The 57671-nt window shown below is 44.3% G+C and carries 47 protein-coding genes, 1 tRNA gene and 1 pseudogene (1 of these 49 running past the window's edge); 9 read left to right on the forward strand and 40 right to left on the reverse strand.

What is annotated here, in order from left to right:
• Positions 1–461 precede the first annotated feature (461 nt).
• The 37 genes and pseudogenes from KIV41_RS17070 to KIV41_RS17250 all read right to left on the reverse strand — a co-directional run bounded on the left by KIV41_RS17070 (position 462) and on the right by KIV41_RS17250 (position 49906).
• Positions 462–1451 carry a hypothetical protein gene (locus tag KIV41_RS17070; protein ID WP_240115530.1) on the reverse strand — a complete coding sequence of 330 codons (990 nt, stop codon included), beginning with the start codon at positions 1449–1451 and terminating at the stop codon, positions 462–464.
• Positions 1424–6301, reverse strand: a complete 4878-nt coding sequence (locus KIV41_RS17075; protein WP_285337078.1) for an RHS repeat-associated core domain-containing protein — start codon at positions 6299–6301, stop codon at positions 1424–1426. Before KIV41_RS17075 ends, KIV41_RS17070 begins: the two co-directional genes overlap by 28 nt.
• Positions 6298–7209, reverse strand: coding sequence for a DUF4123 domain-containing protein (locus tag KIV41_RS17080; RefSeq protein WP_285337080.1), 912 nt, complete (start codon positions 7207–7209; stop codon positions 6298–6300). The genes KIV41_RS17075 and KIV41_RS17080 overlap by 4 nt, the downstream gene beginning before the upstream one ends.
• Positions 7206–8168, reverse strand: a complete 963-nt coding sequence (locus KIV41_RS17085; RefSeq protein ID WP_252042599.1) for a DUF4123 domain-containing protein — start codon at positions 8166–8168, stop codon at positions 7206–7208. The genes KIV41_RS17080 and KIV41_RS17085 overlap by 4 nt, the downstream gene beginning before the upstream one ends.
• A 24-nt stretch (positions 8169–8192) precedes the next feature.
• Positions 8193–9119, reverse strand: coding sequence for an ankyrin repeat domain-containing protein (locus KIV41_RS17090; RefSeq protein WP_285337082.1), 927 nt, complete (start codon positions 9117–9119; stop codon positions 8193–8195).
• A 19-nt stretch (positions 9120–9138) separates the two neighbouring features.
• The gene (locus tag KIV41_RS17095; protein ID WP_285337083.1) at positions 9139–9987 is read right to left on the reverse strand and encodes an ankyrin repeat domain-containing protein; all 849 of its coding nucleotides are present in this window, start codon (positions 9985–9987) and stop codon (positions 9139–9141) included.
• 1326 nt (positions 9988–11313) lie between these two features.
• Positions 11314–11610, reverse strand: a pseudogene (locus tag KIV41_RS24840) (PAAR domain-containing protein); the annotation flags it as partial.
• Positions 11611–11612: 2 nt separating this feature from the next.
• Positions 11613–13676, reverse strand: coding sequence for a type VI secretion system tip protein TssI/VgrG (gene tssI / locus KIV41_RS17105; protein ID WP_285337085.1), 2064 nt, complete (start codon positions 13674–13676; stop codon positions 11613–11615).
• Between the two features lie 101 nt (positions 13677–13777).
• On the reverse strand, positions 13778–14296 hold the full coding sequence (hcp-2, locus tag KIV41_RS17110) for a type VI secretion system effector Hcp-2 (protein ID WP_143694185.1): 519 nt from the start codon (positions 14294–14296) through the stop codon (positions 13778–13780).
• Positions 14297–14662: 366 nt separating this feature from the next.
• Positions 14663–15346, reverse strand: coding sequence for a GAD-like domain-containing protein (locus KIV41_RS17115; RefSeq protein ID WP_285337087.1), 684 nt, complete (start codon positions 15344–15346; stop codon positions 14663–14665).
• Positions 15347–15399: 53 nt separating this feature from the next.
• Positions 15400–16698: a hypothetical protein gene (locus tag KIV41_RS17120; protein ID WP_285337089.1), complete on the reverse strand. Its 1299-nt coding sequence runs from the start codon at positions 16696–16698 to the stop codon at positions 15400–15402.
• A 124-nt stretch (positions 16699–16822) separates the two neighbouring features.
• Positions 16823–17506 carry a GAD-like domain-containing protein gene (locus tag KIV41_RS17125; RefSeq protein WP_285337090.1) on the reverse strand — a complete coding sequence of 228 codons (684 nt, stop codon included), beginning with the start codon at positions 17504–17506 and terminating at the stop codon, positions 16823–16825.
• A 134-nt stretch (positions 17507–17640) separates the two neighbouring features.
• Entirely contained in the window at positions 17641–18906 is a 1266-nt protein-coding gene (locus tag KIV41_RS17130) for a type VI secretion system ImpA family N-terminal domain-containing protein (RefSeq protein WP_285337091.1), read from the reverse strand.
• Between the two features lie 54 nt (positions 18907–18960).
• A complete protein-coding gene (gene tssM / locus KIV41_RS17135; RefSeq protein WP_010452433.1) occupies positions 18961–22506 on the reverse strand; it encodes a type VI secretion system membrane subunit TssM in 3546 nt (1181 codons plus the stop codon).
• 15 nt (positions 22507–22521) lie between these two features.
• On the reverse strand, positions 22522–23943 hold the full coding sequence (gene tssA / locus KIV41_RS17140; protein WP_038887552.1) for a type VI secretion system protein TssA: 1422 nt from the start codon (positions 23941–23943) through the stop codon (positions 22522–22524).
• Positions 23944–23951: 8 nt separating this feature from the next.
• The gene (vasI, locus tag KIV41_RS17145) at positions 23952–24608 is read right to left on the reverse strand and encodes a type VI secretion system-associated protein VasI (RefSeq protein ID WP_252042586.1); all 657 of its coding nucleotides are present in this window, start codon (positions 24606–24608) and stop codon (positions 23952–23954) included.
• A complete protein-coding gene (locus tag KIV41_RS17150) occupies positions 24605–26185 on the reverse strand; it encodes a sigma-54-dependent Fis family transcriptional regulator (protein ID WP_285337094.1) in 1581 nt (526 codons plus the stop codon). The genes vasI and KIV41_RS17150 overlap by 4 nt, the downstream gene beginning before the upstream one ends.
• Positions 26186–26187: 2 nt before the next feature.
• Entirely contained in the window at positions 26188–28797 is a 2610-nt protein-coding gene (gene tssH, locus KIV41_RS17155) for a type VI secretion system ATPase TssH (RefSeq protein WP_171359278.1), read from the reverse strand.
• 25 nt (positions 28798–28822) lie between these two features.
• Positions 28823–29596 carry a type IVB secretion system protein IcmH/DotU gene (gene icmH / locus KIV41_RS17160; protein ID WP_010452444.1) on the reverse strand — a complete coding sequence of 258 codons (774 nt, stop codon included), beginning with the start codon at positions 29594–29596 and terminating at the stop codon, positions 28823–28825.
• Between the two features lie 2 nt (positions 29597–29598).
• Positions 29599–30933: a type VI secretion system baseplate subunit TssK gene (gene tssK, locus KIV41_RS17165; protein ID WP_038887561.1), complete on the reverse strand. Its 1335-nt coding sequence runs from the start codon at positions 30931–30933 to the stop codon at positions 29599–29601.
• Between the two features lie 6 nt (positions 30934–30939).
• Positions 30940–31419, reverse strand: coding sequence for a type VI secretion system lipoprotein TssJ (tssJ, locus tag KIV41_RS17170; RefSeq protein ID WP_029561125.1), 480 nt, complete (start codon positions 31417–31419; stop codon positions 30940–30942).
• A 2-nt stretch (positions 31420–31421) separates the two neighbouring features.
• Entirely contained in the window at positions 31422–32891 is a 1470-nt protein-coding gene (gene tagH, locus KIV41_RS17175) for a type VI secretion system-associated FHA domain protein TagH (RefSeq protein WP_071235876.1), read from the reverse strand.
• Between the two features lie 2 nt (positions 32892–32893).
• Entirely contained in the window at positions 32894–33910 is a 1017-nt protein-coding gene (gene tssG / locus KIV41_RS17180) for a type VI secretion system baseplate subunit TssG (protein WP_010452453.1), read from the reverse strand.
• Positions 33874–35643, reverse strand: coding sequence for a type VI secretion system baseplate subunit TssF (gene tssF, locus KIV41_RS17185; protein WP_010452454.1), 1770 nt, complete (start codon positions 35641–35643; stop codon positions 33874–33876). The genes tssG and tssF overlap by 37 nt, the downstream gene beginning before the upstream one ends.
• A gap of 5 nt (positions 35644–35648) precedes the next feature.
• The gene (tssE, locus tag KIV41_RS17190; RefSeq protein ID WP_010452457.1) at positions 35649–36086 is read right to left on the reverse strand and encodes a type VI secretion system baseplate subunit TssE; all 438 of its coding nucleotides are present in this window, start codon (positions 36084–36086) and stop codon (positions 35649–35651) included.
• 2 nt (positions 36087–36088) lie between these two features.
• Positions 36089–37564 carry a type VI secretion system contractile sheath large subunit gene (gene tssC, locus KIV41_RS17195; protein ID WP_010452458.1) on the reverse strand — a complete coding sequence of 492 codons (1476 nt, stop codon included), beginning with the start codon at positions 37562–37564 and terminating at the stop codon, positions 36089–36091.
• Positions 37565–37606: 42 nt separating this feature from the next.
• The gene (gene tssB / locus KIV41_RS17200; protein WP_252042580.1) at positions 37607–38122 is read right to left on the reverse strand and encodes a type VI secretion system contractile sheath small subunit; all 516 of its coding nucleotides are present in this window, start codon (positions 38120–38122) and stop codon (positions 37607–37609) included.
• Between the two features lie 386 nt (positions 38123–38508).
• The gene (locus tag KIV41_RS17205) at positions 38509–39513 is read right to left on the reverse strand and encodes a sel1 repeat family protein (RefSeq protein ID WP_285337097.1); all 1005 of its coding nucleotides are present in this window, start codon (positions 39511–39513) and stop codon (positions 38509–38511) included.
• Positions 39514–39994: 481 nt separating this feature from the next.
• Positions 39995–40069 (reverse strand) — tRNA-Gly (locus KIV41_RS17210).
• A 215-nt stretch (positions 40070–40284) separates the two neighbouring features.
• The gene (locus KIV41_RS17215) at positions 40285–40764 is read right to left on the reverse strand and encodes a Dps family protein (RefSeq protein ID WP_005388254.1); all 480 of its coding nucleotides are present in this window, start codon (positions 40762–40764) and stop codon (positions 40285–40287) included.
• A 284-nt stretch (positions 40765–41048) separates the two neighbouring features.
• The gene (locus tag KIV41_RS17220) at positions 41049–43049 is read right to left on the reverse strand and encodes a methyl-accepting chemotaxis protein (RefSeq protein WP_285337098.1); all 2001 of its coding nucleotides are present in this window, start codon (positions 43047–43049) and stop codon (positions 41049–41051) included.
• Positions 43050–43116: 67 nt separating this feature from the next.
• A complete protein-coding gene (locus KIV41_RS17225; protein ID WP_285337099.1) occupies positions 43117–44376 on the reverse strand; it encodes a hypothetical protein in 1260 nt (419 codons plus the stop codon).
• Entirely contained in the window at positions 44369–45082 is a 714-nt protein-coding gene (locus KIV41_RS17230) for an ABC transporter ATP-binding protein (protein WP_285337101.1), read from the reverse strand. Before KIV41_RS17230 ends, KIV41_RS17225 begins: the two co-directional genes overlap by 8 nt.
• The gene (locus tag KIV41_RS17235; protein WP_285337102.1) at positions 45082–46317 is read right to left on the reverse strand and encodes an FtsX-like permease family protein; all 1236 of its coding nucleotides are present in this window, start codon (positions 46315–46317) and stop codon (positions 45082–45084) included. The genes KIV41_RS17230 and KIV41_RS17235 overlap by 1 nt, the downstream gene beginning before the upstream one ends.
• Entirely contained in the window at positions 46307–47536 is a 1230-nt protein-coding gene (locus KIV41_RS17240) for an ABC transporter permease (RefSeq protein ID WP_285337104.1), read from the reverse strand. The genes KIV41_RS17235 and KIV41_RS17240 overlap by 11 nt, the downstream gene beginning before the upstream one ends.
• A 66-nt stretch (positions 47537–47602) precedes the next feature.
• Complete coding sequence (locus KIV41_RS17245) at positions 47603–48349, reverse strand: outer membrane lipoprotein-sorting protein (protein ID WP_054823773.1); 747 nt, start codon at positions 48347–48349, stop codon at positions 47603–47605.
• 117 nt (positions 48350–48466) lie between these two features.
• On the reverse strand, positions 48467–49906 hold the full coding sequence (locus tag KIV41_RS17250) for a sensor domain-containing diguanylate cyclase (protein ID WP_285337117.1): 1440 nt from the start codon (positions 49904–49906) through the stop codon (positions 48467–48469).
• A gap of 335 nt (positions 49907–50241) precedes the next feature.
• On the opposite strand from KIV41_RS17250, the gene KIV41_RS17255 reads away from it, so the two are divergent.
• A complete protein-coding gene (locus KIV41_RS17255) occupies positions 50242–51405 on the forward strand; it encodes a threonine/serine exporter family protein (protein WP_285337106.1) in 1164 nt (387 codons plus the stop codon).
• Here the strand turns inward: KIV41_RS17255 and KIV41_RS17260 are convergent.
• Positions 51402–51668, reverse strand: a complete 267-nt coding sequence (locus KIV41_RS17260; RefSeq protein WP_252042570.1) for an alternative ribosome-rescue factor A — start codon at positions 51666–51668, stop codon at positions 51402–51404. The genes KIV41_RS17255 and KIV41_RS17260 overlap by 4 nt on opposite strands.
• A 369-nt stretch (positions 51669–52037) precedes the next feature.
• Between KIV41_RS17260 and KIV41_RS17265 the strand changes: the two genes are divergently transcribed.
• The 4 genes from KIV41_RS17265 to KIV41_RS17280 all read left to right on the forward strand — a co-directional run bounded on the left by KIV41_RS17265 (position 52038) and on the right by KIV41_RS17280 (position 54076).
• Entirely contained in the window at positions 52038–52247 is a 210-nt protein-coding gene (locus KIV41_RS17265) for a cold-shock protein (RefSeq protein ID WP_005433440.1), read from the forward strand.
• A gap of 266 nt (positions 52248–52513) precedes the next feature.
• On the forward strand, positions 52514–53059 hold the full coding sequence (locus KIV41_RS17270; protein ID WP_038882964.1) for a YaeQ family protein: 546 nt from the start codon (positions 52514–52516) through the stop codon (positions 53057–53059).
• Positions 53046–53588, forward strand: a complete 543-nt coding sequence (locus KIV41_RS17275; RefSeq protein WP_038882963.1) for a hypothetical protein — start codon at positions 53046–53048, stop codon at positions 53586–53588. The genes KIV41_RS17270 and KIV41_RS17275 overlap by 14 nt, the downstream gene beginning before the upstream one ends.
• Positions 53589–53716: 128 nt before the next feature.
• Positions 53717–54076: a glutaredoxin gene (locus tag KIV41_RS17280; RefSeq protein WP_010452490.1), complete on the forward strand. Its 360-nt coding sequence runs from the start codon at positions 53717–53719 to the stop codon at positions 54074–54076.
• 48 nt (positions 54077–54124) lie between these two features.
• Here the strand turns inward: KIV41_RS17280 and KIV41_RS17285 are convergent, their stop codons facing one another.
• Positions 54125–54742: an OmpA family protein gene (locus KIV41_RS17285; RefSeq protein WP_038882972.1), complete on the reverse strand. Its 618-nt coding sequence runs from the start codon at positions 54740–54742 to the stop codon at positions 54125–54127.
• Between the two features lie 233 nt (positions 54743–54975).
• On the opposite strand from KIV41_RS17285, the gene KIV41_RS17290 reads away from it, so the two are divergent.
• Positions 54976–55608, forward strand: coding sequence for a thiol:disulfide interchange protein DsbA/DsbL (locus KIV41_RS17290; protein WP_038882962.1), 633 nt, complete (start codon positions 54976–54978; stop codon positions 55606–55608).
• Between the two features lie 14 nt (positions 55609–55622).
• Positions 55623–56096, forward strand: a complete 474-nt coding sequence (locus KIV41_RS17295; RefSeq protein WP_010452495.1) for an FKBP-type peptidyl-prolyl cis-trans isomerase — start codon at positions 55623–55625, stop codon at positions 56094–56096.
• Between the two features lie 75 nt (positions 56097–56171).
• Here the strand turns inward: KIV41_RS17295 and KIV41_RS17300 are convergent, their stop codons facing one another.
• Positions 56172–56774, reverse strand: coding sequence for a beta-phosphoglucomutase family hydrolase (locus KIV41_RS17300; RefSeq protein WP_252042569.1), 603 nt, complete (start codon positions 56772–56774; stop codon positions 56172–56174).
• Between the two features lie 77 nt (positions 56775–56851).
• Between KIV41_RS17300 and arfB the strand changes: the two genes are divergently transcribed.
• Entirely contained in the window at positions 56852–57265 is a 414-nt protein-coding gene (gene arfB / locus KIV41_RS17305; protein WP_045394462.1) for an alternative ribosome rescue aminoacyl-tRNA hydrolase ArfB, read from the forward strand.
• Positions 57266–57343: 78 nt separating this feature from the next.
• Positions 57344–57671, forward strand: partial view of a methyl-accepting chemotaxis protein gene (locus tag KIV41_RS17310; RefSeq protein WP_285337109.1) — the start only. It continues 1442 nt past the right edge of the window; 328 of the gene's 1770 nt are visible here — the first part of the coding sequence; the start codon lies at positions 57344–57346; the stop codon falls past the right edge of the window.

Genomic DNA, 57671 nt, shown 5'->3' on the forward strand with positions numbered 1-57671 from the left:
CTTGAACAAACGTCGTATCCATTTACTTCGATTGAATAGCTAGCTTCCCTCCCCCATTTTTATCATCACACCCTAAGCTAAACAAAGAATCAACTTGTCAGCGCTTGGCATTTCCTGCTGTTCATTGTCAGAGCTTAATTCCGTGCCAATATTACTGGCTACTGCCTAGATTTGACCATTTACCTATCGCGACAAGGGCAAACCAAACCCTCGCGCTGTATAAGCATTTGGCCTTTATAGCAGTGCCTGTCCTTGTTATTTCATATTATTTCATATCACTGGCTACTCCCTAGATTTGGCCATTTACCTATCGTGACAAGAGCCAACCAAGGCATCGCGCTGTATTAGTAAGAGTTTTCTTCAGGAGTGCCTGTCCGTTTTATTTTAGTTTTTAATGAATAGCTAAATAATGGTCTAGGCTTTGAGGTTAGACCACTTTTAACGAAGCTTGGTAATAAATATTATAGAATTTTTGAGTACAACAATGGGCTTACACTACTGGAATCATTATGCCTGATTAATAAATATGTTGGTATTGGAGAAAAGAATCCCAACTTCTCCCTTTCAGGTGTTACTAATTCATTCTTAACTAAAACCTTCGCACTAACATACTTCCCATCACCGAAAATTTTCAGCTTCGGCCAAGTTATAGAGTTGCAATGGCTCCAATTTCTAAGAGCTTGCCCAGGGATAATGGAAAGTTCGATAATGTCTTCTCTTAGATAGTAATTACCTTCGTAGCCGGAGTCATCACCATATATTGTGAAGTCGTTTTCAGAACGAACAAAGTAAGTCCATGGCGTTCCCCCCCAACATAAGATACCTAACCCTTCATCAAAAATACTTCCCGCCAACTCAGTTGTTGTAAATTCTTCGATTAAGTCATTACCAATATTCATGTCTGACTCATTAAAAAATTTATTAAGTTTATCAATGTCAGTTGCAAAAAAACCTAATTCATTGTAACTATCATAAACATACGACAGTTCATCAACTCTATTCAGCTCAAAATCACTACTACAAAATACAAATCTCAAACTTAGTATCTCAGATTCTCGAATAGCAGACTCTGACACAACTTCAGGAGACTTTTTAGCTACTTCTGGTGTTTGTATTTCAGCTAAAAGTTTGTAGTGGTACAGAACACCAGCATCCAAATTATTGATTACAACTCTAAGGTTAATCTCATCGTTACTGAAGATGACGGCCTCGTTCGAAACTGCTTCAAACACACCAGTAAATACCTCAACAACAGAATTGCTGACATCTATCGCTGATTCATTTACAACCTCTGTTTCTAGAATACACTTTCTCCGGACACCCAGTTCTTGTATTTCACTAGAAACAACACTCCCACCTGTTGGCAAAAAAGTAGTGTTTTTCAGCAAGTCATTAATATCGTACAGATATGCGGCATCAATTTTTATGGACATTTTTTCTTCTCTCCCCATTTTATAGTATGCTCCCAAGCTTCAGCTGGACTTACATTTTTAGCTATCAATTCACCTTTGTTCCCAGCTCCATCTATAAGATGCAAATCTCCTCTAATCCCACTTAGTTCGGGATTCTCATAATGAGCTTTGAGGCTTGCCATCCATTCATCTGGAGTAAGCTTTGCTTTATCAACTGACGCTGGCTTTACTAAAGGTTTAGTTTGGGTCCCAATACCGTTGTAACCATGCATAGCGCTATGCTCTAAACCAGTCCATTGATTATCATCCCAATACATGGCTGGCACCCCTTGCTGTGAGTTAAATGGTGATATTCCCATATGACTAGCAACAGAATGAGGAACCATATGGTGGCCCTGATTTACCGGATTATGCAGAGGCATTAACCCCAACGGGTCAACCCACTCCAGCGGGTTAAACACATACGCCTGTGGCCTTAACCCACCCGAAAAGCCTATTGGGTCTGGGCTTAGGTACTGGCCACTGTCTGCATCGTAATAGCGATTAACGTTGTAGTAAAGGCCGGATTCGCGGTCTTCTATTTGCCCTTGGTAACGCAGGTCACAGTATAGCTCATCATTCTGGGCGTTTTCTCTAAAACCATGATTAGGAAGCGCATTTTTCTGTTGGTAATGTCCCCACAAGGCTTGCTCACCTTGCCAAACTACGTCGCCATTTTCGCTGCACAGCTCCTGTGGCGTGCCAGCATGGTCTGTCACGACATAGTGTAGCTGAGGAGCTTGGTTGGCCTTGTGTGTCACCTGCGCGAGAGGGCGGAAACTCTCTGGCTCGTACAGGTATTCGATTTCCTGAATAACACTGCCATCGGCGGTCTTTTGGCTGTGCTGGACAATGTTCGCCCCATCCCACAAATACTCAGTAATTCGTTGGGTGCTTAAACACTCTTTTGCGACTCGCCTGCCCAACGGGTCATAACGGTAGCGGTACCGCCTACCATTGGGCAGTTCTATATGTGTGAGCCTGTCATCCCCACTCCAAACAAAACGGGTGGTTTTTGGTCGGAAGCCGTCTTTGTATTCGGTTTTCTCGACCACGCGACCACACATGTCGTAGTGATAACGGAATCGTCCCGTATCCAATACACGACCCGCCTTATCGTATTGGCGAGATTGGCGTTTTACTCGTGCGTCATCGAGCGAGACTACATTGCTGTCGCTATCACCGTATTCAGTCGCAAAGCCTTGTTTGTTCAGGTTAAGCTCACTGTCGTAACCAAACAGGTGTACAAACCGTTGCTGACTTTCCCACGTCTTTTGCTGGCGTTCGGCTTGAACTTGTCCATTAGCGTTTAAACTGAACCTAGATTGACCGCGTTTGGCATCGTCAATGCCCACCAGCCTATCGAGGGCATCGTATTGATATTGGCGCAAGCTATCACCATTGGTGCCAAGCTGTTGTTGCAACAGTAACCCTGTTTCACTCCATTGATGGTGAAGGCTAAACCCCTGCTCTGTTGCGCGGGTTTGCTCCTGCCCACCGGGGTGATACGCAAATTGCAGCGGGGTATGTTCGCCTACAGACAGTTGCTGTAATTGGTGCTTAGACCATTGATATTGTCGCGCGGTTTTACTGCCTGAAGAGCCAATGCGGCGGCCATGTTCATCGTATTCATGAACGATTGGGGTACCATTGAGGTTTTCTTCCAATAGCAGCCCGGATTGGCTGTAAGCAAAGGATACCCATGCATCACCATTTTCGGTGTAGGTTAAGCGAGAGGCGGCATCATACTCATACCAAGCTTTAGCCAATTGTTGCTCGTTGTGATCGAGCGTCACCGTCTCGAGTAGTTTTCCTGAAGGATCGTAACTGTGACTGTGCTGTACACCATCGGGCTTGATATGGCGATTCAGTCGACCTGCCGCATCATACTGATAGTGCTCGACACGGGCATCATAGTGGTGTTCAGCAGCCACTCGTCCACCTTTATCGAAGTCGTAGTACCACTTTTGACCATGGCTGTTGGTGACGCCGGCAAACTCGGCTTCCGCGTTATAGTGATATTGTGTCACAGCGCCAAGTGGGTCAACCACCTTAGATAGCTTATCGAAAGGCCCGTAGTTGAAATGTTGGCTATTGCCAAGCGCGTCTGTCGCTTTGGTAAGGTTGCCTTCAATATCGTACTCAAAGTGAGCGTTAGTACCATCTTCGTACTGAATTCGACAGGGTTGCTTGCTGTTCTTCTCGTAGACCCATTCACGCACTTGCTTATTGTCTGTCACGCGCTTGATAAGACGGCCTTGTTTGTCGTAGAACAAGTCCATACCGTAACCGACAGGCGGCTCAACCCGTGCCAACAAGCCATTGTTATAGTAAGAGTAATGTGTTGTTGAACCGTCAGGCCCTGTTACGGTCGCACGCTGACCAAACTCGGTATAGCTAATTTGGGTTTGGCGCGCTTCTGGATCCGTAATGGCAGTTACGTCACCATACTTGTTGTATTCATAAGACCAAAGCGCACCCATTGGGTTTGTGTAGCACAGCAACCAACCTTGTTCATTGTACTCGTAGGCGTGTTCTGCACCATTTGGCTCAATAGCACTGGTTACGTTACCCCAATCGTCGTAGGTGTATTGAACGGTTTCACCGAGTGCGTTTTCTTCACTAATCAGAAGATCATCTTGCCAAACACTTTTGGTTGGATTGCCAAATTCATCAACAATTTGCAGAGGTCTGTTTTGATCATCAAGGTGAAGCGCTTGGGTACCACCAAAAGCCCGATGATAGTAGTGAATATGGTTTTCATCATCGTAGGTGATCCCATCATCCCAGTAGCCGCCAGAGCATCGTGTCGCAATGGAGCGCCCCTTATCGTCATAATCGTGCTCTACCCAGGTTTGAGAAAGATCATTCCAGCGCGTTAAGTAACCTTCTTTACTGTATTGATAGTCAAAACTGCGTCCTGCATCCGCACGGACAGACAGTAAAAATCCATTTTTGTCATAGCTGTACCGCGCAAGCACAACCGTTGGCGTTTTATCTGCTTCACATAGCGTGAGTGTTTGAATTCGATTTCTTTGCGTTTCAACTTGGATTAGCCGCCCATCGCAAAGTACCACCCACTTTAAACAACCACGATCGTAAACAAACTGTGTAGCATTTCCATACGCATCTTGCTGTTTAGTAAGGCGTAGTGTTGTGCCGACTGCATATTCAAAATGATACTCAAGGCCGTTCTTGTTTTTTAAGAATAAATCACCGTGTTCACCGCGATGTAATCGCCATTGCGGCATTAAATCTGAACGAGTCGGTGAACCTTGATAAGGTGCGTCAAAAAAGGCTATTGAATAGTCTTTATCTATAAATTTAACGATTGAGCCTTCAACCGTTAGGCTTATATCCCAATTGCTGCGCCAGAGTTTACCTAGTAGACCTGTTTCCCTCTCTCCTGCTGATTGATAGTATCTTTCTTGCTTAAGGGGTAACCTTGCTGGAACAACAAAGTCTTCTCGGATCTCGTAAGTTTTACCGGTCAACAAGTCTACTGGGTCACTGCCTGCACATTGTTTATTCGTAGGCTGGCAGCTTTCTTTTGACTTAGCTCCTTCCTCTGCATCTGGGCCTTTCGTGCCATCACCTTTCTCTGACTGTCTTTTGCTTGGGTCAGATTTACTTGCGTTAGCACTGTCTGGTGTTGGCTTGGTGTTTTTAGGTGCTGCAGTTCCTGGAATTCGCGTTGATACAAGTTTTGTGAACTCATCAATTTTGCCACGCATCCAATCAATGGACTCTTTGATCTTTTTCTTTAAATCCTTCATCGCTTTAATGAAGAACGCAAATTCGCTTTTCATCATTAAAACAATCCAGCTGCTATTCGCTGAATCCTTAAGAACTTTGGTCAAACCGTTAATGATGTTGTTAAGCAGGACATCCGCTTCAGCAGCCACCTCATCGAGCTTGTCGCCAAAACTCATTAAGTACTTAACAATGTTACCGTTTGATAGGCTGCGAATTTTTTTTATTGCTAGCTGTATAACACCCGGATCGGCTTTTTTGAGCGTATCCAGGATCGTTAAACCAATTTTTTTACCGGCATCGCCCAAACCTGGGACAAAACCCAACGAAATAAGCGCACCTTCCGCCCAGTGCCACTCATCAAGATTTTTACCTTCATAAGTTTTCCAGCCCCAGCCACCAAGGTCGTAGAGGTCCATTGCCTGACCGACTACCGGCACAAAGCCAAGTGCAACTTCGCAGAATAAGATCAAGGCTTCGTTGTCTTTCGCTTGTCCAGCAACTTCACCCGCTAGGCCACAATGTGCACGGTTTACGGCTTCTTTTAGCGAGGTTGGCCCGTCGTTAATCTCTTCATGGAGTTCCCAGAATCGCTTGTACGCTTCTTCATATCCGTCTGGAGCAACGCCAAACATCGACATGATACCCACACCATCAACGTCAACTTCATCTTCGTCGCTGTCGTCTGCATCGTAAGTGAGGTAACCTTTTCTATTTAAAATAGTATAAAGCGCAAAGTACTCACCTGTGATGGCGGCATATTCTGGGTTAGTTTGCAGAGCAGGGTTATTTGTCAGTACGTCCTTTGGCTCATAAGCATCGGTGCCTTCTCCCAAAAACAACTCATAGCCACCACAAGGCATATTGATAACTTTTAGTAAGCCGTTTTCATCTGTTTGCCCGGTCGTTTCGCCTTTCTTGCTGTCAACTAGGGTATAAGGCGCTTCTTTTATCGGGCTATCGTCGTCATAATGACAACGTACAAATACTTCACAATTGCACTCTTTGCAGTTGCCTTCTTTGACATTGTCCGTAGAGAAATTAAGCTCAGCGGCTTGCGCACTACTCATTAGCTCCGTGTGCTTATTCTGGCTCATGATGTCGACGACTCCTCGTTTAATTGTTTCAATGCTTGAGCAAATAGCTGGTCCATGTGACTTTTTTTACCTTGGTGGCTAGGCTTACTCAGTACTTCTTTTGCCCAAGAGGTATCAATAAACTCTTTCCCCATTACGACAGAGAGACTTAAATAACGCACCACATCGTTAGGTTGCTCAAACCCGTAATCTCTTGCTTGTTTGGTTTGCTGCGACAAAAATGCTTTCCACTCATCCTCACTCCATTGGTGAGTATCCTGATGATGTTGCTGCAAGTGCTCACGATATTTTTGGTGTTGATGTCGGTCAGCCCAATTAGACAAACCAAGGTATTGCTCATCCGTAAGTTGAATGGGCGTTTTTACAAGCACCTCTGGATTCATGTCTCCGGTAAGGCTACTCATGAATGCTGATTCATCTTCGGCCTCCCAATAGCAGAGCGATTGGATCGGTCCTTTTAACTCGGGCTGTTTCTCCGCAGCTGTCGCATCCCACAAAACATGGAAAATGCTCCAGTCATTGATCCGCAGTATCGCCACTTCCTGCTCGGGAGCTTGCGCCAATGACCAAGTTCGTAAATGACTGAGCAATATCTCTTGTTGTCTGTCTAACGTCTCATCATGAAAAGCTTCATTAATCTGAATTGCCATTCCCCAGTTTGACTTATGGGTAATGTTTTCATCTAGCCAGTCAATGGAATGCATTGGTATCAAGTAAGGTGAAATAGAGGCGTGAACTTCGCCCATTTCATCCCAGTACAATCGACTTTGAGTTTGAGGTGCAGGGATAAAGTTCAACACGTCCGAGTTTATGGCTGAATCGACTAAAAGCCACCAGCCTTTTTGTTTTGCTCTCTCTTGCCACTCTTGGCGCGAAATTTCTGCAATATTTGGCCATTGATTCATCATGACTCGAAACCTGCTTTTCCTTCCATGCCTAGCCAACCTTCTGTTCGATAATTCATGAGTTCTTCGCTGCGACCTTGGTATTTTTCGTCAAACTTGCCAATTGCATTTCTCAATGAGTGATGGGCTAACAAATCATAAAAATCTGGGTGTTCATCGAACTTGTCACCCAAATAAAACCGATACAAGGCAAAAGTTTCCCTTCCGAGAGCATCGGTATCTGGGTACTTTTGTGCTGCAAGTTCTAGCCCTTCGTTGAATCGGATGGCAACATTTTCTCTTGGTAGCAACCATGCATAATTCGGTGCTAGTTTGTTATGCAGAGAATCAATCAGCGAGTCCAACCTCTCCGGATAGAAAAACAGACTGTACTGGCTAGGAGTCAACTTGACTGGGTAGGTCATCGATTGTTGGTTTAGCTCTTCCGTCGGCTCACCCGCTACTTCTCCACTCATAACTGCGCAGAGGTGTGGCTTATCCTCGTTAAGACTAGGTGTGTAAAGCTGGTAATGTTCACCTTTAAAAGCTTGTTTTTGGATATCTGTTAAGACTGAGTAAAAAGAGGCAATAACCATCGGATCATAGAAACGTAATAACGCTTCCTGCCCGTCTGGATAAAGCACAGACAACCAATTTCGCCAATGCTGATAAATTTGTTTTAAGCTGCCGTTATAGCGACCAACGACTCCGAGTCGTTCATAATGTTCGGTATAGTCGTTCAACCAATACAATAAGCTTTCACCAGGGTTACCATCAGCAATGGTAATCAATACCGGAGATGCATCTTGATACTGCATATACTGACTGTCTTGCCATAAGTAACACCACTCGACATCAGAGCGCAGCCTCATCGTTTGCCAAAACTCATTCGCTTCAGGGTGCTGCACTTGATCGAAAATGACATACAGCGTGCCCTCTTCCGTTTCGGAGAGAACTTCAAAAATCGACTTTAAGTTATCCACTTACCAACACCCTTTAAGCAACGTTTACAGATGCACGTCAATGCCATAACGCTCTCTTAAGATTTTTTCATCAGCCAACTTGGATTCTTCAGATTGAGGCTTTAGAAATCTATTCACCCCCTCAACCTTACACTCTGCACGAGGTCGATATCCCCTAGGCTCTTTGCAATAGACGATGCCATTACGAAAACGCTCGCCATAAGGAGTGAGTGCAGGAAACGTCACACCAAGCTCTGTCATTTTCTGTTGGATGGTAAGCATTTTTTGGTACGCTTCTAACTCACTAGACATGTTTTCTATGCGATTTTGTACTGAATAAGCCAATGTCACACCAGCCTTATCCATTACAAATGGGTCGGCGCCATTTTCTAAAAGGTATATAGCTTCATCAAAACTCGCTAATACAAAGTTGAAGAGGGGAGTTTGACCTAAGCGATCTCTGGCATTTACATCAGCACCAAACTTAACGAGAAGCTTGAGCGAGTCATTGTCTCTAAGTTCAGGAACTTTATATATCAATGTTCTATCAGTTTCTCTTTGATCAGGGTCCATCCCTGACTCAAGCAGAGCTCTTAGCGCTTTCGTGCTTCGATTCCACATCGAAAAGGAACCAATTGTTCCTCTATCTTTGTGTTTACCTATTTGGTGAGCAGGATCAGCTCCTAACGCCATCAACATTTTAATGGCTGGAACATTGTTATCAGCCACGGCAAAAGCTAACAGGGTAAAATTCTCTTTGCCCGGCGCATCAATATCAGGTAATGCTTCTGCTAGCTTCTTGGCTTTTTTGAGCTCTTTTTCTTTTATTGCCTGTGCCACAAGTAACAGTTCACCTGAGAAAAAGGCAGAAGGATAAGGTTTACTATCAACTATCGACATTGCATCCACAACCTTGCTGGTAAGAACAGAGCACAGTGCAAAAACTAATAACCATAAGGCAACTTTTAGCACTTTACTGAACCTTCGAGGGCTACAACTTTGCGTTAATTCCATAACGCTCGCGTAGAATCTTTTCATCAGCCAACTTGGATTCTTCAGATTGAGGCTTTAGAAATCTATTCACTCCTTCAACCTTACACTCTGAACGCGGTCGATATCCCCTAGGCTCTTTGCAATAGACGATGTCATTACGAAAACGCTCGCCGTAAGGGGTTAGTGCCGGAAACTTCACACCAAGATCTATCATCTTCTGTTGGATGGTAAGCATTTTTTGGTAAGCCTCTGTAGACTTATCCATATTATTAAGCTCATCCTGAACAGAATAAGCCGTTGTCATTCCTGATCTATCCATTACAAAAGGATCCGCACCATGGTCCAGCAGATATAACGCCTCATCGAAACTAACATTAATAAAATCAAATAAAGGCGTTTGGCCTAAGCGATCTCTGGCATTTACATCAGCACCAAACTCAACGAGAAGCTTGAGCGAGTCATTGTCTCTAAGTTCAGGAACTTTATAAATCAATGTTCTATCAGTTTCTCTTTGATCAGGGTCCATCCCTGACTCAAGCAGAGCTCTTAGCGCTTCCGTGCTTCGATTCCACATTGAAAAGGAGCCAATTGTCCCCCTATCTTTATGTCTACCTATTTGATGGGCAGGGTCAGCCCCAAGCTCCATTAGCATATGGATCGCTGCAGCATTTGAATCCGCTACCGAAAATGCTAGAAGCGTAAAGTTTTCGAAACCAGTTTTATCGATGTTGTCTAGATTTTTGGAAAGTTCTTTAGCCCTATCAATATCGTTACTCTTTATCGCTTGGGCAATGGGTAACAACTCTCCCGAAAAAAAAGTCTCAGGTTTAGGTTCTTTATTTGACATACTTCGTCCTCCAGACACAGCATTAAATGAACACAAAATAGCTACTAGAATTAAATAACTTAAACTACGAGCCATAGATTAGGCCTGCTTTGCAAGTGAATGTAAGTCGTTCACTTTACGTTCTTCTATCGCCTCTCGCATCATATCCATCCCATGTAAGTCGAGCTTTTCTTTTCCTTTAACACCAGCGTAACCAATAGCGCCCCCAGCTAGGGCTCCAATCATGGCTCCTCGCGATCCCAAACCAGCGGCTATTGCCCCCCCAACCCCTGCTGCTGTCAAAGTCAGTGATTTAGGTTTCGGTAAGCTATGGGTTGTGTTTCCAATAGCACTTGGAGCCACGCGGTTAATCAAAAGGGCATCTTCCTGTAAGTAGGTCAGAAGTTCTCCGTCAATCCGATAACGAGTAATATTGTCATCACTCCCTTGATGTTCATCTCCAACACCATATCGTGCTACTGTCTTCTTGTGCAGTCCTGCACTGTTAAATGTTGTCGTGGAGAAATTACCCGCCTTAGAGGCTGCTGACGATAACCCACCTCCGAGAGAATGACCTGCGATTTCCACAGGTAGACCATTCTTTCTTAATATTTTACCGATCTTTACAGCTTGCTTGTAATAATCAGAATCATTCTCTCTGTTCAAACCTTGCCTTATATTGTTCAGCCAATCTTCTCCATTTTCAGTACCACGAAAGACCAAAACTGGTTTCGAGTCATCACCAAACACATCTGTATCTGGCATATATACTTCGGCTTTAAAATTAGTGTCTCCAACTCGTAGGTGTTCTTTAGATAATCCTAATTCATCCAAATCTTCATCACTCGCCAACGACCAACCAGAGTCGTTATCAAAATCAACTGCTAGTTGCTTGCGCCTATCATCTAGTTCATCAACTGGTTTATCTAGTGTGTAGATGTGGTCACTAAGCATGGCTTTTTCAGCGGCATCCATATCTTTACTAAAGCGTTCTGCCTTCTCAGGGGCCTTAGCTCTCGCTTGTTCTGTAATGGCTTCTCGTGCTTTACGTCGCATCGCCTTGGTGGTTTCACCTTCTAGCAGCGCCAACATCTCTTTTTTCGACGCACCGTTTTTTACCGAGTTAACAATCTCTTCAGCCAGAGGAGGCAAGGCGCCGGGTTGAACTTCTGTCAGTTGCGTTTTCACCTGCTGCTTTGCTAGCTCAGCAAATTGCTCGGGTATGAAAGGCGCTTTCGCCCAAAAAGCGGGCTTTGGCGTCGCCATCGGTAGGATACGCAAGAATGGAATTTTTTCCCCGCTTGCGCCTTCACCACATTCATGTGTTGGAGACTGATATGGCGTGTCCCCAATGAATACATTTCCCGAGCCTGATGCAACAGAGCCACCACAATCAATAGCATCCCCGACACGAGCTGCTGGCTTTCCGTTTATTGAAACGTTTGACGAACCAGCAGATATACTACGCCCATGGACACCATGTGGCTTATAAGGGCACGGACAAGCGTGGAGTAAAACCGCATCCCCTTTTCGAGCTGCTGGTTTACCATTAATAGATACATCACCACTGCCCGCTATAATAGGCGTGGCAGGGAAACATCCGTGACCACCGCCGCTGTCACCTAACCTTGCTGCACTCGGCATGATTACCCCCTCTCATCCGGACCATCAGGTTCTTGAGGTTTATCAGGGTCTTGCGGCTTGATCATAGCAGGAGCTGTACCAGTATCGGGTGAACCACCTTCGTTAATTTTGACCTTGGTTCCTGAAATAGTTACCCCACCGCCATCAATTTTAACGAACCCACCTGGTCCCTTAATTGTGAGGGAGTCTCCAGCTTCTAGTACAACTTTGGTTGCTTTTAAGTAACTTTCGTTTGCAACACTCACACGTTGGTTGGCACCAATCTCTTTTTCTTCAGATGCGCCAATTTGAGTGACTGTACTTCCATCAATCTTAGAGATAATTCCGCCTACAACGTGCTGACTTATCTTGCCTAAAATCTGCTTAATGACATCTCTGCCAATTTTGATCTGATGATCTTGACCAAATTCTTCAATCACATTTTTGCCAACCATTCGATTGACGTTTTCAGTGATCATTTGCAACCAGTTTCGACCTACTCTCAAGTGTCGATCTACACCCACAAGCTCTCGATGATTGTTCTCGGTAACGATGTCTTGGTCTTTTTGCGCGTGAATGAAAATCTGCTCAATGCTGGCCTGATCTTCAAATCGGATTTCATTAGAACCTTCTCCCTGATGGGTTTGGGTTTTTATTACGGTCCGAGTTTTATGGTTTGGTAACATATACGGCGTCACATTTGTCGCATGATAAGTGCGGCCTGTGATGATCGGCTGATCTGGATCGCCATGTAAAAACGAGACAATAACTTCATGACCAATACGTGGTACAGCCATGAAACCATATTGAGCCCCTGCCCAACCCTGAGATACGCGCACCCAGCATGAGCTATGCTCGTTTTGTTCGCTTTCTCTATCCCATGGAAAATGCACTTTTACCCGGCCATGTTCGTCACAGTAGATCTCTTCGCCCGCGGGGCCGACTACTTTCGCTATCATTGGGCCATCAACTTGCGGTTTCGGTTGAGGCTTCGCTCGCCACGTCTTGTTTGCGGGGATAACGGTAAATTGATTCGAATACGTGGTTGCTCCGTGGCCACCATCTTCTTCTAGCGCTTGAGGTTGGGTACCTTGATGCGTCACCGCAACTACAATCCAATCGCGGTTTGCGCTCGCTTCTAGGTTTTCACTTAAATCAAATTTAACCCCAGCTTGGAGTGCATGGTGGTTACTTTTACCATGCCCTAGGTTTGATTCTCGGCGTAAGTATTCGAGACGAAGTTGGCTAAAGGCGATACCAGAGCCATCATCTTTGTATCGCCCTGGAAAGTCGTAATGTTCGTAGCTGCTTTGTTGGAAGCTCAGGTCTGCACCTTGCTGCTCTTGCAAAAAGCCATAGCTTGGCTTTTTGAAGCTGTAATCTTTGAAAGTGAGGTGACTTGGCTCGCTTTGATGTTCAATTTTAAATTGGGAAACAAAGGGTTCACCCGATTGTCCGCCTGCCAAGCCATTGTGTAATACAGGCGCGCCATACTTGCTAATCAAAGCGCTGTCGTCAAAGAACACAACCGTATGTTTGCCATCGGCTTGTTCAATGTAATAGGTAATCCCCTCTTCTGCAGCGAGACGGTGCACAAACTCTAAGTCTGTTTCACGATATTGAACGCAGAATTCACGTTGAGAAAGGGATCTTTTTAGTGCAAAACTAAAATCCGCTACGCCCATCTCTCCCAGTATTTGGCTAATGATGTCTTGAACCGTCTTTAACTGGAAAATTCGACTGTTTTGACGTAACGATAGACGCTCAAGCGCCGGCACTAAAACTAGAGAATAAACGGTATGATGATGACCAATGTCACCTTGAGAAAACTGACGAATAATACCATTCACAAATTGAACGGGTTCGCCATTGCGTTTCATGGTCAGTTGGGCGGTTTTATCCACGACCTGTTGAGCGGTTATACCGGATTGTCGGCTTGCCAATTCAATGTTATAGCGAAAACCATAACAAGCCTGAGATACGCCAAAGCTCGAATCCGATAGCGATTCTTTACCTTGATAACCAGTAACCACAAATGTTTCTTCTGGTAATCCTTCAACGGTTAGGGTGAATGTTAACTTTGCCATCAACTGTGCCTTCTTAATATGAGAAACAAAGACCAGTGTGGGTGTTGCCACCCACACCGGTCTGACTGAACATCAAATCAATATTGATGAACAGACGAGGATTACGCCTCGATTGGTTTACGCCAGTCGTCAGAGCCAGACGTACCCGCGTTTACGTGATCCCACGTAATTTTGCGGTAAGAAAGCGATACTGTTACATTTTGAGTGAAGTCGTATTTCGCAGGATCTTGACAGTGAGGCATTTCACAGTGGATATCGACGATAGACGCGTTCTCTAGCTTGGTTGTGAAGAAGTTTTCTTGCTTACCTTCAATAGAGGTGCGGTACCATTTTAGCTCTACGTTTGTCATTTTCTCGCCTGATGCCAATGCGTTGTATAGCAGCGGTACCGCTTTGTTTAGACACACCGTGAACTTAAATGGTTTGTGAACACGTTGGCCTGAAGGTTGGCCAGATTGCGGGTCAGTTGGAACAGTAACGTTGTGGTCGAACTGTTGTACTAGCATCTCATCTTCATGACCTTCAACGAATGAGTCACCGATTGAATCTGCTGTACATGCACCAGCAGTGATTAGACCCTGAGTTTGACCTTCAATTGAGATATAACATGGAGTTGGCATTACTTAATCCTTAATTAGTTTAAAAACAAAAACATATATGAATGCAGTCAGTACTAATCAAGAGTCATGCCAAATTTATAATCTTTAAATACAGTCACTTAAAATGATATTACGCTCATCACAGGTAATAAATTACCCAGAGCGAGTAAATTATTGCTCAAAGGCAAGTAGAAATTTGCTTGCCTCTAAACTCGTTGCTTCTATGTCGGCATCAGCAAACAAAATTCCGCTCCTTATGGGTATGCATCTGAATTGGAAAGAATCCACCACACTTAAGAGTCACAATAAAAAGGAGAGATAAGTGATTAAGAAAAATAGGAGCAACACGACCTGCCAAATGCTGCCCTTGTTTCCTAAGTAATGAGACTAGCTCAGAATATCAATGCTCGGCTCTTCCAGATCCATTAGCATTTCTATATGGGTGGTGATATCCACTTTTTTCAGATTTTCCAAAAGCCACTTTCCACCTAAACAAGTCGCTGGAACAAACGCATATATTTCGTTTTTCGCTAAAGGGCCGAGCTTTTCTAAAGCTCGTTCAAACAGAGGTTCTTCATATTCGTCTACTTGGTCATGTCGATAACTTGAAGCGCTTTCAAAAAAAAGAGCCATGTCTAATTCCAACTCTTCTTCAGTTTGCTCTGGCATTTCTTCGACGTGCCACTGATGCAGTAGCCCTATCACCGGATAATAAGACATCACATTACCGCGCTTACTGTTCCAGATATCCAGATTTCCAAACGCCCCCCGGGCTATCACAAATGTTTCCGACGGGTCATCTAACTGACTAATCGCACATAGGCGCTCAACAATGTCTCGATAGTCGTTAGGGTTTACTGTCCAATACAAGCCATTGTTATACCCACACCAGCCATGACGCTCCCAATAGGCCAGCAGATTTTTAGGCAATACTCCGTCGTATTGTTCAAGAACCTCAGAGGGGACTGGTGTACTGCAAACGATGGGGAAACCACGATGCACGCCCATTGTATGCTCAAACTCCTCGAAAGCTTGCTGCATTTTTGCAGACCAATGAAATTTAAAGCTCATTATCTATTCCATATATTCACAGGTAACGAATTCATCCGCTTATTTTTAATAAACTAGTCAATGTATTCCCCCCAACGAACCCAACGCCCTGGCAAGTATTTTTCTCTGTTTTCTACGAGGTATTTTTCCCATACATCTATTTGAGCATCCTGCTTTTCCATATAGGCATCACAATCGAAAGGGAAATATTGTCCCGTGTACATGATAAGGTCTTCAAACAATGTATCTAATCGACTTCGTATCCCGTTGTACCGGTTGGTGCGAAGAATATAGAGTAAGTCAAACTCATGATCACGCTCTCCTGCTCCATCATAGCGCTTATTGATGTCTCTGATGGCTAACACGTTACTTTGAACATCAACCCATAACGATTGAAGATACGCTGATTCTGGGACTCGATCTTCCCACTCTTCTTCCTCTTCACCCTCAAGCGACAGAGTGTCCTCATACACTTCTAAAATGTCTTCAAAGTCAGGGTCATCATCCAACTCTTCAGGAAAGAACTCACACATTTTTTGAAAGCAAATTGCACGATAGACCGCATCCGAATGCTTGAGCTGACCGAACAACCAAGTTAAGGCACGTAAATTACCAAAAGAAACAATTGTATCTAAATAAGGATACCTAAGGTCTAAAGGTGTGGATTCGATAAACTGCGTAAACAAGTCCAAATCATCAGGCGTACCATAACGAGCTAAAGTATCGCCAAAGTTACTTTCAACCCCTTTTAGTGCTTTAACTCGTTCCCAAGCATCATGCTGTTGCAGTAATAGCAACTGACGAGTTAAAGTCTCTTTCCCACTCAGTCGCTCTAATTCTTTTATGAGCTGTGCCGATTGAGCGGTATTAAAGTAACCAACAACATCCCAAAAATCTCCTGGAAAACGAAACTTTCCTTCACGTACAAACAGATCTAAATGTTCGGCTCGGCGATTGCGTGAAATGTAGTTACTCACACGAAACAACCATCCCTCCTCTTTTTCACCTTTAGTTTTCAAATAATTAATAATAAAATCGGCTTCTTTGTCTTCCAAAAAATGAAAGCTTCTATGGTCCGTCCACTTAGAGGTTTTGAGCATAAGCATCTGATCAAGCACATCGGTATTTTGAGACAAATACACCACATGCCATGCTGCCGCTTGAAAATATCTATTGTATCGGTCGTTTACAAAACTAGGCACCGCCGCCACGATTTCTGGCTGAGTTGATAATTTTCGTACATAATCATCATAACGCTTTTGCGCATCATAAATCGCATCAAGCACACTATCATTATCATCCCGCATGCTTTCTAATAGTTCGTTCTGCTCTTGGTATAATGTTGCGGCGAATTCTAAGCTCGCTCTTGGCATAGTGTTAGCTCTCTATTTAGCTAAGGCGTGGCATTCTCTTTTCAAAGCACGTTGAATGAATTGTTGCCAGCCCTTTAACCGATGAACGGATTTAACTTGTCGTCTATTTATCCAAGTAATGAAACTAGCGCATGATATTAATATTCGGCTCTTCAAGATTCATTAACATTTCTATGTGGGTGGTGATATCCACTTTTTGCAGATTTTCCAAAAGCCACTTTCCACCTAAACAAGTCGCTGGAACAAACGCATACATTTCGTTTTCCGCTAAAGGGCCGAGCTTTTCTAAAGCTTGTTCAAACAAAAGTTCGTCATTTTCATCTTCTTGGTCTTGGTCATAGCTTGAAGCGCTTTCAAAAAAAAGAGCCATATCTAATTCCAACTCTTCTTCACTTTGCTCTGGCATTTCATCGGTGTGCCACTGATGCAGTAGCCCAATCACTGGGCAGAAAGACATGACATCACCTCGTTTGCGATTCCAAATTTCCAGATCACCAAATGCCCCTCTGGCTATCACAAAATTCTCCGACGGGTCATCAAACTGACTAATTGCTGATAAGCGCTCAATAATGTCTCGGTAGTCGTTGGGATTTACCGTCCAATACAAACCGTTGTTATACCCACACCAGCCATGACGCTCCCAATAGGTCAGCAGATTTTTAGGCAATACTCCGTCGTATTGTTCAAGAACCTCAGAGGGGACTGGTGTACTGCAAACGATGGGGAAACCACGATGCACGCCCATTGTATGCTCAAATTCAACAAAAGCTTGCTGCATTTTTGCAGACCAATGAAATATAAAGCTCATTATCTATTCCATATATTTGAGCATCCTGCTTTTCTGTAGAGGAATTTTCCTTTCCCATAATCAGCATTCACGTGCTTTTAATATAATAAATAGCGAACCTAATTGGTTCGCTATAAAAATATAATCAATTCATCCTATTGAATGATACTGCCGGAACTATCAATTTCCTGTTCTAATACAGCTATCTTCCAGCTAAGGTTGTTAAGCCGATCTTTAAGAATATCAAACTCTTTTTCAGCGGTTTCTAGCTCACCGTTTTTTATGAGTTCTTGAACATAATCCACACGCCCGTAGATTGGAGATAAGCTAATGGCAAAGGCCTCCAAGGATTTGGTTTGCTTTTGTAAGTCTCGCCATTTTCCACGCTTCGCTAGTAAGGAAATGTTAGCCATCTTAGTTCGAATGTCACTGAACTTAGCAACAAATAACTCGGTTTGTTCTAGTGCTACTTGCTGCTGCTCTGAAAACATTGCGTCGAGCTGTGTTGTTTTATCATCTTGAGGATATAACGTTTTAAGCAGTTGAACATGAGCCATCGCTTGTCGTTTGGAATCGGAGAATGATTCCAACATGTCGTGCTCTAGTGCTTCGCCATATAATGGAACAAGATCTTTTTGCCAACGTGCTCGTTGCTTGTCGGAAGACTGCTCAACAAACAACTTAGCCTGCTGCGTATCATTTATTTTGCTAATAAGCTGAGGCTGCCCATAAGGTGTAGAGTGGTACCATGGCCAACCTTTCCATCCGGCCAATACACCCACAACGACAGCACACGCCGCTATCGTTGACACGCCGAGTCCTTTTTGCCAGAACTTTAGCTTAGGTGGTTCACTTCGCTCCTGTTTCTTCAGCAAATTGTGGTATTGGGTTTCTATGCGGTCAATATGTTCAAAAAGCGCGAACCCCACTCCTTCAAAATCGACTTTATAGTCGGTACTTTGCTTCTCAACTAATTGGTGTAAACGATCGCAAAATCGCTCTGCTCGATACAGTTCACGGAGAGTACCGTGATCCGGTTTCAACGCTTTCAGCTCTTGGACAACACGCCCGTTGACCCAATCGAGAAGCTCTTTACGCATTTTGGCTGTTTTTGTATCACCGCCACTCTGATTCGCTAGACTACTGCTTAATAGCTCTAAGCCCGTAGCGAAGCCAGTCAAGCCTTGAGTCTTTAGACATGCCACTGTGTAGTAGCCGCACATCATAAAATCAATCCCAGGGCCACGTGCTAGCACTTCACAGTTTTCTTTAACTGCCTCCCAATCACTGCCACCAGCAATTGGGTTAAAGCGACGGTTGATTTCTTCTCTTACTCGGATGTAAGGCTCTAAGACTCGAATTGAGTCCGAATCCTGAGTTAGTCGAAAAAGCGCATTATCAATATAAATCACATTGGACATTGTAGATATCGTCCTGAAAAGGCCAGAGCGAATCACTCGCTCTGGCTCTTTGGGTTAGTAAAGTGTTTTAGACAACTTGAACGATTTGAATAAACGCTCAGTGAATGGGTTCGCATCTGCCTCTGAGTTAACGCGGTAAATCATCTCACCACCATCAACATCAAACTTAAAGTCGACTGAGGTTGGGCTTGCTGAAACAACCGACGCTTTGTCTAGCAGGCGGAAGAACGCCCACGGACCTTGAAGCTGAACACTGCGAGGTGACATGTTTGATTTGGTTGGAATCAAAGTCACTTTCGATACTGCAGAGTCTCTCAGTGTGTTAGGCCAGATCAGCTCTACGCTTTCACGCGGGCCGTGACTGTAAGCAAGGAATTGCCCGTCCACATTAAGCAAACTGCGACGCTTATTGTTGGTTAGGCTCATCGGTTCTACCGAGAAGTTCACATCCAATATGCCTTTTCTGTTGAAGAATGCTTCACGAATTTTCTGGGCTTGTTGGATCTGATCCAGCACTTCTTTACGAATGATCGATTGAGCAGAATCATCGGCTGTCACTGTAATGTTTTCTTCAATAAACATTTTCAGTTGGTTGTTGTAAAAGCTATCCAGCGTGCCGTTAGGAGCAAAGAAAGATTCGAAATCTTGTAGCGACGCGTCTTTCTTAGAACCTTGCGTAAATGGATAGCGCCCTGCCAGTTTGCTCTGGAATGGCGCATACACATCTTCTGTCCAGCGAACTTCCAAGTGCTTAATCGCCTCTTGCTTCACAACATACCAACTTTCATCTGCCAATTTCGCAAACATGCTGTCCATTGGTTTAGGCAAACCAGATGAGATTCGCTTCAACGTATAGATTGGGTCTGCGTTAATTAACTTAACTCGTGCTTTGGTAGCATCAAGGGCTGCCATTCCGACATCTGGCGCATCTTTAATAGCCGTTAAGTAGCTTTTAAGCTCGTCAACGGAAGCCAGAACTTCGTTGATATATGCTGGCTGGCCATCCACTTGAGTGAGCATCCCATTAAGGTCGGCAAACGGTGTCTCGATCATGGATGCGACTTTGTATTTTGGACTCTTCAACAACTCATTCTGTGCTGCGTCGTCTGCCGGTAACGTGGTAAATAGTTGGGTGTTATTGTCCAGCGTACGCAATAGACGCTGCATCGGCTCAAGGTTGCTGGTGAGATTTTCTAACACCATAACTGCGTCGTTGATGTCATTGAAATACTTCACATCAATTTCATTCAGCGCTGCACGCCATGTGTTTGTATAATCGGCTACGTACAAGCTGCGAATCTTATCTCTAAGCGCTTGTTTGTCGGCTTCACTAAATTGCGCGGTTTTGGTTTGCCCCAATACCCAACTGTCAATCAGCGCCAACTCTGAGACCGACTCAGACTGTGGCATGAAGAAATCTTCAAAGCCTCGTTTCGTCAGCATTTGCGGAATGTAAAGGCTCTCACTGTTCATCACGCGTTCTTCAAAAACCACGTCAAACACTGGGCCAACAAGACTTCTTAAGTTGACTGCTGGGCCTAGTAGCGTCTGAGCACTTAACTTCAAGTTTCGGTAAACACGCTGGTCGTTTGGCATTGTGCTTAGCTCGGTTTGTGCTCGTGCGATCACTCTATCGTAAGGCTTCATCACCGACTCAGCATCTTTGTCACCATTTAGGCGATCTGCCTCTAAGTCAGTATGACGCATTGCGTATTCGAGGTGCCCTAGCAAGTCTTCTTGAATTTTACGCTGACCTGAAAACTCTTGTTGCCAGTACTTGGCAAAGTAGTCGAGAACGTAATCTTGGTAGCGGCCACTCTTGTCAACTAGCATTCGATAGACTCTAAGTACTGCCAACTTCTCTTCGTCGGTTTGAGCTTGGTTTAGATCTACAACAACATCGGCCATCAACAGTGGCAGTAAGCGAGTCTCTAGTAAATTTAGGTACGTTTCCTCAACTTTCGGCCCGATGGTATGGCCTTGGTACAATCCAAAGTCTGATATGTACTTAGGCTTTTCTCGGAAGAAACCAAATTCAAGTGTGGCTTCACGGATCTGATTAAGAGGATCTAGAACATTTTGCTGCGATTTCAGACTCTTGTTACCACTAAACTGCTCTTTATATTGGTTAACTTTGGCTAGCACTTTATCCGCATGCTGAACGTTGCTCATGTAGTTACGGTGCCAGTTACCGACTAGCAGTACCGTCGCAATAGAACACGCAACGAAAGAAAGCATAAGCAGACGACGTTTGTTTCTCGCCACACGGAAGTTGTCGGATGCCAAGCCAGCTTCTGGATAAATTATGTGGGTGAACAGTTTCTCGGTGAAGTATACCGTGGAGTTTTTCGCTCTCTGCGCGGTGTTGATCGCATGAGATAAACCGTAACGACGCGAGGCTGCATCATCAAATGCATTGCTTGGGACACCTTGCTGATACACGGACGTAAAGTAAGCACCACGAACCAGAGCAGAGGTCGAGAACTGGTCACTTGCCAATGCTTCTTGGAAGAAGAGCTCTAGTATGTCTTTTAAGCCTGCGATCTGGCGCGTAAAGCTGTAAATAGCATTACGCTCTTCCAATGTCATTGGCGCAGATACGGTATGAGGCAACATGTCGTTAATACGTTCAACGAATTGCGTGTATTCAGAGACAAATTCTTCCAACCAAGAGTCTAGGTTATCAACGGAATCCATTGAAAAAGTAAAACCGAGCACCTCTTCTCGCTGCGCTTTTGTGTAATGCTTGAAGAAAGGTTCAAAGCCGTATAGTAAATCGAGTTTTGTTAGTGAGATGTATACTGGTAAACGAGTCGATAATGTCTCCATCAATTCACGTAAGCGGGCACGCAACAAATTTGCATATGCTTTACGCTCTGATGCGGTTGCGGTCGCCAAATGCGAAACATCTAATGCCAATACAATACCATTAAGCGGTCGACGACTACGCGTACGCTCTAACCAATTAACAAAGTGTAACCACAGTCGACGCTCCATCTCACCGTTGTTTTCTTCGCTTCGGTTACCTTGTGTTAGCAACTCTCCGTCAGGGTCGATCAAAACCGATTCATCCCCTACCCACCAATCAAATGAGTAAGGGTTTTCGCTTTTCTGGCCCGAAGCACGCATTACTGATGAGAATACGAAATTTTGACCCGAACGGTTGATCAAACTTGTTTTGCCGGCATTCTCTAACCCGAGGACAAGGTACCAAGGTAATGCATACAAGTAGTTGTGCTTGTTCAGGCTTTGTTTCATGTTTACCATGACCTGATTCAGCTCAACTTCTTGGCGCTCTTCATAGACTTTGATTGGATCTTGACGCAGTTTCTCTTCGCGTACTTGCTCCGCTTTAAATCCTTGTAATTTACGCCACTGCCAGACGCCCCAAATCGCTAATGCGCCTAGAGTAAACAAGCTACTAGCAACAGCGCGAGCCGTAATGGACTCCAGCGGCCTTTGCTCCGCAATAACTAACCATGGTCCTGCCCACCAAATGGCAACGTTCAATAATATGAACGTTGTGAATAGCAAAATAGGCATTGCCGCAGCAAGCCCAGGTTTAAGCCGTTTTACTATTCCGACAATAAATTTCCACATGAATTGTGTCCTTGTTTACTCTGACGTTGTATATCTTTGTATTTGTTCAACCAAACTCGGCTCCCAGTCAGGAACGGTGAGATTTTCGATCTGACTATTGAGTGTTTGATATTGTTCTTTTGCCATTGCATCGAGATGGTTGGTGCGCATTAGATCAGCCGCCAAAAGTCGCCAATAAAACTGGTCTCTTGGCTCGACAGCGCTGACTAGGCCATCATTCAACATGGAAAGCGCGACGGCGATGCCACCTTCTTTTGCCAACTGAAACGCTTCTTTACGTTTTTCCTGCCAATCTCCCCCAACAGACTGACCTGATGAGCCGTCAGCTTGACCAACGTTGATTAACCACTCTTTCACACTTTCTGAAACGAATGGTTCACCACCTTTAAACTTCAGTTCGAATAAAGAAGGCATGCGATTGAGAAAGTTTTGCGTTTCTTCCACTATGGCTTTGCACCAGTCTTCTTTACCTAACTGTTTGGCAATGGTATGGCTCATGAGTTGACCCTCAAACCAGTAGGGAGCAAGCGTCAGGCTTTGTTCTACTTTTCGCCATAGAGCAAGGTCTGGGTGACGAAGCTGATCTTGATAGTCTTTTACTCGATCAACCTGCATCCCACGAAGCATGGTTTCGCCATCTTGTTTATGATCTGGTAATGAAGAAATACTGCCCCATACGGCGAAACGTCTAAGTCGAATCGCCAACGCAATTCCGTAATCCTGTTCGGAAAGGAAATCAGCCACTTTCAACAGTGTTTGTTTAGCCGCTTTATCGCTTGAGTGATCCACCACAACACTAGAAGATGATGGAGTGACAGATGCCGGTGCAACTTGCTCGGTTTTCGCCTCACTCTGCGCACTTTGTTCCGTTACTCGTTGGCTTTCTTCAGCACGAGAAAGCTCTCCTTTCACTCGAACCACGACAGAGTCGACTAGCTCTGAGGTAAGTTCCAGTTTCTCAATCGCCTCTTGCCATTCTGCTACGGCTTTTTGTAACGCTTGGCGATCTGTTTCGTCTAACGTGGAGAAGTCAAACTTATCAATCACTAAAGTAAAGCGTTGGGCCATTTGGCTGAAAAACTTTCTCCTTGGTAAGTTCCCCCTTGGTCCCGGTGCTGGAAAGCTCTCGTTCCAATAGTGACTTATAAACTCCCCCATTACTTCAAACGACGTAATAAGGCGCATTGGCGTGACTTGATTGTGTAAACACTGGAGTAAATAAACGAGCAGTTTAATATCTTTGCTCTGCTCTCCAAGAAGCTTCAGCGTGCTGTGCTCAACTTCATCCCACTGGACCGATGCATGTGCAAGCGAGCCAACTTTCATCATCTGATCTTCGACAAAGTCAAAAAGGGGATGATCGACAAGTCGTTCGCCTACCGGGCTATCATTACTGATCGGTTTAGCGATACATTGGCGGTATTCGGTAATTTCCATTTGTCCTCCTACCAACCACAACGTTCGCGTAACGCTCGAAGGCCATGCTTTAAGTCACGAGTGTTAAACTGAAGGCCATCAGCGAGATCTGAATTGGAGCGCAGCGTCAGATATGAGTCATTCCCAATGCGCTTCATCATGTCGATTGCAGGTAACCCCCGCGCCGACGAAAACAACACGCCATAGTCATCACTACGCCAATATTGCATCGCTCCACGAACAGAAACTTGGATACGAGCATCGGCCGCTTCTTGAGGCAACGCTAATTCAACACGGCTCAAGTTGTTGATGCAACTGAGCAGAAGCACTGGCGCGTCTTGCTCTGCAAACGTGGTATTTTGAGCAGGTAAAGCGACCCAAGCACTCCCATCTTTGCCTTCACCTTCAACAACTAAGGCCCACCCCTCTCCGGGCTCTAGACCATCACGAGCCTCGATCGCCCGATTCCACTCAGAAGGGTAAGGGTTATCAGCAACGGGGGTAGTATGCTCTTCTAATGGCGTCGCGAAGACACCGTCAAAACATGCAAGGCGGTCTAGGCGCGCTGGTATCTCTCGGCACTGATTCGCCTGCTCTACCAATGTCTCGGTTTGATTTGCGAAACTGTCCGAGCTAACGCTAAGGCAACTGGATGCAACAATTACTGCTACAAGGCACTGTTTCATGCTTTGATCTCCAGTTTTTGACACTTGTACGCCAGCGTCCGTTTTGGAATGCCTAGGCTTTTTGCTGCCTTGGCACGATCACCAGAGAAACGCGTTAACCTTTCGGTAATAACGGTGGCTTCAAAGTCGTTGATGGCTTGCTTCAAGTCATCAATAACCGCAAAGTTAGGCGTATAACTTTGTTCTTCAATAGAAAGTACTTGCTCCGGAACAGAGGCAGAGTCCGATTCAGCAACGGGTTCAAGATTACGCATTAAGTTTAAACGGTGAACAAAGCAACCCGCTTCGATTTCTGTTCCATCTAGTGTTTGTGCACAACCAAACTCCACCAGATGCTTTAGCTCACGGACATTGCCCGGAAAATCATACTGTTTTAAACAATCCAGTGCTCGATAGTTGAGCCCACGAATGCTTGTGCCGTGTTGCTGGTTAAACATGCGTACAAAGTGACTACATAGCAAAGCCAAATCGTCTAATCTAACTGACAAGTTAGGCAATGAAATCGGGTACTGGAACAGTCGATAATACAAGTCTTGTCGGAAGGTTTTCTTTCTTACCTGCTCGATCAAATTGACATGTGTTGCTGAAACCAATCGAAAATCGGAGCTCTGCTCTTGCTTTCCACCAAGAGGGCGAAATGTTCGAGTTTCGAGTACGCGAAGTAACTTTGCTTGAAGCGTCAGGGGCATGTCACCAATTTCATCAAGAAATAATGTGCCTCCGTCTGCTTGTGCGATGAGACCTTGCTTATCGGTATCTGCACCGGAGAATGCACCTTTACAGTAACCAAACAACTCACTCTCTAGGAGATGTTCAGGGATGGCGGCACAGTTAACAGCGACCATTGGTGCAGACTGACGAGATGAAAGCTCATGAACAGCGGCAGCAACAAGTTCTTTCCCTGTCCCTGTTTCACCTTGAACCATTATGGAAAGCTGAGAGTTTGCTGCAGATACGATTTGCTCTCTCAACTTTTGCATTGCCGCACTTTCCCCGATTAACGTGGTTGCCAAGCTATTTGCCATCATTCGTTGCGCTGAGTCGCGTTGTATATCATAAAGCGACTCTTTCATTTCCATACGAGTTTGCTCTTCACGTTCCATTTCCGTGAGCAATTTCCATTGCTGCGCAAACACATCAACAAACCTTATGAAGCCCGTGTCTTTAAGTACGTTTGAGACCGTGTGGTTTTCTCCAATCATCAGCAGTATCGAATGGACTTGTCTATCACCCATTGGCAAAGGCTGCACACAAACTGAATCAAACATTCCAACGTTCTCGACCAGTTCAGAGAACGCTCGGTTTGAACGCCAGAAAATCAAGTCTTCTGCGGTAAGGTGCATCGTTTTAAGTGATTGCAGAACATGTGCAAATGGGGCATCGAAATCAGTTACTGACCATGCGTATTGGCGCTGAGAGTCATGCGGAACCAAATTGCGACCATCTGACGACGGTAACAATAAAAAACTGTCCCTTAGTTTCATGCCTTTATTAAGCAAATCGACAAAACGCAACGCGAGCAGGTGGGGTTTTCTTATCCCCACCAATTCGGTAGCAAACGCCAACCATTGACTCATGGTTACTCTACCTCCCCGATAAACTCGCCATCCGATGCGGCAAGGCGAATGCGATGAATCGGCTCTCTTTCGGCTAGCTTATTAAGGAGAGCAAGCGATACTGGTGGTAATAGCTGACCTTCGATGATGGCCTCAAGCATACGAGCACCATTTTCGCTACGAGTTGCTCGGCTTAGAATTTCGTCAATTAGACCTTCACCTATTTCCATCTCTGCGTTGTAGCGAGACTTAAATAGCTTCTCTAGGCGTGTTAGCTTGCCGCGAACAATTTGATCAAGTACTTCTTTACCTAACGGAAGGTAAGGAATCACTTCCATACGAGCTAATAGTGCAGGCTTGAAGAATGCTGCCAGTTCTGGATATAGCGCATCATCGAGTTTTTCTTTGTCTTCTGCGTAATCCACTATGGTTTGGTAACCAAGGTTAGAGGTTAGGAAAAACACGATATTTTGACAGTCGATCAAGCGGCCTTCACCATCGGCAAGTTCACCTTTATCAAAGCCTTGATAGAAGATGTTTAATACTTCTGGGTGTGCTTTTTCTACTTCATCCAAAAGGACAACTGAGTAAGGCATTTTACGGATGGCTTCGGTTAATACACCACCTTCACCGTAACCAACGTAACCTGGAGGTGAACCAATTAGGCGAGATACAGTGTGTTTCTCTTGATACTCCGACATATTGATCGTTGTTAAGAACTGCTTACCACCATATAACTGCTCGGCTAGCTGAACAACGGTTTCTGTTTTACCAACACCACTTGGACCAACAAGTAAGAAAGCGCCTTTTGGTCTGCCAGGGCGACGTAAATCAGCACGAGCGGTTAGCAAGTGGCGATGAATGCGCTCAATTGCGATATCTTGCCCTTTGATCGCCTCTCCTAGTGTTGCTGTAAGGTGAGTGATCTTGTTCAGCTCATTAGTATTCATCTGATCAACCGGCACACCAGTCCAATCGGCGATAACCTCTGCGATTTGGTCTGAATCAACTTGGGGATACATCAAACGTTGATCATGTGCAATCGCGTCCAGTTCACCGTATTTCTCTTGCAGCTCAGTGTAAACATGCTCGGTTTTTTCCGCGTCTTGTTCCTCTGCTTTGCTCAGGGACATGAGTTCAGCACGTAACTCGATGATCGATTCCACCAGTTCTTTTTGGTGCTGCCAGCTTTCTGTGAGTTCAGCTTTTTCTGCTTCATCTACCATTTCTTGCGTGCGAAGAACATCAAGGCGCTCTACATCGACAGTCTGCCCAAGGTACTGGGCACGCTCCAACATATCAATTTCAAGCTGGCGCTGGTGACAAAGTGTTTCTAGCATCGCTAAACGTTTAGGCGGCGTTGTCATGTTGATCGCAATACGTGCACAGGCAGTATCGAGCACATCAATCGCTTTATCTGGAAGTTGACGTCCTGAGATGTAGCGAGCAGACAGTTCCGCCGCTGCTTTCAAAGCGTCATCAGTGATTAATACATTGTGTGCTTTCTCATACACACCATTTAGACCACGTAAAATATCAACGGCCTGTTCGATACTAGGCTCATCGAGTTTTACGAGCTGGAATCGGCGAGTTAGCGCAGGATCTTTTTCAAAGTATTTTTTGTATTCTTTCCAAGTTGTGGCGGCAACAGTGCTTAGCTCACCACGTGCTAGCGCAGGCTTGAGAAGGTTAGCGGCATCACTACCACCTTCTTGGTTACCTGAACCGATAAGTGTATGCGCTTCATCGATAAATAGAATGATTGGCTTTGGCGAGTCCTTAATGGCATCGATAACACCTTTAAGGCGTTTTTCAAATTCACCTTTAACCGAAGCACCCGCTTGCAATCGGCCCAAATCTAATGAATATAACTCTACGTTTTGTAGTTGAGTCGGCACATTACCAGCAACCACGCGTAAGGCTAGACCTTCGATCATAGCACTTTTACCAACCCCCGCATCGCCGACAACAATAGGGTTATTTTTGCGACGGCGGCAGAGGATATCAATCATCAGATTTAGTTCGTTTTCACGACACAATACTGGGTCAAGTTCACCCTGACGTGCTTGCTCTGTTACGTTGGTACAGAATTTACCAAGTGGCGTTTCTGCAGCATTTTGAAGTGGTGATTGACGCTGCTCACTTTTGTTCTCAACGGCAGTTTCTGCTGATTCGTTTAATATTAACGCGAAGTTTTTCTTTAAGCTTTCTCGGTTGATGCCTTCGAAAAGAGCAATCAGTTTGAAAGGAAGATAACGGTCAACTCGAGTTAGTGCAGCAAGAAATACTGCACCAGAGCGTAACTCATTTTGTTCTAGCTCTGTGGTTGAGAGAAGCCATGCTTCTTGAAGCAACTCAACGAGTAGTGGGGAAAATGCAGGATAAGTATCAAGCACTTGCTCGCGACTGTACGTCTCGACAATTGCTTGCTTTACCGTTTCTACTTCCAACCCAGCTTGTTTCAGAATTAGGCGAACATCCGATAGTGGGTTATCTAGAAGCACATCTAAATAGTGCTCTAGTGTCACTTCTGGATGTTGGCGTTCAATACAAATCGAAGCCGCTTGCTCTAAAGCTAATTTACTTTGAGCGTTAAGTTTTGAGATAAGAGTTGGTAATTCTATACGGATCACAACGTACCACCTAGCCTAATTATTATTAAAGTATTTGATTTAATTGATTTAAAACGTCGCTTGATTTGTTATGCAGTACGTATGTGTACCCCAAAAACAGCCCAGCCCAGAGAACGACGAACCCTAGGAACACCGACCAAACCGGAATTTGTCGACTTAACTTATATTTGGCACGAACGACATGTTCAGTCGCGCTAGTAAGAGCTTGAGGTTCACGTTCGTCAAAGCTACTCAGAATATCGTGCAGACGTGTAATCACCTTTTCGCGCTCTGCATGACCACCTTCCATAACGCGGTATTTTCCTTCAAAGCCCAAAATCAAGCAGTGATAGATAAACTCGAGTAAAGATTTGTATCGCTCCGGCTCGCCCTCTAAACGATTTAGAATGGTAAATACTTTTTCACCACCCCAGGTTTCATTATGAAAGCGCGATAGCATCGAATGCTCTGCCCATACGCTTGACGCTCCCCACTCAGTGCCCATTACAGACTCATCCAGACATGCACACAAAATGTAGCGATACGCCATTAAGATGGCATGCTCATAGCCTTGCTCTGACAGCTCGATTTCTATCGTTTTGATTTCTTCGACTGTTTGACGATAAATGAGGTCGATATTTTCACACTCAGTAAGTGAGCGAACTCGTAGCGAAAGGCCAAACAAGGGTGTGGCTGCATCGATCAAAGGGTTTGGGTTGTCGCCACGAAGTTGAAACCAGTAGTCTTGGTCGTGGTTGATTTTTTCCACATCGTCAAACAGTAAGCTCGACAATGGGGAGTCTTTTTTGGTTGGCTCCATGTTTAACTCCTGATCGCCCAGAACTGAAGGTCTAGATCTTCAAATGCACCAGCTACATGGAACGCAAAACCACTAGAATGGTTCAGCATTGACCACGCAGGGCTTGTTTTGTCCAGCTGGTAATATGTATAACCCGCGTGATATGGAAGCTGGCGAGGAGCGACCGGTAGTGACGTTAGCGGAATACCCTGAAGCTGAAGTGAGATCAGCTCGCGGATCTTCTCCACTGAAGACACTTTGGTTTGCTGCGTGAACAAACGGCGTAACTCGTCTAGTGGCATTCTTGCTTTGACAGCAATAATGAACTCCGCACTTTCCATCAATTGAGGATCGTGGATCGGTGCAACCATTAATCCGTACTTGCGTTTTTCTAGTTGGATTGAGACCGCTCTTGGTTCCAATACAACACTCAAACTCTGACGTAAGTTTCGAATCAATGGTTGAAATGATTGACTCGGTAAATCGTGACTGTAACTTGGCAAGCTTGGTGGCAATCGACTTTCATCTGTAAATGTAGCAAGCTCACCACATACGGTTGAAAGACACTCAAACAACCGCTCTGGATGCAAACTTCTAAGCTCCGCTAGATGTTTCATCTGAGGTTGTAATCGGTTAAGCGCCTGCAACAGCATGAAATCGGACACATCTGCAACGCCGCCTTGAGACGGTGAGCTAATGCGTTGTGCGATGTTTTTTGCTCGTTCCCTCATCAATCCCGACATTTCGTTGATGAAACGATGCAATGAGGACATACCAACCACATTCAAGTGGCACGGGATAAAGTCTGGATCCAATACCACACTTCCGTCTGGGCGTTTCTCTAAAATACGGCCAATAGCGATTGATGCGTAAGAGCTTCTGTCTTCTCGCTCTAACATGATCTGCATACGAATCGGTGATACCTCTACTGTAGTGGTGTCACCTTGTACGCTGTGCACATCACGAACTTCTTGGCGACGACTCACATAACGTCCTGTGCCTCGCTCTTCCGGCCAGTTTATCTCCATCAAGGATTCACTACGTAAAGGGACGGCAAGGTAAACGATTTGGTTCGCGAGCGACGCATCATCAACTTCTAGAGCGTCGGGCATATGGTCTTCTTGAGGAATACGGAAGACTGTACCATCAGGCATCACCCCAACAGCTCGCTCAATTGCAATACGACCAAACGATAAGTACTCAGGGTTTAATGACAACTCGGAAACACCGTATAAGTAACGACTAACGGAGCCTAGACGCTCATCGATGCAGTACTCTGTATATCTCTGTTGTTGCTGGAAGTGCTGAGGCTTAATGAACAAGCCCTCATTCCAGATCACTCGGTTACGCGCAAACATCGTATGCTATTCCACCCTGTCCAATTTTACGTTGTAATCTTTAAACATCATGAGCAAGTGGTATTCCCTGCCCTTATTCAGTATTTTGACGGCTTTTTTCCATTCACTGAGCTCTGGTTCAGCAAAATGGGCCATCACTCCGATGTAGTTGGTTTCTTCGTCGACTTCAAAAGCATCGATGAATTTGAACTGTTCAGGTAGCAACACGTAGTCGTAAATTTTGACGAAGTTACTTCGAAGCGCTGTTTTGTAGTCTTTTTTTAGCTGGTCATAGTCCGCTGACATAAACATCGAATCGTCTTTTAATTCGAATACCTGAATCTCTACTGGTGATGATTCACCCCAAATGTTGGGGTTGACCAAATCATCACTGACCAAACTGAACGTCAATTTTGTTTGTGCTTTCGCGGGTTCATAAGGTTCCGGCGCGCTACTGCATGCGGTCAGCATCAGTAATGAGCACAACATCCATAGCACTCTTATCACGGCTATAGCTCCCGTTGCTTTTCTCGAATTTTTCGGTCGTATGACTGCTCAAAGATTTCCCAGAACAGTTTCTCGAACCCTCTCTGGCGGTTGGAAGTTAATTCGCGGTAGTAGTTGCAATACATCTTCCAAGCCCACTCATCACTTGTTGTTTGCGTCGTATCAGTGGTGCGTTTGTAGTGATGAAAGCGACGTAGCATCACCTCCGGAGAGAACGCAGTTAAAATCTGACTCAACGCGTCTGCGGTTGCATGCTGCATTGCTTCGTTGTGATCGCGCACCGTTTTGAGGCTTTCTGCTATCGCCGCAGGTGCTGATAAGTGCACCAAACTTTTGTCTGCGTCATAAAGAGTTTTAACCGTTTCTTCATATGACAGTCCTAGGCGCAGTGGGTTATCTTCGATAGGTTGAAGGTTTCGGTTTAGCGTTCCGAAGCGCCCCTCGCTCACCTGTTGATGCAAATCAAGTAAGCCGCGCACACATGCTTGAAGAGATTCACCCATTTCTTGTGACAATAAATGCATTCGAGCCATATTGTCTTCATCACTCAAATCCACCCCTAAACCGTCAAGCATTGGGCCCGTTATAAGGTGGTTAGTTTGTGTATTACTATGGTTAAATGTCTCTGTCTGTGGCTGGATGCTCTTTGCCACTTCCTCTTCTAACAGATCCAGTACTTTTTCATCCATTGTGAAACCTTCTGATACGTTGCTATCGTTGTTATTTAGTTGGGTGGGCTGTGCCACAGATTGAGAAACGTTGGTTCGCTCTTCTTTATTCGAGGGTTTCAATTTGTTAAAACCAAAACCTAAAATTTTCTTGAGACGAATAGATGATGTCATTTCATACTCACTATCCGCTTGTGGGGTAAACGCAACTTCATGTAATCCCAAATCCTCATCCGGCACTAATGATTGCTTGGGTAATTCTCTTGGCTCAGGATCTGGTTCAATTAACCTGTTTTCGTTGGCTTCTTGAGAGCCCATTAATTCATCAAGCGCGTTTAGTGGGTCAGCATCGATACCTTCACTTTCCAGTTCAGGCTCTTCTTCGTATGCCAAATCAGAAAGTAGATCTTCGTCTTGTGAGGTAAACAGCGCGTCCAATGAGCCATGCTGTTCCTCGACTTCATTAGCGTTACCAAATAGGATGCGCAATTGATACGGCCCAATGGAAACTTCGTCTTTATGATTCAGGCGAGCTAACTGGCCTTTCCCTAGCGGTAAGTGAGCACCGTTGACGTACGTGCTCCCGCAAATATCTTTTAGGCAATACGCTCCATCGAGTACAACCACTTCACAATGCTCTGAGCTTACTTGTCCATCCGAGTCGGTGAGTCGCCACTCTGATGTCGTCGCCGCGCCGATAATCCCGCCAGTTTCCTTCCATGTATGCTGAGCCGACAAACCAGATTCCAAACGCTGCGCGTTTGTTACTAATAAAGTCAAAGATGGCAGTTTTGGTTTATTCATGGTTATTGCCTTACCTGAATCAATACGTTTTTATTCGTTGTGTCGCTTCCAAGGAACGAGGTCCAACCCAGTGCGACACCTTGTTCTGGATGTAAACAAAAATCAGGGGCTTCACTCTCTTTCATCGTCAGTTCAACGTCATAGGCCATCTGCTCTCGTAAAATAAACTCGACCAACTTACACAGTGGCTGATGCTCTTTCCCAGATGGCAAGAAGTCTGCGAAGCGTTCCTGCGTTAAATTACCGATACAAATGACAAACTTGCCACTACAATCAACAACCGATTCACCAATGATTGAATCAATGCCAAGGCTCGCATTCTGCACGCCTAAACCTAATTGCTGACTTTTATCAATAAGCACCCGTCTTCTCACCCATTGCCTGATAGTGACATCTTCTAAGTCGAAACAATGGGCGATGATGCCTGCCACAACCTGTGGTGAGCGACTTCGACCAGCCAGCGTGCCTGCATACGCCAACATTTTGCACCAGTTAATCGGTGTTTCACCTCGAAGGTCAGGATCACCTAGTCCTACCAAGGCGAATAGCTGTGCAGAGAACTGGTCCTGTGCTCCCGCTTGAAAGCGAACGTAATAACGGTACTTTCGCCACACTCGATAAACGAGGTTGATCAAGCGGTTATTAAAAAAGTCTAAAAATGGCTGTTTAAACCCACCAGCTTCTTCCGTTGCTAACTGCTCCAAAATAAAGCTCGGTAAAGGCGATTGAGCTCCGGAAAGTCCAAAAAAGTTGGTTAAAAGCACTTGCCTTTCATCGTGTCGTGTTTCTAACGCCTTTACATCACATGGCGAAAACCCCAGACTTGGGTTTGCACTAAACACGAGGCGGCAGTGTCGCTCCCATTCTTCTGACTCTGGGTTTAAATCATTGAGTTTCTGCAACAATTCAACTAGTTGATAGAAACTGTATTCTCTAACTTTGGCTGACAGCTCACCCGTTGGGGGGTGAAATTCTTCACCGTCTAAATCAACGGCTGCATTCCACTCTGGGTTCCCCATGTGTATCTCTCTTTGTTCGTGACGTTCACCACGACGAGTTCGTGGAATGAGTTAATGCTGGCGTAGAGCGCAAAGAAGTGACTCAGTACCGTGCCAAACAAAAATAAGTCTCCTTCCGAGCCAAATCCGTTTTGGTCAATATGTAAAGTCGACTGTAGCCCTCGAACAGGTAAACCTCTTAGAATTTTGTCGACCGGATGAGACTCGATTTTTACGATTCCGTCTAAACGCATGCGAGCAACTCGTTCTGCCTGACGATCAACAAGCGCTCTAAAGTCGTAGGCTCTTAGGACGCAGCTCAGTGCCTCTTTCGACAATAATGACAGGTAGTTGAGTGACAAGTTGGAAATCAGCGTCCATAGCAAACTGCCATCTAGAACGGGTCTAAGCGATTGCGACGGGACGGTTATATTCTGGAATGTCGCAAATGGTGGTGAAGTATCGGTTGCAACACAAATATCACCCACTCCTAGCTCTAGTGGCAATAGGCGATTCGTACATGTAAGTTTAATTGAAACCGCTTCATCAACACCGACAGCAGATGTTTCATCTCCTCGAATAAACGAAATAAATGAATCAAATCCATCGCCTCGGATGCTTTCCTTCACTCTCGTACGGTAGTAAAGAGCTTGGCGATTACGTACACGTTCTACTTCGTGTTGAAAGCTCTCGAAAGACTCATAAACTCGCTTTGCACCTCTGATGCGTCTGCCTTCGGACTCTGTATCTTGCCAACCGACTACACTGTCAACGCTGAAAATCTCATAATGCGCAGGATAGCGACTAGAGGGGAAAATCCTGTACTCAGTGCGACGGCCGTTTAAGTCGACCGGATCTGCGTCATGTCTAAATAAATTGATAATAGGAGTGCAATAAAGTTGGAAGTTATCCTTTCTGACTCGCGTATCTGCTGGCAACGTTTTAGAAAAATGAATATTTAACGTAAATTCACCCGTAACAGATTTTGGTAAAGCGCTAGCAAGACCTTTCACGTCGAAAAAGTGGAATGCCTCGGGGAAAGATAAATACTCTTGTAAGATTCGGTAGCCGTCGTAGACATTTTTAGGGTAAGGCAACAGTGCTTGCTCGCTATCAAAACCGACTGTGGCAAATGCGTCAGCAGGTAGTGCAAACTCAACACCGTCAACTTCAACGGTCATTTTTTGTAGGTAATGGTGTAGCCACAAATACAAAGTTTGAGAGCTGTATTTGTCTCCGCCTAAGTAAAAGCGAAGCGTGCCAAGTTTGGCATCTCCTGCTGTCATGTCTCCTGTCATAGCAAGAGAGAGCTTTATGGTGGTTGCTTCACGAGTGTGCTCTGCGCTTACATCTTCGCATTGAAGTGGATAAAGCTCGACATCTCGACATGTTTTAAAATGGCAAGGCGTCCCAAATACAGGCTTGCTATCCAACTGAGTGCCACGAGTTATTACCTGCTTTTCGCTGACGCTTTTATCTGGCGCGAAGGCGACAACGCTCATACTAGGAATAGGACGCAAGTAGTTAGGCCAAAGCATATTAATAATTGAATGAGTAAGCTCTGGGAATTCGTCTTCTACTTTTTCACGCAGGCGTGCAGTTAGAAAGGCAAAGCCCTCTAGCAAACGTTCAACATCAGGATCTGTTGTTCGGCCATGAAGAAAGCGTGAAAGCTGAGGGTGGATTTCTGTAAACTCTTTCCCTTGCTCTTTTAGAAACGCGAGTTCTTCTCTGAAATACTTGTCTTGCGTCATAAAGGTTAAAACACTCGATATTTTCTGTTTTGATCCAATAACAGACTGAACTGGACTTTTTCGTGTAACGCTTCGCTATTAATCGTCGCGATAATATGAAACCTAAGAGTTAACGGATTGAACGTATCTTGTTCTGCGTTTACGACCACATGTGTCAGGCGAGGCTCATAACGCTCCAAACAATTTTGAATCGCGAGCTTGATACGAACTGATAAATCTAAGGTTTCGAGCGTTGCATCGTTAAAATCTACTAAGCCCAGATCCGGTGCACTTTGAGAACCACCGATCCGAGAGTTCAAAATGTTTGATACATTACGTTTAATTGAGTCGAGTACATCTGATGCGTCTGGCCCTTGGGTCAAAGACATCGGTTTGGCGTTGGCTTCCAAACGTTCAAAAAAGCCAACACCAAATGCACTCTCTTCAGGTGCTATGTGCGTCATAATCAAGCTTGATCTAGACGACCTACCAAAGAAAGCTCGAAGTTCGCACCCATGTATTTAAAGTGAGGACGAACTGAAAGCGATACTTGGTACCAACCTGGGTTCCCCTCAACATCAGCAACTTCAATACGAGCTGCACGTAATGGGCGGCGACTACGTACGTCTGCTGGTGGGTTCTCCTGGTCAGCCACATATTGCTTAATCCAAGTGTTTAGTTCACGCTCAAGGTCTTGGCGCTCTTTCCATGCACCAATTTGCTCACGTTGCAGTACCTTAACGTAATGCGCTAGACGGTTGATGATCATCATGTAAGGAAGCTGAGTACCCAGTTTGTAGTTGGTCTCAGCTTCTTTACCTTCCTTAGTATTCGGGAAGATCTTTGGTTTTTGAATTGAGTTCGCAGAGAAGAATGCTGCGTTATCACTACCTTTACGCATAGTAAGAGCGATAAAACCCTCTTCTGCCAATTCAAATTCCTTGCGATCTGTGATCAGTACTTCTGTAGGAATCTTGCTTTGCAGCGCACCCATTGATTCAAATACGTGTACAGGCAAATCTTCAACGGCACCACCGCTTTGTGGGCCAATGATGTTTGGACACCAACGGTATTTCGCAAAGCTATCAGTTAAGCGAGTCGCAAACGCAAACGCAGTATTACCCCACAGGTAATGCTCGTGAGAGCTGCTTACATTTTCTGTGTAGTTAAATGATTTGATCGGGTTCTCTGTTGGATCATAAGGAACGCGTAATAAGAAGCGTGGTGCTGTCAAACCTAAATAGCGTGCGTCTTCAGACTCACGTAGAGAACGCCATTTTGTGTACTTCGGACTTTCGAATGTAGACTTCAAATCTTTGATGTTTGGTAATTCTTCAAACGAATCAATACCAAAGAACTCAGGGCCAACACTCGAGATGAATGGAGCATGAGACATTGCACCCAATGCACCCATGTACTGTAAAAGTTTCATATCAGGTGTTGATGGCGAAAATGCATAGTTACCGATAATCGCGCCTGTTGGTTCGCCACCAAACTGACCATAACCTGACGAATAAACATGTTTGTACAAGCCCGCCTGACATGTTTCAGGAGCGAATTCAAAATCTTCTAGCAATTCATCTTTTGTTACGTGCAGAATTTCCACTTTGTTATTCTCGCGGAAGTCTGTGCGATCAATGAATAACTTAAGACCACGCCATGAAGATTCCATTTGCTGGTAGTCTGCGTTGTGAAGGATCTCATCCATCTGCGCGCTGACTTTCTTGTCCAGTTCAACCAACATTTGGTCAACCAAAGATTTGTTTACTGGCTCTTCTGATTGTGGAGAACCCAGTAAGTTTTCAATAAATGCAGCAACACCTTTCTTAGCGATATCATAGCCATCTTCACTAGGAGCAATGCGCGTTTGCTGCATGATCTCGTCTAGCAGGCTACCTTCCGCTAACTGGGGGGTTTCCAATACCGATTCAGTTGTAGACATTAAGTAAATCCTAAATTTTGATTAGTAACGAATATCGTTCAATTAAGCTTGAGGCTCTTCTTCTTTTTTCTCGCCGCCGACCAAGTTCAACTCAGCCAAAAGCTTTTCACGAGACTCTTCTGAATTCAGAAGTGTTTGAAGACGATCACGGAAAGCTGGAATATTGCCAAGAGGACCTTTTAGCGCAACCAATGCTTCACGTAACTCAATTAGTTTTTTTAATTCAGGTACTTGTGATGCCACTGCATCTGGTGAGAAGTCCGCTAGAGATTTGAAGTTCAGCTCAACTGGGAGGTCAGCGTTTTCATCATCTACGAGCTTGTTTTTTACTGTTGTAGAAATATGCAGCTCGCTTTCACGCATTACAGATTCAAAGTTGTTTTTATCAACTCGTACTGCTGAACGCTCTTCAAGCGGTGTTTCTTCTGGATGTCCTTTAAAATCACCCACTACGAGCGTTTTTAAAGGAAGTTCAATTTCAGCCTGTGCATCCCCTGTAGCCGGAATATATTTAATATTAATCCGCTCTTTAGGAGCTACACTTCCTTCTTTAGACATATGAAGTCTCCGATACCTTATGCCAATCGTTGTCGATAAAAATGTCAGTTCGATAAAGATCTGACTATGAATTTAAATAAAAAACTATCTGTGCGCCCTGTTAAAACAAGGCGCACTTTCTATTTATACTTTTGTAATTAATATTGATAGCAGGCCATAATTCCACTATCTAATAAGCCTCTAATTCAAAGCAGACAACCATAGAAAGAAAGTCTAATTAAGCAATAGCTCAATATTGTAATGCGCTTTGGTTATCTACGCTTAGAATTAATAAGCGGCATTCTATTCACGAAACATGAAAACTTTATCTAAAAATAAATAAAAACATGATCTCTATTCCATAATTAGTTGGTGTAATACTGATCATACTTTTATTAATCTTTTAGTTAATAATCCCAAAAAGTATCATGATTATAAAAAGGAGCATGAGACTTTATCTTATTTTCGAGAATTATTAATTTATTGTCATATGTATCATTGACAACTAAAGACAGATTAGAAAATAACGTTTCTACATTTGAATATAACGCAGGTAACTTGTCTCTACCTGCCGACTCTAAATAAACACTTAAATACGCCTTTGCTGTAACGAAATCAGAATCGACAAATCCGTACGGTTCGCTTTGATCAGTGAGTATTGACGCAAGGATCGGTAAGGACGTTAGATCGCCGGCTTCCATAGCTTTGACTCGCCACTCATATGCTTTTCCGTACATCTGAGCGGACTCTAAGTATTTGATGTAGTTTAAGATTGCTGGTAAGTATCCCGTCTCTGCTGCTTTTAAATAAGTGTGCCGAGCATTAGTTTCTCTGCTACCTGGTAAAACGAATGTGCCCTTTCCCGCTTCTATTTGGCTCGCTAAATCCATCAATGCATGAGGGTGGTTAAATGCGGCAGCGCGACTTAGGTAGTACTGTGAGAGTTCAGCATCACTACCCTTGTGATAAAGAGCAAGCTCATAAAAGGCTTGATCAGGCTCTTCCCTACCTAAGTTAATGACAGCGTTGTAATAATTCTTTTTCCAAAGATTACGCTCTTCTTTTTCCAACCAATTCGCATGTTGATAAAGAAACTGCATTGCTTTACGACTTCCACTTTTAGCCGCAATCATCAAATAGTGCTTACTCTCCGGGGGGGTTCTAATGGTACTTTTGTATGAAGCTAATTCCATTGCGTATAGATACGCAGCATTAGGGTTTCCGAGCTCTGCTGCGAACTTAAGATACCTACGCCCTTCTATATTCTTAAACTGCGCCCTTAAAAGCCTTCCTTTTTCAAAAGCCTCTACTGCTGAGAGATTATTTAAATCATAACTCCCTTCTTCAGCACTATTTACAATAGTGCAAAAAAGCCAAAGACTTAAAGCGAATAACCTTGTTACTGCTGACATTCCTGTCACCTTTAAAGCCAAAAACGTACAATCAATTCGTTCTATTAGTGAAGACAAATATCAATGTCAACCAAGACGTCCAATGCTCCATTTAATTTTATTTGAAGAGCAATATATTGAAGCAATAAACATTCCAGATATTGGCAACAGAGTTTTCAATAATGTCGTCAAACATCAGGCAACTTTTTGCCCAGAGAAACACAATAACTAACCAGCGAGCAAAAAACTGCCCACAAAACTGTCTTATTAATGAGTTCGCTGTTTATTATTAAGAGCGTGATATTGGTCCAGGCAATCAATTATTTAAATTTCAATTCTCACACCTAAATACATTACACCAAACGGTAAATGAGCTCTTGAGAGAAAATGGTAAGGGTTGCGGAAAATTATCGAAGTTAAAACATGGAGGTTATGTATATCTTGAGTACGAAAAAAAGATATGAGAACAAGAAAACGCTGAATAGCAGAGGTTAGATGAATTTGGAGCGGGCAGCGGGAATCGAACCCGCATCATCAGCTTGGAAGGCTGAGGTAATAGCCATTATACGATGCCCGCGCATCGAAGAGACAACTTCAATATGCCACAACTGTAGGAAAAGAAAAGCGCTTTTTGTTCAACTGCTTACTAATCAGCCAAATATAATCAAATGCTTGCACACGGCGCTCATTTTTTGTTTCATCACAACGAAATAAAGGAGCACTAATGTGCTCCTTCTAACTTATTCCCGATTGTTTCATGCGTTCCCAATGATTGTTTGGGTGATGCGTCGCTTAGCCTTGTAGGTAAGCGTTAAGCATCCACATGAGTTTTTCTTGTTCACGGATGTAGTCGCCCATCAATGCAGCTGTACCTTCATCGTCAGCTTCACCAGCGTTTTGTAGAATCTCACGCTGTTTTAGAAGTAGAACGCTAAAGCCTTGAACCAGACCTTGTACACACTCCTCACCAGAAGTCGCGTTTTGATGTTCTTTAATTTCACTTGCTTCCAAGTAGTTGCTGAATGCGTGCGCTGGCGTGTGACCCAAAGTTAGAATACGCTCTGCAAGCTCATCGATTTTTGTTTGTAGATCAGTGTAGATCTCTTCAAATTTTACGTGCAGTTCGAAGAATTGCGCACCTTTAATGTTCCAGTGGTAACCGCGAGAGTTCATGTACAACACTTGGTAATGCGCTAGCAGTTGATTTAACTGTTGAGCTAGTTGTGCTGATTGTTCGCTGTCTAGACCAATTAGGCTTACTTGTTTGTTCATAATCTTGCTCCTAGAAGGATGATACCAATCGTAGTAACGAACGATTCTCTTACCGGGATTGGTATAAAGTCTAAAAATTCTTTTGCAGTATTTGCTGCCGATGGAGTCATATTACGACTCCGGCTCGGTGAAGAAAATTTGGTTTTAGCTATGATTTAAATAGCCAATTCCAATGAGCAAGCAGACGAATATCGGCGTATCATTCAACAAAAAAGCCCCAACCATTTTCATGTAACAATGGTTGGGGCTTTTTCGCATTAGGTTAAGAGTTCAAGGTACCGCTTCTAAGTGGTCTTGAAAGCCGCCATTTGCTTATTCAACTCGGTAACTTGCTCTTTTACTTCAATCGAAGTTTCTGATGCTCGCTGACTGTTATTCGAAACTTCCTCCACTGAATGAGTGACATCTGACATCAATCCAGTGATCGAATTGGTTGCATGAGATTGCTGCTCTGCCGCTGCCGCAAGTTCTGCCATTTGTTCATTCAAAGAGCCAATTTGCTCAGTAGTAACAAGCAAACGAGTTACTGCTTTATCAATATGTTCAGCGCCCTGCTCCGCAAGTGATTGGCTGTGTTCAATCTCCTCAACCACAGAATTAGTCGAGCGTTGAATGGCATTGATGATACCGTTGATTTCTGTTGTCGATTCAGTCGTGCGTGTCGCCAACATACGAACCTCGTCAGCAACCACCGCAAAGCCTCGCCCTTGATCACCTGCACGCGCCGCTTCTATCGCCGCATTCAATGCCAGTAAGTTAGTTTGCTCTGCCAAGCCTTCAATCACTTCAGTAACACGCCCAATGGCTTCACTCTCTTTGCTTAACTGTGTCACTTGCGTACTGGCGGTTTCAATACTGCCGTGTAAGCTTTCCATGGTGACTTTATTTTGCTCTAGAGCATCACGACCTTGTTCAATCTCGCCTTTTGAATCAGAAAGCTTCTGCACCGATTGGTTGGCTTGATCCAAAGTGTTTCTTGCTGCGAGAGCAATCTCATCCAGTTGACGCCCCATTTCAACAATGTTGGTTTGTTGCTGTTCTATATTCAATGAAGTGACCTGAGCTGACTCCAACAGTGCTTCCATGCTGATATCAACCTGACTAGCTTTACCATTAACTCCGGAAACTATACCTGCCAAAGATTCGTTCATGCGGTTAATCGAATCGGTGAGATCAGCCAATTCATCTTTACCTACAACAACCAATGGAGGCTGAGAAACATCTCCTGAAGCGATCGTCTTTGCTCGCTCCGACAAGTTCTTCACTCGGCGACCAATGGTGCTGCCCATGTATTTTGAAATCGCTATTGCGGCAAACAAAACCAGCACCGCTGCAATCAACATGGTGGTAAGTACGTTTTTGATCGACTGATTGATACCCTGCCCGCTCTGATCGGCACGATTTTGCTGAGCCAGTACAATCGTCTCTAAGCTTTGGTCTAGAGCATCCGCAGCTGGTAACAGTTCGTTAGCCATCAGCAAGTTTGATTCGTTCCATTCTGGTGACTGACGCAATGCAATCACCTGCTCTGCCAGAGGAAAGTACAGTTGTTGCATTTCCTTAAACAGTGACCACAGTGATTGGTCGTTATCGGTGAGTCTATCCAGTTTGCTGTCGATTTCCGCTACAGACTGATTGTGGTACTTAATCAAGTCTTGGTATTTATCCAAGTAGCTTTGCTTCCCGTATAGCAGAAAATCTCGCAAAGCAGAAAGTGCATTGGCTAACGATGTGTAACTGTCGGCGTAGACTTTAAACAGGCGTTTTCTGTCTCCACCAAATGGGTTCCCAGACTCTTCATTAATTAGGCTTTGAAGCTGGTCAAGCGCCACTTCCGCTATAGGTGCTGCCTCGTTAATGAAGAGGTTGTGAGCAGGTAAGTTCTCGTCGCTGTGGCTAAGCTCCAGCAGCTTATTTAGAGACTCTTTTACTGTGTCCCATTGGCTTTGAACCGCTTGAAAGTCCTGTTGTGAGATCAAAGCTTGTAAAGTCGGAAGAGATTCGTCAGTTGACGCCATGATATTGCGCATATCTTCACTCAAGCGCATGCTCTGTTGCTCATCACCACCTAACAACATGTAGGCCCGAATAGAGGAAAGCGAGGCTTGAACGGATTGTTGGATACCGCGACTGATGTCTACGGTCGGTAAATCGGATTTAAGTAATGAAGAGGCATATTGCTCAACGGTGGTGACGTTGCGATAAGTAAATACCGCTGATGCCATAAAAAGTACGGCTAGCAGCACAAAACTGAGCTGCAACTTCCCTGATATCGTAAGGTTCATCCATAAACTCCTGACAACGATGAGCCCTAAATATAACTTTAACCATTAAAATGTTAAAGACATGTAATCAAAAAGAGTATTTTATATTAGCGAATAACAATATTGCTGGAGTGGCTCCAAATAAACTATCGTGATTACCATTAAAACTTTGGATCACGGTAAGCAACTGCCAGTCATTAGCGAGGGAGTAGTTACTCGACATACCAAGGAAATAAGAATGGTCATCGTAGTAGCTGAGCGAGAGCGTGACACGATTTAAAGGCGTTAAATCAAAGCTAACATCGGCGTACCATGTATTTCGTGTAAAGCTCAACGTTTTTGCGTCGAGAGGAAGGTTCAAATATGCCAATGCACTCGATATATCTTGCGGTTCGGAGATAAACAACCACGCTGCACGCCCCATCCAGCTGCGTTCTCCGCCAAAGCTGTAATCCGATTCAATACTGGCAACTGTGGTCTTTTCGGTCGGTTCACCCTCAAATTCTGGATCAATGGGATCAAACCACGTGAGCTCTCCACGTAAACCCACATCAAACACATCCGTTGCAAAACCAGCGCCGAGTACGTAATCCATCCGAGCTCGCCCAGCAATAAACTGATAGTCCCATCCCGATTGATTGGCGAAATAACGCAGTGAGGCACTGTCTTGCCCTGACTGACGAGCTGGTGAAAACACCAAATCTACCCCATCGGCAAAGCCTAGCTTCCTGCTCAGCATGACTGCATCCGTGCCTGCTCGTTCTTCATAGTCAAAATCGTAAATCGAATACGCATTGTAGATATCGTTTGGATTCCATATCGTATTCATCGACCAATTGATACGAAAGCGTCCTAGTTGCGCTCCCCAGTCATCTTGCTGCCAAGTGAGATATAGACGATCAAGCTGACTGTTAATGACCACATCATCTTCATGCCAGTTTTTGCTTAAATCCATGTAACCAGAATCCAACGCGACCAAATCGGCATAGCCAGGAAAGTCGGTAGAATCGCCCCAAAGAGCTCGATTTCTAAGCCCAACATTCACACGCCAGCTAGAGGAAAAACGGTATTCAAAGTTAAGTCGATTGTGTATCAGGTTATCGAACGTATTATCAGTGCCATCAGGAACACTGTAGGTTGCCATGTATTTGATGTAGCCATCCAAATCCCATGACTTTTGAGGCTCTAATCCGGGGACAGCAGACAAGGCGCCACCAGCCTGAAGGCTAAGCAGAGAAAGACTTAACGCCTTGATAAACACTGCACTTATGTTCGTTCTTGGCAAGTAAGTATGTAATCGGAGAGCGTTGGTACAAATCGCAGACAAATGGGAAACAGCTCTATGCATGCGACCTCTCTGCGCGATTATCAATATTGCTGAAATCACGCGCCAAACGACCGTCTTCAAACACGATAATTCGGTGTGCACGTTTTATCACTCTCGGGTCATGGGTCGAGAAGATAAACGTCGTTCCCTCTTGTTCGCTCAGTTGCTCCATAATGTCGAGCAGCTCCGCGGTGCTTTTGGCGTCTAGATTGGCAGTGGGTTCGTCCGCCATGACAAAACGAGGCTTTGGCGCTAAAGCACGAGCAACCGCAACACGCTGCTGCTGGCCGCCGGACATTTTACCTGGCACCTTATTCATTTGCTCCGCTAACCCCACTTGTTCAAGCAAGGACGTCGCACGTTCACCGCACTCTCGCTCGGTTTTTCCTTGCAGTTGCATGACGAATTCCACATTCTCAAGCGCGGTTAACACAGGTAACAAACTGTAGTCTTGGAAGATGAAGCCTATATTATCGCGACGATAGGCAATCAGTTCTTTTTCTGACATCGATGAAATCATGCAGCCGTCGATTTCCACTTTGCCAGAGCTTGGAGCATCAATACCGCCAATCATGTTCAGCAACGTCGTTTTACCCGAACCAGATGGTCCCATGATCGCAACAAATTCTCCCTGCTTAATCTCTAAGTCTACCGACTGCACTGCGTGCACAGGGTAATCACCATCGGCGTTGTAAATTTTAGTTAGGTTTTCTAGTTTGATGGTCATTAGCTTTTCTCCGCCATGGCATCCACTGGTCGATGCTTTAAGATTTGTCGTGCGGGATACAGTGCTGCAATAAAGCTAGCAACAAAAATCGCGACAATGATCATTTGGTATTCCGCTAGCGATACCCGCGGATAGAGCAAGGTATCTACGCCATAAGCCCCCAGCCCTTCCGCCATACTAGCCAGCGATAATCCAGTAGTACTCAGCACCTTGAGCATAATTGCACTCCCGAGTAACCCAAGCGCACAACCGCTTAATCCGAGGAACAAGGTTTCGAAAACGATCAACAAGCGTATCTTGTGTTTTTGCATGCCGACAGCCATTAACACCCCGAACTCTCGTGTGCGTTCAAACACCGACATCAGCATGATATTGATGATGCCAAGGGTCATCGCCAGCACAAACACCACGAGCATCACTTGGTTGGAAACATCCATCGTGCTCATCATGGTGGAGAGCAAAGGCTGGATCTCCTGCCAAGGTCTCACACTGAGCAAGCCTTTACTTTCCGGCGACAAAATAGAGTGAGTGAACGCCAGTAACTGCTTGAGCTCAGCATCGTTATTAGAAGTAAGGAGTATCGCAATTTCGTGCGTGCCACTCAGCCCCGCTACCTTTTCAAGATCCGCTTTTCGGACGTATACATTCCCGTCATCAAACCCTGTTGATGGTGTTTTGAATATGCCTCGAACACGAAATGCCGCACCTGCAACCTCCCCGTTCACATCAGACAGAGTAAGTACAACTTTGGAGCCGACGCGTAGCTTTAATCGCTCAGCTATCTTACTCGATACCAAAATCGGATTTCTGCCTTCTTCGCTCAGCCATTCTCCGTCGACAATATGTTTCGAGAGTGGCGTGATGTTTTGCTCTTGATCGATATTAATGCCATTGATGCGAATACCACGTGTACTGCGCGCCGACGCTATCATGCCATCTGCTAGAAATCGCTCAGAAATGGCTTTCACTTCTCGGTTACTCGCCAACACTTTGCTTATCTTTTCCGCATCGGGAATCACATCTTTTAGCTCAGGATTGACCAAGTAGGACTTTTGCTGGATCTGCAAATGACTGGTTTGCCAAGAGATGACGTTCTTAATCATGCTATCAACCAAGCCATTCATGAATCCCATCATGGCAACTACGCCCATCAAACCAAATACCATGGCACCGAGCATGATTGAGGTTCTCAGCTTGTTGCGCCACAAGTTACGCCACGCGAACTTAACCAGCATGAGCACCTCCTTTTAACCCAGCCGCAATGGGCATTCGAAGCATGCGAACCATTGGGTAAAGCAAACACAACAAAAGAATAAACAGCACGACGGCGATTTGATTGAGCAGTAAGTGTGGGTCGAGCGAAACAGGCACAATAGGTTCAAAACCACTTTCACGCATGAGCTTGGCAGCATCGCCGGTAATTTCGATTGGATTAAAGTAGAAATACCCCAACACAGGGGCACTCACAATAAGCCCAATAAGGATGCCAATGACGGACATAAACAGAGACTCTATCGTGAGCAGAAGGACAAGCTTGGAGCGCAGCATTCCGGTTGCCAGCATGACTACGAACTCACGTTGGCGTTCTAATGTTGTCATCAAGATAGTCGCAAACAAGCCAAAACCAACAATGCCGTAGAGAATGTAAATCAAGAAAATACCGCCCGCTTTATCCAAGGCGATTTGCTGAGCCATTTCTGGCGACAATTCCTTCCAATCTTTCACGGCGACATTTTTGCCATACTCGGCTTTAAGTTGTTCAACGGTATCAGGTAAGTCTCTTAGACTCTCCGTATTTAAAACCCATGCGGTGACTTGGTCATCCAATGAATACAGGCTTTGCGCTATATCGAGCGGCATGTACACCAACTGAGAATCAAGCTGCTGCAAAGGAAAATGAAGAATGCCCGAGATTTGATACAAACCTGCCGCGGTCTGTCCCCTATAACCGACACCGTAAAGCACCAATTCATCGCCAACCTTGAGTTGCAAATAATTCGCCAAACCACCACCAACTAGCACTGATTTTTGCCCTGATTGGATGTAGCTTCCCTCAATCAATTTGTCGCTGATATTGGAGTACTGATCTTCAGCTTCAGGCTCAACGCCTAGTACCATCACGCCTTTTGAGCGTTCATCTTTTGCGGCTAAAGCAAAAGACTCTGCCCGAGGTAATACCACATCAATATTGGGATTGTTTTTCGCCGCCGAAATGAAGGTGTTGGTTTGCGGCAAAACATCATCAATGCTGGAAGAGTCACCAAACTCGGGGTTTTGCAGTTGAATCAGACCTGTATAAAACTTGGCGGCATTTTTGATATTGGACGTGTAACTGCCTTCTTGAAACGCTCGCGTAATAAGCGAAAGAAACAGCACCAATGCCAACGCAGACGCCGTCAGTAGTGTCCTGCGTTTTTGTCGCCAGAGGTTTCGCCAAGCCAGTTTCACAAGCATTGATTCGCTTCCTTCCGTTGATGTTTGATTATCCGTTTCTTCTTTTAGCCGCTCATTTATCCAAACTTAGTCGCGCAGCGATTTCATCTGTTGCTGAGAGAAAAAGCTGTCATCGATATCGAAATCAAACTGCGCTTGGTGGGTGATGAGTACGGTTTTGTTCTCTGGCTTATCAAGCGGCTGCATTTCCATTCTGGTCGCTAATTTTCTCCCGCCGAGCTCTTTCACGTCATAAGTCGTCATCACGTTCACTCGCTCATCAAACTCATCGTAGAATTCCACTTTGCGCTGCAGGTAGGTCGATTTGGAAATCCACAAAGTTACTTTGCTCCAAACCACGGGAGCATCGGGCTTCGCAACGGCGTCTATCACCCAAACCTTGTCGCCATCAAACACATCCTCGCCTTTTAATTCATGTTGATAATCGACCACGATAGAGGACTGGTTTATCAAGTCATCATTGGTGAAGTCAGAGCCCATCCACGATTGGCTCAACATAGATGGCGCAATTTTGATGACGCGTTCAATACTCGGCACCCAATTCCACATTTCTCTCTGTCGTTTTAGAGAAGCGCTGCCCTTATCTTTGGCTGGCGCCGTGACCAACACCAAAGACAAATCCGTCCCTTTGGTCCAACTCTTCATGGTCATCGACCGAGTCCAATCAGGACGGATGATCTCCATTGTAGATTCGGTATAACTGGAATCACCGCGCATTGCTTGATCTGACTTTTGCACGATATCAAAAGCACTTTCAGCCACCGCAGTAAATGAAATGGACCAACACAACAGAGATAACAAAGCAGTACGCATAACCATCCTCGACACTGAAGTCCAACACTATTCGCGTCAGAAATAACAATAAAAACAGGGAGTTCAAATCAGTATAGCAAGGAGAGGATGAAGGTCAGCGAGAGCTCGCTCAAAGTTTTACTGAGCTTTACGAAGTAAAGGTGCCACGTTATCTCTACGTACACATTGGAAGACCGCACAGTTCTTACCCGCAGATTTGGCCTGATACATCAGAGCGTCAGCATCTGCCAGCGACAGTGGTGAATCAAACTCTGGATAGAACGCACACCCTAGACTGACACTGACTTTAACCACATGGTCGTCAATCATCACTGCATTTGCTGCGATAGCAATACATAGCTCTTCTGCAAGTTGTCGAGCACTAGCTTCTGTCAGACGAGAAGAAATAATGGCAAACTCTTCTCCTCCTATCCTTGCAAGCGACACCTCGGCTGGCATTTTCTTCTTCGCAGTATTAGCGACAGAGAGAATGACTTCGTCTCCACAAATATGGCCAAACCGATCATTGACGGATTTAAAGTCGTCAATGTCGAAAATCATTAACGTCAGGTTACAGCCCCCCGCACTATAACGTGATAACTGATCAATAAAATGGCGTCGGTTCTGTAGCTTCGTTAATGGGTCGGTCAGCGTCAGCTCTAAGAGTTTTTTATTGGCTAACGTTAACTCTTTCGTTTTTTGACGAACGGTTTTTCGCAAACTAAAAATATGAAACATCGCAGCCGCCGAAAACAGCACAATGGCCAGAGGAAGCAAATACATCGGATAGACTCTCTGAATATTGGTCCAACGATTAATAATGCGATCTTTTTCTGAATGGGGTATGTTTTCAAATTGACGAGACAAAGCTCCGATAGAAATAGGGCTGCTCTCTGATGCTGCAATTCGGAGATCTCGACTGTACAAATGCATAACTGGCACAAAGCTAAATATCACGTTGGATGTCGCTGAATGAAAGTTGACCACTTGCTCATCCGCAATAAACATTTTTATCTCTTGCCGCGCCGCTGCTTTTAATAGCAATTCATTATTTTCGTAAGTATTTACCTCTATATCAGGGTACTTATTAGTAATAAAGTACTCTTCATATCCCCCTTTCACGACTCCAATTTTCGTATCTGAATTGCCTCTTAGTGCCTCTTGGACATTCGAACCGACCAGTTCAGTCGCGAGATACAATTGTGTATCAATGGGCATAATGACTGCACCAAACTCTAGATATTCATCTCTTGGCTTGGAGTAAATGAGTCCAGCATGAATATGCGCTTTACCCTCTTCCACAGCACGCAACGATTCATCCCAGTCAAGCAACAAAAACTCGACTCGAACATGATTCTTTTCCGAATAGGCTTTCCAATAGTCGATTAAGATTCCAGCAGGTTCGCCATCTTCTGTTAGGTAAGAAAATGGTTTCCATGCTTTAGAGTTGGCAACAACTAAAGCGTTAGGCTCCGTTACGTGAGCATAACTAAAGCAAGGAAGGAAGATCGCCAGAAGAAGAACAAGGTAGAACCGTCCGACCTTAAGCCGTGTTAATACTTTATGCACGTACAACATCATACCTTTTCTCTACGCAAATACTGATGGGCTACAACCTTAGGTATAGCAAATAATGTGAGTGTAATTGAGTACCAAATGTGACGCATATCTAATTCACGATATCAATATTGAGAATTCTATAAATTTGTACTACTGATGTACACTGCCGCTAGCACTAAAGTGCTTCTTCGCAAATCCCAATTTCAAAGATTCTGGCTCTGCTTAAATAATCTACGAAATACCGCATGCCATCAGACCTAGAGCACAGTCCTGCTGTTCCCTCATATTCTTAGCTTCAAGAAAGCGATGAGCTTTGTTAACTTTAATGCAAAATTTTTGCAGTATAATTCAACATGCCTTCACAATATCGAATAAACAAAATTGTTGAGATTGGCGATACTCTCCATCGCAGTGGTTGCGCGCCTTACAAAGTAGAAAAGTACACTCAACACTACGCTCAAAAGCACGGGGTCGATGTAATGATCCAGGCAACGCCAACGGCTATCAATTATCAATTCCCCGACGACAACAATGCTGTTGTACTAAAACGCCTCAAGCTAGCTTCGATCAACTTAAGCTTGCTAGCAAATACCATCATACGTATTAACCAACCAAGCAGTGAACCGGTACCCGAACCAGCTGGCTATCCTTTGTGGGTGATAGCATTGGCAAACATGGGAATTCCACCAGCTTATTTGATGCTGGTCGGTAGTACTTTAGAGGCGGTTGGCTTTGCTTTCTTACTCGGCTTAATGGTTTGGGGATGCCAAATGGTATGTCGAGCACGCCGCGCTATTGCTGTCGAATTTATCGCTGCGCTTTTTACCGGCATCATCGTCGCATATCTTTCTAGTACAGGCTTGCCTATTCCGGTATGGGCTTTATGCATAGCCACTATTGTGCTGTTTGTTCCCGGCCTCTCCATTTCAAACTCTTTAGAGTGCTTAGCATTTAATGACTTGGTATCTGGCACCAGTTTATTAGGACAATGCGCTCTCACGCTGATCAAACTGTTTGTGGGCATTACAATGGGACTTAACATTGGCGAGGCCATTTGGGGGCAAGCACAATCTATCGCTTACACTAATGAAATTCCAACTTGGATGCATATCAGTGGCCTGTTTCTCATTTCAAGCTGTCTTGGCGTTATCTTTAATGCTCGTCCGCTCGATATTTTACTAGGTTTGCCAGTAGCAATGCTCGGCATGTGGGGGCCATTCTATCTAGGGTTTGACAGTGGATGGGTTGTCGGAACTTGGATAACGACTGTATTGATCACTTTATACGGCACTTGGATCGCAAAGAAAATGGAACTGACAGGATCTATTTATATCGTACAAGGGATCATTATTTTGGTTCCAGGCAGTCGTGTTTTGGTCAGTGCGAGTCAATCGGTGTTTGAACAGTCAATTCTGCCAATCCCAAGTATCGGGCTTTCTGCACTGTTTATGTTCTCTGCAATCGTTGCTGGGCAAATCACCGCATACTCCATTTACTCACCCAAAATAGAACGTTAAAACACAGCTCCGCAGTCACCCTCAAATAAGAAAAGAGCCCTATTCAAAATCCACTTTAGTGAAGACTTTGAATAGGGCTCTTTGCCTCTATGCTTCGCTTTCCGGTTGAAGCTTCCTTTACCTTTCTTCGCTTTTACTACTCTCGTCCTGAATAACTTGCTCGTGACTGCCGCTTTAAGTGCATTATCTTTGATTATCCCGCGTCCAAATTCTGTATCTAAACTCAATTCATCCGGGCAGGGATTATGTTTTAAACTACTCATACATACTCCTTATTGGTCAAACCAGATTGAACAATAATTTCGCAAACTAGTCAATTTTGTAGAATTAAATTCATAAATCTCTTGAAAAACTTCATGCTTGTTTCATTTATTTGCAACTCCATCAAAAAAACAGTGGTTAAAAAGTGACTAAATACAAATATTTCCATGTATCCTTCCGATATATGTTGACTCTCTCTGAATTTAACCTAGACTCAACGACGGCTAGAAAGAAAGTTCTTTGTTCTCACATTTCGTTGGATGATTAGTAAGTCCGCCGTCCTGTGGTACGCAATAGCAATTTATTTTTCCACGCTATAAGCGCCTGAAAGGCGAAGATTTACACAAAATTTAGATATTTAGGAAATAGACATGTCTAACAAAGCTACTGGTACAGTTAAGTGGTTCAACGAAACTAAAGGCTTCGGTTTCATCCAACAAGAAAACGGTCCTGACGTTTTCGCTCACTTCTCTGCAATCCAAGGTGACGGCTTCCGTACTCTTGTTGAAGGCCAGAAAGTAGAATTCGAAATCACTCAAGGTCAAAAAGGTCCACAAGCTGAGAAAATCACTCTAGTTTAAGACTTATAGATTTTGATATAGTAGCCAGCTTTTAGCTGGCTATTTTTTTGCCTAATTTTTACAAGATTACTATCTGCATATATGTAAAACACTAACTTTACTCAATAAAATGCAAACTCAGCTTTAGAGTTGATGTATCCTAGTGCCACGACCTTGCTATACCTCAACAACCCTAAGGTATTTAGCATCATATCTAATGTTATTTTGTACGACTGAGACTTTGATAGGGATAACAACCTCCTCACACATTGAGACTGACTAAGAACATGGCTCTGAAACCCACTATTTATAAATTTCGTATCGCTATCTCTGATATGAACAACGACTACTACGATTCGAAAAACCTGACGATCGCTCTTCACCCTTCAGAGAAACCGCAACGAATGCTAGCGCGCATTTTTGCTTTCTGCCTAAATGCACAGGACGAACTTGAGTTCACCAAGGGCCTTTCTACAACAGAAGAACCCGATCTATGGCATGTGGAAGACGACCAATCCATTACCCACTGGATTGAGATTGGAGAGCCTGAGCCAGACCGCATAAAAAAAGCGACTCGCCTTGCAAAGCATGTGAAGGTTTATACCTACAACACAAAAGCGTCGGTATGGTGGGATAAGATGGCAGGTAAGTTTGGTATGCTCCCTGTGGATGTCGCAAGCCTAGATTACGACGCAATTGACATGATCGCACAACATCTTGATCGTGGTACTAGTCTGTCTGTGATGATCACTGGCACCTCTATTTTTGTTGATATCAACGAACAACATATTGAAGTAACAGTAAGGGAATTGCAGACGAATGACGCCTCTTAAAGAATTTATTGAAGAGATAGGTGTCAAGAATATTCCCTTTGTATGTCAGCATAAAGCAGCTAGACGACGTTGGACGAAAGAACAAGCGCCCCTGTTCATAAAAGTATGTGAAAACAAGCCTGATACGGCACCTGCGCTACATCTACTTGGATTGTTGACTAAATCTCACATAGAAGCGAGTGCACTGTATGAACAGCATTCAACGTCAGCACATCACATGCAACAAGTTCTAAATGACACGCTAGGTGAAGAGCACGCTGAGAAGTTCACTAATCAGTCAGCCGAGGACTTAGTATTGGTGACACACTTGTGGCTATACACCCAAGGTTACCTAAATATGGATTTTAGCCTCGCTCACGATCACGCGGAGCAAACCCAGAATACTTTGCAACATGAGCTCGTGATAAAACGAATGGATTTAGATGCCTTTCGTACTGATTTGATGCAAAGCTTCTACATGGGTAAAGAAGTAAACCCAGCAAAAAAACAAGGGCTGTTTAGTTGGGTTAAGCGCTTATTTTCCTCATAAAAAACATGGTTTTGTCAAAACCAAACACCTGATAGACTACGCCCTCACATGCAACGACTTTCTTCGCTGAAATAAGTTCGTTGCATGAAACTCAAGGACACTTATCCACTGAACATCAAGGGATCATTATGAAGTTTATCCGTTGGATTTTGGGAAAAATCATTCTACTTCTCAACGCAGTATTCTCACCTCGCGGCGTAAAACGCTCAGCAGAAGAACAGAAAAGTGTTGATGACAAAGCGAAAAACTACGCACTGTACCAATTTGAAGCTTGTCCTTTCTGCGTAAAAGTTCGTCGCGCGATGAAGCGTCAATCAGTGAATATTGAAGTACGTGATGCGAAAAACGACCCAGCCCACCGTGAAGCACTAGAACAAGGTGGCGGTCGAGTGAAAGTACCTTGCCTTCGCATTGAAAAAGAGGGTGAAACACAGTGGTTATACGAGTCGTCAGACATCGTCGCGTACATCGAAAAAGAATTTGCCTAAGTTCCCCCTAGAACAAAGGCAAAAGAGGCACCTAGTCAGTGCCTCTTTTTATTGATTGACGATCAACATGAGTTCTACGCGTCGATTACAGGCTTTTCCTGTAGAGCTATTGTTGCTGCACTTAGGAACCAATTCACCAAAACCTCTAGAAAACAAACGCTGTCGGGGAATCATTGTAAGGAGCTGACTTTCGACTTCTTTCGCTCTTCTTTCGGATAATCCCTCGTTGTATGACTCTGCACCAGAGCTATCTGCATGCCCATCAATCACAACATCGACATCAGGGCGACTTGACAGATACTGGCCTAAATTTTGAATCCAATTTTGAGAGTTCGCTGATAAGCGAGAGGAATCAAACTGAAAGTTTATTTTTTCTTTCAAGCGTATCATGACATTCTCACCAGCTAGTACCTCATGTGCAATCTGATTACGATCAAGGTACATCTCTAGGGAAGTCACGCCTTGGGGCTTTTTTTCATCGTACTTCACCGCTGTAACGTGCTGCTTAGCCGAAACATAAGGTATCGTGCTATAACCCCACTCTGGATGCCTTAACTGCTCATTTGATCTTGGAGCAACATCCAGCATGTTTCCCGGAATCATCTCCGAATCAAGACTACCGCACCCACTCAAAATGCCGCAAATGACCAAATACCAATACTTCATACGAATCCCAATACAGTAGTTGATTATGATATTAATCGGCGGGCTTGAATCAAGCTTTAGCCAATTGGAACCAAAACGTTGTTTTGCTTGTGTGAAAACCAAGCACAATCCATGCCATTTAGCTCAGTGTTGAAGCACTTTAAAACCATTAGTGTAACAATACATTTAAACGGTTTTCGTCTGGCCTTTTAGCCTATAAACTAAGGTATAACCACTTAATTTAGAGCCACTTTATGTTTAAAACTATTTCTAAAGGCGCTGCACTTTTTGCGACAGTATTTGCCCTTTCGGCTTGTGACAACGGCAATAGTCAGCCACAACAAGGCAAGCAATATGAAGAGCTACCTGTTTCTCTTGCTGAATATAACCTAGCGCCAGTTACTGAAGTTTTCTCTCTAACTTGCGGCCACTGTCGTACGATGGAACAGTTCGTTCCTCAGATTGAATCGTTGACAGAACAAAAAGTTGAGAAGATGCACGTTACCTTTAATGAGAGTGCACAGATCAGCGCGATCATCTTCTACACAGCAGCAATGCAAGTTAACGGCACACCAGACAAAGCATTTATGGAAGAGCTGTTTGCGGCAGTTCAAATGGGTGCAGATGCAACAGCAGATGAGCGCCAAGCAGCAGTTGAGAAAGCTTTTGAGTCTCGCAACCTAGTAAGCCCATACCAGCTAGACGACGCGCAACAAGCAAAACTGTTTGAATACATCACCAAAGCAGAAGAGATCACTACTCGTGGTCAAATTAACTCAGTTCCAGCGTTTATCGTAAACGGTAAATACCAAGTGATCACTGGCGGTCACGAAACCGTTGAAGCTATGGCTGACACAATCAACTATCTGCTAAAACAACCAAAATAAGACAAGGAGCTACTGTGTCTAAATTTCTGTTTCCTCTTATTATTTTCGTCCTAGCGGCATTCTTTATTTACCGCACTTGGACCAACCACAAAGTGGCTGATGAGAACTTTTCTAAAGGCCAAGAATTCCTGCTTGAGAACAGCAAGAAAGAAGGTGTAATTACCACAGAGAGTGGCCTGCAATACCTAGTGCTTGAGAAAGGGACTGGTGATGTTCACCCAACAGCGACTAGCAAAGTGAAGGTGCACTACCATGGCACACTGATCGACGGCACGGTTTTCGATAGCTCTGTAGAGCGCGGCGAGCCAATCACATTCGGCCTAAACCAAGTGATTAAAGGCTGGCAAGAAGGTCTGCAATACATGGTTGTGGGTGAGAAAATCCGCCTGTTCGTACCAAGCACACTTGGTTACGGTAAAAACGGTACGGGCCCTATCCCACCAGCAAGTGTCCTGATCTTTGATGTGGAACTATTGGACATCCAATGATTCTCAGTGAGAACAAAAAACGCCGCGTCGATTGCGGCGTTTTTTATTGGACGAGCTCTTCTGAACAGTAGTTAATTAAGCCTTTGGATAAAAGACCAACTTATCCCCTTCCACCATCACACAATCCATACCTGCAGCGTGAGCGGCTTTCTTGCCTAACTCGGTATCTTCAAACACCACACAGTCTTGTGCTCCTAAGCCAAGCTGATCTGCGGCCATTAGAAAAGTGTCGGGGAAAGGCTTATGATTTTCTACGTCTGTCGCGGTTACCACGGCGTTAAGCTTCTTCAAGATGCCTGCTTTAGCTAATAGACGCAGTGCACTTTCACGTTGGCTACCTGTACCTACTGCAATTTTCTTATGGCCAAGATGCTCATCCAAAACGCTATTCGTGCATGAAATGATTTCACCGTGTTGTTCCATTTCAGCAAACGTGTCCATTTTAAAACGCGACACAGCTTTAGGATCGAGAGATAAACCATGCTGGCGGTTCACTTCACCGACAATTTTGAAACTTGGCATTCCCCCTAAACTGTGAAGCCAATCTTGGTGGAATGGAAAGTTAAAACGATCTGCCGTTGCTTGCCAAGCCGCTAAATGCGCTGGCATGGTATCAATTAAAGTGCCGTCCATATCAAAAATCAGGCCTTTGTAGGGGCTTAAATCAATCGTGTTCATCGCTATTCTTCTACTTTTACATTTCAATATGGTAATTTATCAGTCATCGCTGTAACCCCTATTGGCATTTATCAAATATGCTCAAAATTTCGAACTCTGTCACAATTCAAGACTGGGAAATCCAACTTGCTCCCATAAGAGCTCAAGGTTCTGGCGGTCAAAACGTTAATAAGGTATCGTCCGCGATACATTTACGCTTTGACGTACATCATTCCACGCTTCCCCAATTCTACAAAGATCGCTTACTAGCTATGTCTGACAGTAGAATATCAAAGGAAGGAGTGGTGGTAATTAAAGCGCAAACGTACCGGACACAAGAGCAGAATCGAGAAGATGCACTGAATAGATTAGCTGCCCTGATTCAATCTGCGAGTCATCAACAAAAGAAGCGAATATCGACTAAGCCAACAAGAGCTTCACAACGACGCCGCTTAGATAATAAAACCAAACATGCGGCCAAAAAAGAACACCGAAAAAAGGTGTCATTCTAAAACGTCAAAAGCTAGAGCCATTACATTTAAAGACCAGCATAGGTCTCAATTTTTAGTCAATTATTCAGGATTAACATTATGACTATTAGGCAAAAGCTCTATTCATTAGGCATCATCGCTATTTTAGGTATCATTACCCTCTTAGGCACCTCGTCACATTTTGCTGAACAAAGCAAAGAACTTAACCACGCCATTAAGCTAGTGGGCGACTTAGAAATCAGACTCTTAAACTTACGTCGTAATGAAAAGGACTTTCTATTAAGAAGTAATGCCAAATATCTTGGCAAGTTTGACCAAAACGTTGAGCAGTTTGTCATTGTGGAAAATGAACTCGCTCATATTTTGCAATCTCATCAACTCCCTTCTAGCCAACAATTTAAACAAGACTTGCTTACCTATCAGAAAG

It is taken from the genome of Vibrio sp. D401a, assembly GCF_030248515.1.
In the GTDB taxonomy this organism is placed as follows: domain Bacteria; phylum Pseudomonadota; class Gammaproteobacteria; order Enterobacterales; family Vibrionaceae; genus Vibrio; species Vibrio rotiferianus.

What these genes read in the sequence shown, in the direction of transcription:
- KIV41_RS17070 (WP_240115530.1), bottom strand. Translation starts at nt 1,451, where the DNA reads ATGGGGAGAGAAGAAAAAATGTCCATAAAAATTGATGCCGCATATCTG.
- KIV41_RS17075 (WP_285337078.1), bottom strand. Translation starts at nt 6,301, where the DNA reads ATGAGCCAGAATAAGCACACGGAGCTAATGAGTAGTGCGCAAGCCGCT.
- KIV41_RS17080 (WP_285337080.1), bottom strand. Translation starts at nt 7,209, where the DNA reads ATGATGAATCAATGGCCAAATATTGCAGAAATTTCGCGCCAAGAGTGG.
- KIV41_RS17095 (WP_285337083.1), bottom strand. Translation starts at nt 9,987, where the DNA reads ATGTCAAATAAAGAACCTAAACCTGAGACTTTTTTTTCGGGAGAGTTG.
- tssI (WP_285337085.1), bottom strand. Translation starts at nt 13,676, where the DNA reads ATGGCAAAGTTAACATTCACCCTAACCGTTGAAGGATTACCAGAAGAA.
- hcp-2 (WP_143694185.1), bottom strand. Translation starts at nt 14,296, where the DNA reads ATGCCAACTCCATGTTATATCTCAATTGAAGGTCAAACTCAGGGTCTA.
- KIV41_RS17115 (WP_285337087.1), bottom strand. Translation starts at nt 15,346, where the DNA reads ATGAGCTTTAAATTTCATTGGTCTGCAAAAATGCAGCAAGCTTTCGAG.
- KIV41_RS17120 (WP_285337089.1), bottom strand. Translation starts at nt 16,698, where the DNA reads ATGCCAAGAGCGAGCTTAGAATTCGCCGCAACATTATACCAAGAGCAG.
- KIV41_RS17125 (WP_285337090.1), bottom strand. Translation starts at nt 17,506, where the DNA reads ATGAGCTTTATATTTCATTGGTCTGCAAAAATGCAGCAAGCTTTTGTT.
- KIV41_RS17130 (WP_285337091.1), bottom strand. Translation starts at nt 18,906, where the DNA reads ATGTCCAATGTGATTTATATTGATAATGCGCTTTTTCGACTAACTCAG.
- tssM (WP_010452433.1), bottom strand. Translation starts at nt 22,506, where the DNA reads ATGTGGAAATTTATTGTCGGAATAGTAAAACGGCTTAAACCTGGGCTT.
- tssA (WP_038887552.1), bottom strand. Translation starts at nt 23,943, where the DNA reads ATGGAAATTACCGAATACCGCCAATGTATCGCTAAACCGATCAGTAAT.
- vasI (WP_252042586.1), bottom strand. Translation starts at nt 24,608, where the DNA reads ATGAAACAGTGCCTTGTAGCAGTAATTGTTGCATCCAGTTGCCTTAGC.
- KIV41_RS17150 (WP_285337094.1), bottom strand. Translation starts at nt 26,185, where the DNA reads ATGAGTCAATGGTTGGCGTTTGCTACCGAATTGGTGGGGATAAGAAAA.
- icmH (WP_010452444.1), bottom strand. Translation starts at nt 29,596, where the DNA reads ATGGAGCCAACCAAAAAAGACTCCCCATTGTCGAGCTTACTGTTTGAC.
- tssK (WP_038887561.1), bottom strand. Translation starts at nt 30,933, where the DNA reads ATGTTTGCGCGTAACCGAGTGATCTGGAATGAGGGCTTGTTCATTAAG.
- tagH (WP_071235876.1), bottom strand. Translation starts at nt 32,891, where the DNA reads ATGAATAAACCAAAACTGCCATCTTTGACTTTATTAGTAACAAACGCG.
- tssG (WP_010452453.1), bottom strand. Translation starts at nt 33,910, where the DNA reads ATGGGGAACCCAGAGTGGAATGCAGCCGTTGATTTAGACGGTGAAGAA.
- tssF (WP_010452454.1), bottom strand. Translation starts at nt 35,643, where the DNA reads ATGACGCAAGACAAGTATTTCAGAGAAGAACTCGCGTTTCTAAAAGAG.
- tssE (WP_010452457.1), bottom strand. Translation starts at nt 36,086, where the DNA reads ATGACGCACATAGCACCTGAAGAGAGTGCATTTGGTGTTGGCTTTTTT.
- tssC (WP_010452458.1), bottom strand. Translation starts at nt 37,564, where the DNA reads ATGTCTACAACTGAATCGGTATTGGAAACCCCCCAGTTAGCGGAAGGT.
- tssB (WP_252042580.1), bottom strand. Translation starts at nt 38,122, where the DNA reads ATGTCTAAAGAAGGAAGTGTAGCTCCTAAAGAGCGGATTAATATTAAA.
- KIV41_RS17205 (WP_285337097.1), bottom strand. Translation starts at nt 39,513, where the DNA reads ATGTCAGCAGTAACAAGGTTATTCGCTTTAAGTCTTTGGCTTTTTTGC.
- KIV41_RS17215 (WP_005388254.1), bottom strand. Translation starts at nt 40,764, where the DNA reads ATGAACAAACAAGTAAGCCTAATTGGTCTAGACAGCGAACAATCAGCA.
- KIV41_RS17220 (WP_285337098.1), bottom strand. Translation starts at nt 43,049, where the DNA reads ATGAACCTTACGATATCAGGGAAGTTGCAGCTCAGTTTTGTGCTGCTA.
- KIV41_RS17225 (WP_285337099.1), bottom strand. Translation starts at nt 44,376, where the DNA reads ATGCATAGAGCTGTTTCCCATTTGTCTGCGATTTGTACCAACGCTCTC.
- KIV41_RS17230 (WP_285337101.1), bottom strand. Translation starts at nt 45,082, where the DNA reads ATGACCATCAAACTAGAAAACCTAACTAAAATTTACAACGCCGATGGT.
- KIV41_RS17235 (WP_285337102.1), bottom strand. Translation starts at nt 46,317, where the DNA reads ATGCTGGTTAAGTTCGCGTGGCGTAACTTGTGGCGCAACAAGCTGAGA.
- KIV41_RS17240 (WP_285337104.1), bottom strand. Translation starts at nt 47,536, where the DNA reads ATGCTTGTGAAACTGGCTTGGCGAAACCTCTGGCGACAAAAACGCAGG.
- KIV41_RS17245 (WP_054823773.1), bottom strand. Translation starts at nt 48,349, where the DNA reads ATGCGTACTGCTTTGTTATCTCTGTTGTGTTGGTCCATTTCATTTACT.
- KIV41_RS17250 (WP_285337117.1), bottom strand. Translation starts at nt 49,906, where the DNA reads ATGTTGTACGTGCATAAAGTATTAACACGGCTTAAGGTCGGACGGTTC.
- KIV41_RS17255 (WP_285337106.1), top strand. Translation starts at nt 50,242, where the DNA reads ATGCCTTCACAATATCGAATAAACAAAATTGTTGAGATTGGCGATACT.
- KIV41_RS17260 (WP_252042570.1), bottom strand. Translation starts at nt 51,668, where the DNA reads ATGAGTAGTTTAAAACATAATCCCTGCCCGGATGAATTGAGTTTAGAT.
- KIV41_RS17265 (WP_005433440.1), top strand. Translation starts at nt 52,038, where the DNA reads ATGTCTAACAAAGCTACTGGTACAGTTAAGTGGTTCAACGAAACTAAA.
- KIV41_RS17270 (WP_038882964.1), top strand. Translation starts at nt 52,514, where the DNA reads ATGGCTCTGAAACCCACTATTTATAAATTTCGTATCGCTATCTCTGAT.
- KIV41_RS17275 (WP_038882963.1), top strand. Translation starts at nt 53,046, where the DNA reads ATGACGCCTCTTAAAGAATTTATTGAAGAGATAGGTGTCAAGAATATT.
- KIV41_RS17280 (WP_010452490.1), top strand. Translation starts at nt 53,717, where the DNA reads ATGAAGTTTATCCGTTGGATTTTGGGAAAAATCATTCTACTTCTCAAC.
- KIV41_RS17285 (WP_038882972.1), bottom strand. Translation starts at nt 54,742, where the DNA reads ATGAAGTATTGGTATTTGGTCATTTGCGGCATTTTGAGTGGGTGCGGT.
- KIV41_RS17290 (WP_038882962.1), top strand. Translation starts at nt 54,976, where the DNA reads ATGTTTAAAACTATTTCTAAAGGCGCTGCACTTTTTGCGACAGTATTT.
- KIV41_RS17300 (WP_252042569.1), bottom strand. Translation starts at nt 56,774, where the DNA reads ATGAACACGATTGATTTAAGCCCCTACAAAGGCCTGATTTTTGATATG.
- arfB (WP_045394462.1), top strand. Translation starts at nt 56,852, where the DNA reads ATGCTCAAAATTTCGAACTCTGTCACAATTCAAGACTGGGAAATCCAA.